This window comes from Segatella albensis DSM 11370 = JCM 12258 (assembly GCF_000426565.1).
GTDB lineage: Bacteria > Bacteroidota > Bacteroidia > Bacteroidales > Bacteroidaceae > Prevotella > Prevotella albensis.
Genome location: NZ_KE384540.1, coordinates 249,873 through 298,409 on the forward strand (window position 1 = coordinate 249,873; position 48,537 = coordinate 298,409).

A 48,537-nucleotide genomic window follows, 5' to 3' on the forward strand; every position below is an offset into this window, starting at 1 on the left:
ATTCATCAATAATGTGTTAAGACTTCCTCTTGTGCCTACTACTATCAAAACTAAGGAGCGCATGGGCGAAATCCTAAAGGAATTGAGAATTTAATCAGAATATGGCTGAGGATAGAAAAGTAATACACGAAATCACGCCGTTGATGGGTAAGGATGTGCTTTACATCGCCGATCGACATAAAAAGGAGTTTACCTATCCTATACATAACCACGAGGTATATGAACTAAATTTCGTGGAGAATGCTGCTGGTGTTCGCCGTATTGTAGGTGATTCGCAAGAGGTGATAGGTGAATTCGATCTTGTATTGATTACATCACCTGATCTGGAACATGTGTGGGAGCAATATCAATGTACCAGCGAAGATATTCGTGAAATTACTATTCAGTTTGATTTCTCATTAGGTGATGACACTCTCTTTGGAAGAAATCCGTATGCCTCAATAACGCGCATGATGAAGAGGGCGCGCAAAGGACTGAAATTTCCGATGAAAGCCATTATGAAGGTGTATGAGAAACTAGATACACTGAGTAATGTGAAAGATGGATTCTATGCTGTACAACAGTTTATGTCGATTCTCTATGAATTATCTCGTACTGAGGGCGCTCAGACTCTTGCTACAAGTAGTTATGCTAAAGTGATGGTGGAGGATGATTCGCGTAGAGTGCTGAAAGTGAAGAACTTTATAGCGCAGAACTACATGGAAGATTTAAGGTTGCCAGACTTAGCATCGATGGCGGGAATGAGTCCATCAGCTTTCAGTAGATTCTTCAAGTTGCATACGGGTAGAAATCTAAGTGAATATATTATTGATATTCGTTTGGGCTATGCTTCGCGTATGCTTGTCGATACAGCGAAAAGTATCTCAGAGATCAGTTTTTGTTGTGGTTTCAATAACCTGAGCAACTTTAACCGTATCTTTAAGAAAAAGAAAAATTGCTCGCCTAGTGAGTTCCGTGAGAACTATCACAAGACGAGAATTATCGTATAATCATTTTAAAGCGTTATTTCGCCTACTAGCGATTTCGACATCATCGTACGAATGATGTGGGGATCGCTATATTTGCCTTGTAGGTACATCAGTTTAGTGACTGCAGCTTCTACGGTACTATCATATCCACTAATGACGCCAGCACTCTGTAAATGATAACCTGTGTCGTAACGGGTCATGGCAACCTTGCCACTGATGCACTGTGAAATGTTGACGATAGTAACGCCGCGGTCAACAGCACTGCGAAGGCATTTAAGCATCCAAGCCTTCTGAGGTGCATTGCCACTACCAAAACTTCGCATGACGATACCACGAAGTTCTGGTACCTCAACAATGTTATGTACAATATGCTCACTGATGCCAGGAAAGAGAGAAAAAACGATGACGTTATTGTCCATTGCATAATGAGGCTCAAGGAATCGACTGTAATCGGGCTTCAAAATGTGATGATCGTGGAAATTGAAGTTAACACCAGCATCGCAAAGGTGTGCATAATTGAAAGAATCGAAAGCGTTAAATCCATCTGCGGCAATTTTGGTAGAACGGTTACCGCGTAATAGGTGACCGTTAAAGTAAATGCATACTTCAGGAATACGTGGATAACCTTCTGGTTTATAACAAGATGCCAACTCTATACTTGTAAGTACATTCTCCTTTCCGTCTGTGCGAAGTTGGCCCATAGGAAGTTGAGAACCTGTAAGAATAACCGGCTTTGTGAGATTGCCGAGCATGAAGCTAAGTGCTGAAGCGGTATATGCCATCGTGTCTGTACCGTGGAGAATAACAAAGCCATCATATTCGTCATATCGTTCTGCCACAATGCGTACTAACTGAGCCCACATTCTTGGTGACATGTCACTGGAATCAATAGGTGGAGTGAATTGGTACACATCAATGTTCGTGTCAACATACTTCATCTCAGGCATTGATTCGCTAAGATGATTGAAGTCGAGCGGTTCAAGTGCTCCTGTGAGCGGGTTCCGCCCCATACCAATTGTACCACCTGTGTAGATTAACAGTACCTTATTGGTTCTTTTCATTTCTTAATCCTTTTGTAAAATTATAGTGCAAATATAGTTTAAAAACTTCGCATTTCCAAATAATTGGTGTATATTTGCATTCAGTAATCTACTGAGTTGCAAAATCAAAACATAAAAAACATAAAATATAATACAATGAAACAATTTATGGATGAAAACTTCCTGCTTGAGACCGAAACAGCGCAGGAGCTTTTCCACAATCATGCGGCAAAGATGCCTATTATCGATTATCATTGTCATTTGGATCCACAGATGGTAGCAGAAGATCATCAGTTTAAAAGCATTACTGAACTTTGGCTTGGTGGTGATCATTATAAATGGCGTGCAATGCGTACTAATGGCGTAGCTGAAAAGTATTGTACAGGAGATGCTTCTGATTGGGAGAAATTTGAGAAGTGGGCAGAGACTATGCCGTATACTTTTCGTAATCCATTGTATCATTGGTCACATCTGGAACTGAAGACAGCTTTTGGGATTGATAAACAGTTGAGTCCTGCTACCGCTCGTGAAATATATGATGAGTGTAATGAGAAATTAAAGAAACCGGAGTTTAGTGCTCGTGGACTGATGCGTCATTATAATGTGGAGTGTGTCTGTACGACAGATGATCCTATAGATGACTTAAAATGGCATAAGAAGACTCGCGAGAGTGGCTTTGAAATCAAAATGCTCCCTGCATGGCGTCCTGATAAGGCGATGAATATAGAAAAAAGTGACTTTGCTGATTATATGAAGAAACTTAGTGAGGTCAGTGGGATAGAGGTGAATTCTTTCAAGTGTATGGTGGATGCGCTGCAAAAACGCCATGATTTCTTTGCCGAGAATGGTTGCCGACTAAGTGATCATGGACTTGAAGAATTTTATGATGAGAAGTTCACTGATTCGCAGGTTGAAACAATCTTTGGTAAGGCTCTTCGCGGTCTGCAACTCTCACCATTGGAGATACGTCAGTATAAGCATGCGTTCTTGAAAGTGTGTGGTGAAATGGATGCTGATGCAGACTGGACACAACAATATCACTATGGTACCATTCGTGATAATAATACGTTGATGTATAATAAGTTAGGCGCTGATTTAGGCTTTGACTCAATTGGAGAGTTTAGCACAGCTAAGGCTATGAGCCATTTCCTTGATGAATTGAATTCAGAAGGTAAGTTGACCCGTACAATTCTGTATTGCTTGAATCCATGTGCTAATGAAGTTATTGCTACGATGCTCGGTAATTTCCAAGATGGTATTACGCCAGGCAAAATCCAGATGGGTTCTGGTTGGTGGTTTAATGATCAACTCGATGGAATGACCAAACAAATGAATGCCCTCTCAGTACTGGGCTTGTTGAGTCGTTTTGTTGGAATGCTTACAGATAGCCGCTCGTTCTTAAGTTATCCACGTCATGAGTATTTCCGTCGCTTGCTGTGTAACTTACTCGGTAACGATGTGGAAAAAGGACTGCTCCCTAATGATCAGGAGATTCTTGCTCGTATGGTAGAGGATATCTCATACAACAATGCACACAGATATTTCAAGTTTTATAAATAAATGCTCTAAACATTTGGTTATCCAAAAAAATAGTTTTACTTTTGCAAAGAATTAATGACTTTGTCATACTATATATAAAATATGTGTGGAATTGTAGGATATTTAGGACATAGAGACGCTTATCCAATTCTTATAAAAGGGTTGAAGCGACTTGAATATAGAGGTTATGATTCAGCCGGCGTTGCCTTAATTAATGACAACGGGGATATGAATATTTACAAAGCCAAAGGCAAGGTTGTAGATTTGGAAAATGTATGCTCTGATAAGAATATATCAGGATGTGTTGGTATTGCTCATACACGATGGGCTACTCATGGTGAGCCTTCTGCGATAAATGCACATCCTCATTATTCAGAATCCAAGAATCTTGCCATTATCCATAATGGCATTATTGAGAACTATGCTCAGATTAAGAAAAATCTAATAAGTAAGGGCGTACACTTTGTAAGTGAAACGGATACTGAAGTACTTGTTCAGCTTATTGAATATATTCAGGTACATAAGAAACTTGATTTGTTAACAAGTGTGCAGGTGGCTTTGCGTCAGGTGATTGGTGCATATGCTATTGCATTGCTTGACAAACGTAATCCTAATCAGATAATTGCAGCTCGTAAGGCTAGTCCATTGGTAATTGGTATTGGAGATAATGAATTCTTCCTCGGTTCTGATGCTAGTCCTATTATTGAGTATACAGATAAGGTTGTTTATCTTGATGATGAGAATATAGCTGTAATGCGTCTCGGTGAGGATTTGCAGGTTACAAATATCGATAATGTAAAGCTTAATCCAGATGTTCAGACTGTTGATATTGATCTTGGTCAGATAGAAAAGGGAGGCTTCCCTCATTTTATGCTTAAAGAGATCTTTGAACAGCCAGAGTGTTTAAGAAACTGTATGCGCGGTCGAATAAGTAAGAAAGGTGTTGTACTAAGCGCTATTACTGATCATCGTGAACAATTGGCAAATGCTAAGCGATTTATTATTGTAGCTTGTGGAACTAGTTGGCATGCAGGACTTATAGGAAAACAATTGTTGGAGACATTCTGTCGCATCCCTGTAGAGGTAGAGTATGCAAGTGAGTTCCGTTATCGTAATCCAGTGGTAGGACCTGATGATGTAGTGATTGCTATTTCTCAAAGTGGTGAGACTGCGGATACGTTGGCAGCTATTAAACTTGCTAAAGAAAAAGGAGCTTTCATTTATGGTATCTGTAATGCCATAGGTTCTAGTATTGCTCGTGCTACCGATACGGGTACTTATATCCATGTAGGCCCAGAAATTGGTGTTGCTTCAACAAAAGCTTTCACAGGACAAGTAACCGTATTATTACTCTTGTCGCTTGCATTGGCTAAAGAACGTCAAACAATTAGTTGTGAGGAATATAATAAGGTAGTTAAGTACCTTCTTAAAGTGCCTGAAGCAATGAAGGAAGTATTGAAGGTGAATAAAAGGGTCGCTGACTTGAGCCGGATTTTCACATATGCACATAACTTCTTATATTTGGGCCGTGGCTATAGTTATCCTGTAGCTTTGGAGGGTGCTCTTAAACTGAAAGAAATCAGTTATATACATGCGGAAGGTTATCCGGCCGCAGAAATGAAGCATGGTCCTATTGCTCTTATTGATTCGGATATGCCGGTTGTGGTTATTGCAACTCACAATGAGATGTATGAAAAGATATTGAGTAATATTCAGGAAATAAAAGCTCGTAAGGGTAAGGTTATTGCTATTGTAACTAAGGACGATGAAGTGATATCGAAAATAGCAGATGAAGTAATAGAACTTCCAGATACACTTGAATGTCTTGAGCCGTTGTTGGCGACAATACCGTTGCAATTGCTAGCTTATCATGTAGCTGTATGCAAAGGTAAGAATGTTGACCAGCCAAGAAATCTGGCCAAGTCTGTTACTGTAGAATGATATACGGGACACTACTTTATTGTGGTGTCCCTTTTCTATATAAATAGGGATTATATAATTATTAGATACAAGGGGAGATTGAATGGAACCAATACATGAAGACTGTGGTGTAGCACTCATCAGATTGTTGAAACCACTGGAGTACTATCAGCAGAAATATGGCACATGGATGTACGGGCTGAATAAACTTTATCTGATGATGGAGAAACAGCATAACCGTGGACAGGAGGGCGCAGGTATGGCTTGTGTAAAACTCAGTTCTGAACCGGGAAATGAATATATGTTTCGTGAACGTGCAGAAGGTAAAGATGCCATTACCGAGATATTTGGTAATGTTAATAAGAAGTTTAAGGATATAAAGTCCGAATTATTGTCAGATGCATCGTATGCTAAGGCTAATTTGCCTTTTGCCGGTGAACTCTACATGGGGCATTTGAGATATTCAACCACAGGAAAGAGTGGTCTTACCTATGTTCATCCTTTCCTCCGTAGAAATAACTGGAAAGCGAAAAATCTTTGTATGTGCGGAAACTTCAATATGACCAATGTAGATGAAGTTTTCAAACTACTGACAGAACAGGGGCAATGCCCTCGTATCTATAGTGATACATATATTATGCTCGAACTGATGGGACATAGATTGGACCGTGAGGTGGAGCGTAATTTCATTGCTGCCAAGGCTCTTGAACTGACAAATTGCGATATCACAAAATACATAGAAGATCATGTTAAGATTAGCAATGTATTGAAGACAACTCTTTGTCATTTTGATGGTGGATATAACATGTGCGGAATGACGGGTTCTGGTGAAATGTTCTCAATGCGGGATCCTTGGGGAATTCGTCCATGTTTTTATTATAAAAACGAAGAGCTGGTAGTTGTTGCTTCAGAGCGACCTGTGTTACAAACAACTTTCGATTTGGAAGTTGAAGACGTGAAAGAGTTGGAACCTGGTAATGCGCTGATCGTGAGAAAGAACGGAGAATGCAGTATTGAGAAGATCTTAGATCGTAAGGGAGATTCCGCATGTTCGTTCGAACGTATCTATTTCAGTAGAGGTTCTGATTGTGATATCTATAAAGAGCGCAAGAAACTTGGAGCACAACTTACTCCCCAAGTACTGAAAGTCGTAGACTATGATACACAGCACACTGTATTCAGTTATATACCGAATACTGCAGAGGTTGCCTATTACGGATTACTTGATGGATTCAAGAGGTATATTAATGATCAGAAGATTAAAGCCATAGAAGGTCTCGGACACATTCCTTCGCATGAAGAATTGGAAAATATCCTTCATGAATATGTACGTTCAGAAAAAGTAGCTTGGAAAGATATCAAACTACGTACTTTTATTACAGAAGGCAATTCAAGAAATGATTTAGCCAGTCATGTGTATGATATTACCTATGGCAGTATAGAACCGTACGTAGACAATTTGGTTGTAATTGATGATAGCATCGTCAGAGGAACTACTTTAAAAGAGAGTATCTTGAGAATCATGGATCGATTACACCCGAAGAAGATAGTAATCGTGTCGAGTGCTCCACAAATCAGATATCCTGATTACTATGGTATTGACATGCCTAGACTGGAAGAATTCTGCGTGTTCAGAGCTACTATTCAACTGATAAAGGAACGTAACTTGCACCATATTATAGAGGAAACTTATAAAGCCTGCAAAGATGAACTTGAACGACCAAAAGAAGATATGAGAAATGCAGTGCGTGATATTTATAAGCCTTTCTCGGTAGAGGAAATCAATGAAAAGATTGTGGAGATGTTGCGCCCAGAAGGAGTAGAAACACCTATCGAACTCGTATATCAGAGTATTGAGGGACTACATGAAGCAATCCCAGAACATAAGGGAGACTGGTACTTTACCGGAAATTTCCCTACACCTGGAGGAACCAAACTTTGCAATCAAGCATTTGTAAATTATATAGAGAAAGTCTATCAAAACGAACAGAAATTTTAATTAGTATAAATGAAGAACGTAACCTTAGTTTTAAGTGATGGAACCAAGTTCCACGGCAAGTCTTTTGGATATAAAGCTCCTGTTGCAGGAGAAGTAGTATTCAATACGGCTATGATGGGTTATCCCGAGAGTTTGACCGACCCAAGTTATGCAGGTCAGTTACTTACGATGACATTCCCACTAGTAGGAAACTATGGTGTACCAGCCTTTACAATTGAGAAGAATGGTATACCAACATTTATGGAAAGCGACAAGATTTATGCTTCAGCACTGATAGTCAGTGATTATAGTGAGCAATACAGCCATTGGAATGCTGTGGAGAGTCTTGCCGATTGGCTCAAGCGCGAGAAAGTGCCTGGAATAACAGGCGTTGATACGCGAGAACTCACTAAGGTATTGCGTGAACATGGTGTGATGATGGGTAAAATCATTTTTGATGATGAACCTAACAATATCCCAGAAGCAAACTATGAGGGTGTGAACTTCGTAGATAAAGTGAGCACTAAAGAGATTATTCGCTATAACGAAGGTGTCGGAAAGAAAGTTGTTCTTGTAGACTGTGGCGTTAAGGCTAATATTATTCGTTGCTTGATAGAGCGTGGAGTAGAGGTGATACGTGTACCTTGGAACTACGATTATAGTAACATGGAATTTGATGGACTGTTCCTTGCCAATGGTCCTGGTGATCCAGATATGTGTTCAGATGCTGTGGATATCATTAAAAAGCAGATGAGTGCCAGTCGCAAACCAATTTGTGGTATCTGTATGGGTAACCAATTATTAGGAAAGGCTGCTGGTGCCAGTATTTATAAGTTGAAATACGGACATCGTGGACATAACCAGCCAGTGCGTTTGGTAGGTACGGATAAGTGCTTTGTCACCAGCCAGAATCATGGTTATGCAGTGGACACGACAACCCTCGGCAATGAATGGAAAGAACTCTTCGTAAATATGAATGATGGTTCAAACGAAGGAATTTGCCATAAAGAGAATCCTTGGTTCTCTAGTCAGTTCCATCCAGAGGCTTGTTCAGGTCCTGTAGATACAGAGTTCATGTTCGATAAGTTTATTGAAAAATTGAAGTAAGACGATGAAAGATCCTAATATAAAGAAAGTCCTGCTACTTGGTTCAGGCGCATTGAAAATCGGTGAAGCTGGTGAGTTTGACTATTCTGGTAGTCAGGCTTTGAAGGCACTGCGTGAAGAAGGTGTGGAAACAGTATTGATAAACCCTAATATTGCAACTGTACAAACTTCTGAAGGAGTAGCTGATCAGATATACTTTCTTCCAGTTCAACCATATTTTGTAGAGCGCGTCATTCAGAAAGAGCATCCTGATGGTATTCTCCTTTCGTTTGGTGGACAGACAGCATTGAATTGTGGCGTAGAATTAGAGCGCTTAGGCATCTTGAAGAAGTATAATGTTCGTGTGCTAGGTACTCCTGTTCAGGCTATTATGAATACAGAGGACCGAGAACTCTTCGTAGAACAACTTGATGAGATTGATGTGAAGACCATCAAGAGTGAAGCCTGCGAAAGTATCGAACAAGCTCGTAAGGCAGCTACCGAACTTGGTTATCCTGTTATCGTGAGAGCTGCGTACGCACTGGGAGGTTTAGGTTCTGGATTTGCAGATAATGAAGATGAACTGAATGCACTTTGTGAGAAAGCATTTTCATTCTCTCCACAGGTTCTGGTAGAAAAGAGTCTAAAGGGATGGAAAGAAATAGAGTACGAGGTTGTACGAGATAAATATGATAACTGTATTACCGTATGTAATATGGAGAATTTCGATCCTCTGGGTATTCATACAGGTGAAAGTATCGTTATTGCTCCGTCGCAAACTTTAACCAATAGTGAGTATCACAAACTCCGTGCCCTTTCTATCAAGATTGTTCGTCATATTGGTATTGTCGGTGAGTGTAATGTACAGTATGCTTTTGATCCACAGAGCGAAGACTATCGTGTAATCGAGGTGAATGCCCGATTGAGCCGTTCTTCAGCTCTAGCCTCTAAGGCAACAGGTTACCCTCTGGCTTTTGTTGCTGCAAAACTCGGTATGGGTTATGGACTCTTTGAACTAAAGAACTCTGTAACCAAGACAACTTCAGCATTTTTTGAACCAGCACTCGATTACGTGGTATGTAAAATTCCACGTTGGGACCTTAGTAAGTTCCGTGGCGTTGACAAGGAACTGGGCTCAAGTATGAAGTCTGTGGGCGAAGTAATGGCTATTGGTAGAAACTTTGAAGAAGCTATACAAAAGGGTCTGCGCATGATAGGTCAGGGCATGCATGGATTCGTAGAAAACAAGGAATTGGAAATAGAAGACCTTGATGCAGCACTTCAGGAACCTACTGATAAGCGTGTGTTTGTTATCTCTAAAGCTATGCATAAGGGATACACAGTAGACCAGATTCATGATCTTACCAAGATTGACAAATGGTTCTTGTATAAACTACAGCATATCATTGATATTGATGAAAAATTAAAGAAGTGCAATATCAATACATTAGATAAAGAACTTTTGCGTAGTGCTAAGGTATATGGATTCACCGATTTCCAGATAGCTCGTGCTGTCGGATTGGAGGAAGAAGTGCATAATATGCACAAGGCGATGCTTTTAGTCCGCAACTTGCGTAAGAGCTATGATATTCTTCCTGTAGTAAAGCAGATAGATACCCTTGCAGCGGAGTATCCAGCACAGACAAACTACCTATATGTCACTTATAGCGGTGTAGCCAGTGATATTAGTTTCCAGCGAGACCATCGCAGCATCATCGTACTTGGTTCAGGAGCTTATCGTATTGGAAGTTCCGTAGAGTTCGACTGGTGTGGTGTTCAGGCTTTGAATACGATTCGAAAGGAAGGATATCGCTCTATCATGATTAATTATAATCCAGAAACAGTATCTACGGATTATGATATGTGTGATAGACTCTATTTTGACGAGTTGACATTCGAGCGTGTGATGGATATTATAGATATGGAGTGTCCTCATGGTGTCATCGTAAGTACAGGTGGTCAGATTCCTAATAATCTGGCTATGAAACTTGATGAGCAGAATGTGCCAATTCTCGGAACCAAAGCTAAAGATATTGATAATGCAGAGGATCGTGCGAAGTTCTCTGCCATGCTTACCGATAATGGAATCAATCAGCCAGAGTGGAGCGCATTGACTTCGATGGATGACATAGATAAGTTCGTGGACAGAGTAGGATTCCCAGTATTGGTGCGTCCTTCTTATGTACTCTCCGGAGCAGCCATGAACGTATGTTCCAACGAGGAAGAACTCCGTAGATTCTTACAGTTAGCAGCTAATGTGAGTGAAGACCATCCAGTAGTAGTTTCTAAATTTATAGAAAATGCTAAAGAGATAGAGATGGATGCCGTCGCTCGTGATGGCGAAATCTTAGCTTACGCAATCTCTGAACATATCGAGTTTGCAGGTGTCCATTCCGGTGATGCGACGATTCAGTTCCCTCCACAGAAGTTGTATGTGGAAACAGTAAGAAGGATTAAGCGTGTGAGCCGACAGATTGCGAAGGCTTTGCATATCAATGGTCCTTTCAATATCCAATATATGGCTCGTGAAAATGAAATCTTAGTTATCGAGTGTAACTTAAGAGCTTCACGTTCATTCCCATTCGTAAGTAAGGTTCTGAAGATTAATCTGATAGAATTGGCCACTAAGGTCATGCTTGGATTGCCAGTGGAGAAACCTAATAAGAGCCTCTTCGATTTGGATTATGTCGGTATTAAGGCCTCACAATTTAGCTTTAACAGATTGCAGAAGGCAGACCCTGTCTTGGGTGTAGATATGAGCTCTACAGGTGAGGTAGGATGTCTGGGAGATGATACTAATGCAGCTTTGTTGAAGAGTATGCTTTCTGTAGGTCAGCGTATCCCAAAGAAGAACATACTACTCTCTACAGGAGGCGCCAAGCAGAAGGCTGAAATGCTCGACGCTGCAAAACAGTTGATAGCTAATGGTTACAAGTTGTTTGCTACAGGAGGTACAAGCAAGTATCTTACAGAAAATGGAGTAGAGAACACTTTAGTATATTGGCCATCAGAAGAAGGACAGCCTCAGGCCCTTGAGTTACTGCATGAAAAGAAAATCGATATGGTTGTAAATATTCCTAAGAATCTTACAGTCCACGAATTAACGAACGGATATAAGATCCGAAGAGCAGCCATAGACTTGAATATACCTTTGATAACTAATAGTCGTTTGGCTAGTGCCTTTATCAATGCATTCTGTACGATGACACTTGATGATATTGATATCAAGGCTTGGGGTGAATTCTAAGTATTCAATCACACATATGAAGAGGGGGGAAGTCGGTATTTCGACTACCCCCTTTTTTGTGCTATATAACATATGTTTTCGAGCACGGGAAGTATTTAACCTTCGTTAACAGTTTGTAAGTTATTGATATATAGTGAGTTATAAAAAAGTTACAAAAGGCACCTAAAAATAATTGCAAAAAAAAGAACGTCGTATCTAAAAAATACTTATCTTTGCAACGTTTTAATAAACATATTGATTGTTTTACAGAATTAAAAAGCAAAGAAAATGAAGAAATTAGTTTTAATGTTCGTAGCTATCGCAGCTATCTCTTTCGCATCTTGTGGTAACAAAACAGCTCAGGCTCCTGCTCAGGACTCTGACACTGTAGCAGTTGATACAGCTGCTGCTGACACTGCTGCTGCTGATACAGCTGCTGCTGATAGCGCTAAGTAATTAGATTACTTACGACTTGAAAATTTGAGACACCGCTGAAGACTTAGTCTTCAGCGGATTTTTTTTGCACATTAGTTACGATGAGGAAAAATATTTTATTCGTTTTGTTTTTATCTTTAATGGTTTCATGTCATTCTCATAATACAGAGAAACCAGTCTGGGAAGATTCCACCAAGGAGGATTATAATTATCAGGTATCGGATACGATGCATCATGATACGACTAAATGTTCAAAGATTGATTCTGTGGCAATTCAGCTTCATAATCAGAAAGAAGAAAAGCAAGCTGAGAAATATAAGAATCGTAAGGTAGAGATTCATAAGATATTTTCGGATACCCATATGACAGATACCTATAATATAGGTTATGAACGGGGATATGCTGATGGGGAAAAAGATGCCCATGCAAATACGGGTAGAAGCTCTTTCAACACATCTAATCAAGAGAAAGGTAAAAATCGTTTGCGTTATGTGAAAGGTTATAAAGAAGGCTACGATGCTGGATATACTGATAACCTTGATAGTGGAGACTAATGTTCGTCTGGCCATTTCTTGAATTCTAATTCAAGTTCGTAATAATCATCCTTTAGTCTATGAGTGATATCTGTATAATCCAGATTATTGGTTACACTGAGTCCCATGAGTCGGATAGGGTGATTGGCTGAATATGAAATCTGCTGCAATAACTTTTTAGCTATTGGTAATATTGTATCTTTAGAATTAAGAACCTTAGATTGAGTATAGCTTCTTGTGATTTGAGTAAAGTCGCTATACTTTATTTTTAAGGTCAATGTATTTCCTTCGAAATTATTTTTCTTGAGTCGTTCTATTAATTCGAGAACAGTATGGTAGAGTTCTATTAGTATTGTGGATTTGATACATATATCTTCCAGGAAAGTATGCTCGCATCCGACAGACTTTCTAATATAGTTAGTATTTACCGGTCTGTTGTCGATGCCGCGTGCAAAGTCGTAGAAGATATATCCCGACTTCCCAAAAACTTCTACAAGATGATTCTTGGAAACCTTTCTTAAGTCCTTTCCTGTAAATATTCCCATATGATGCATTCTTTCGGCAGTCTTCTTGCCGATTCCCCAAAAGTTCTCTATTCTCAGTTTATCAATAAACTCGATAGCCTTATCAGGATGTATTGTACAGATTCCATCAGGTTTCCGATAATCAGAAGCAATTTTCGCCAGAAATTTACAATAGCTGATGCCTGCAGAAGCAGTGAGATGAAGTTCTTTTTTGATTCGACTTTTGATTTCCAACGCTATATCCAAGGCAAGAGGCATATTCTTTTTGTTGTGGGTAACATCAAGAAAAGCCTCATCTATAGAAATAGGTTCTATGAGATCTGTATATTCCTGGAAGATGTGATGAACTTGCTGGGAAACTTCTTTGTAGTGATGATGATTTCCCGCAACGATGATAAGGTTGGGGCATAAGCGTTTGGCACGTGATATGGGCATAGCAGAATGAACGCCATATTTACGAGCCTCATAACTCGCCGTTGATACCACTCCACGTGGTCCATCGTATCCTACAGCAATGGCTTTGCCGCGTAATTCCGGATGATCGCGCTGCTCAACGGAAGCGAAAAATGCATCCATATCGATATGTATGATTTTCCTTATTTCTTTTTCAGCCATTGTTATGGATTGTATATTTGGAGTTAAGAATTCAATTCGTAGGTGCAAATTTACAAAACGTTTTTGTAAAAGTGTTCTTGTTGCATTGAATTTATAATATTTAATCTATACGAAGTTAACTTCATCGGCAGATTCTGTTAACTACGTAAATTGATATAGTTAACTACGTAAGGCGACGCAGTTAACTACGTAAGGCGACGCAGTTAACTACGTAAGCGGATGCTGTTATATATGTATTTGACAATGCAAACATAATAACTCTTCGTATTCAAAAAAATATCGGAGTTAGAATCATATTTCTAACCCCGATATCATATATTAAAACAATGTAATTCGATAATGCTTAATCGTTCATAGAAAGCAAGAACTCCTCATTATTGCTGGTTCTTCTCATGCGGTCATGAATAGTATTCATGGCCTCGATAGGATTCATGTCGCTGATATATTTGCGCAGGATCCACATACGATCCATAGTAGTCTTGTCTTGTAACAAGTCATCGCGACGTGTACTTGACTGTACCAAGTTGACGGCTGGGAAGATACGCTTGTTGCTCAAACTGCGGTCGAGCTGAAGTTCCATGTTACCAGTACCCTTGAATTCCTCAAAGATAACCTCATCCATCTTACTACCAGTATCAATCAATGCTGTGGCGATGATGGTAAGCGAACCGCCTCCCTCGATATTACGAGCAGCACCAAAGAAACGTTTTGGCTTCTGTAATGCATTGGCATCTACACCACCGGTAAGCACCTTACCACTGGCAGGAGCCACAGTGTTGTAGGCACGTGCCAATCGAGTAATACTATCTAGGAAGATAACAACATCGTGACCACATTCTACCATTCGTTTTGCCTTCTCCAAGACAATACCGGCAATTTTGACATGACGTTCTGCTGGTTCATCGAAGGTAGAGGCGATGACCTCAGCATTTACCGTACGGCTCATGTCGGTAACCTCCTCAGGACGTTCGTCTATCAAGAGCATCATCAGATAAGCTTCTGGATGGTTGGCTGCAATCGCGTTGGCGATATCCTTCATCAAAATAGTCTTACCGGTCTTAGGCTGTGCTACGATCAGCGCACGCTGACCTTTTCCGATAGGAGAGAACAAATCGACGATGCGGGTAGATAGATTAGTTGTAGCATGATCACCACACAAGTTGAATTTCTCGTTAGGAAACAATGGAGTAAGATGCTCGAAAGGAATTCGGTCGCGCACCTCACTAGGAGTTCTTCCGTTTATCTTGTCGATGTTTGTCAGAGGGAAATATTTTTCACCTTCGTGTGGAGGACGAACATGACAGCTGATAACGTCACCAGTTTTTAGTCCATAACGCTTGATGTAGTTTTGTGCAACATAAATATCGTCAGGTGAAGACAAATAGTTGTAATCACTAGAACGAAGGAAACCATAACCATCCGGCATTACCTCAAGTACACCGTTACCTGTTACCAAGTCGGCAAAGTCGTACTTCAACTGTATGCTCTTAGAAGAAGTAGTATTGGAAACTGGTTGGAAACTTCGAGAATTCTGAGTGGTAGGTCTGTCGAAGATATCAAATGTTGGTGTAGCACCTTGGTCTTCGATAGGCAGATCGACGGTAATGATGAAATCGGTCCCGTCTCCAGGGTCCCCCTCCCAGATATTAGAACGGAGGTTCTCAGAAGCAGCAGGAGTTTCTGCTGTTTCCTCCGGAATATTTGTTTCGATTTTGTTTTTCTCATTATGCGCATTTACCTTAGCTTGCAATTGAGCAAGAAGGTCGTTGGTATCACCTTCGTCGCCAGTTTTTTCGCTATCTGTGGCAAATGCAGCCTCTGGAATGAAGTCAGATTCTGCAGAAACTTCATTGTTGTTTTCTTCAGCAGGAGTCTTGTTGAAATCCAACACATCAACGGCATCATTCAATGCCTTATCGATTTTCGACTTTGTCTCGTCCTCAGTGTTTTCTTCTTTAACCTCTTCTTCAGCCTTCAACTTAGCCTCTTCGATGGCTTTTGCTTCTTCAGCTTCTTTCTCGGCTTTGGTCTTTCGTGTGCTTTTTCGTTTTGGTTTCTCCGTAGGCACCTCTTCGTTTTTAGCCTCTTCAGCCTTCGGGGTTTCTTCGGGTTGCTCTTCTGTTTTTACTACAGGCTCTGCAGTCTTTTTTCTGGAACGTGTAGTAGTCTTAGTATTTTTTTTAGGCTCCTCTTCAGTCTCTTTGAATAGAGGCTGCTCCAGAGTTTGAGGTGTCGGACCAGTAGCTTGATCACGCATTACATCGTAGTTCTCACCTTTGGTGCCCGATACGGTATATACCTTATCATCGTGCTTAGTGATACGTACACGCTTACGCTTAGTGGCAGGCTTAGCTTCTCCCTCATTGGTGGCCATAATAGCATCAACAATCTTCTCCAAGCTGTCACTCTTTTTTATAGAAGCACCTGCCTGTTTGGCGATATCCTGCAATTCTGCGATATCTTTAGATAATAATTCGTCTTTACTATACATTATATTATAGCTTGTATAAAAGAAATCTTATTGATTGTGAGTGATTCCGAATGAGGAAACACTCGATGTTTAAAATCGAATGCAAATGTAGCGTTTTTTTTCGGTATAGCCAAATTTTTTTCGTACTTTTGCATTAAAATTGATATTATGGCAAAAGAAATTCCATATCTTGATGTGCAAAACCTCACCAAACGCTTTGGTGCTCAGGTAATTTTTGATGGTATCTCTTTCTCTATTGCCGAAGGACAGAAGGTAGGTCTTATCGCTAAAAATGGTACTGGTAAGTCTACTTTATTATCTGTGCTTACGGATAATGAAGGTTATGAGAGTGGTGATATTATATACAAACGCGACTTAAAGGTAGGTTATCTGGAGCAGAGTCCAAAGTTTGACCCTGACGAGTCGGTTCTGGATGCCTGTTTTAATCATCAGGGTGATCCGGAAAAAGTGTTGCGTGCTAAGCAAGTGCTTACACAGTTGAAGATCACGGATATGGACCAGCCGATGAAAGAGTTGTCGGGTGGTCAGCAGAAACGAGTCGCCTTGGCCAATGTGCTGCTGATGGAGCCTGATTTCCTGATATTGGACGAACCTACCAACCATTTGGATTTGGATATGATAGAATGGCTTGAGGGATATCTTTCGCGCGGTAACCGTACCTTGTTGATGGTCACTCATGATCGATTCTTCCTTGATCGCGTATGTTCTATCATCCTAGAACTTGACAATCAGCAGATCTATACCTATCGTGGTAACTATAGCTATTATCTGGAGAAGCGTCAGGAGCGTATGGATAATATGCGAGCTGAGGTGCAACATGCTAAGAATTTATATCGAACGGAACTCGAATGGATGCGTCGTATGCCTCAGGCTCGTGGGCATAAGGCCAAATATCGTGAGGATGCCTTTTATGAACTTGAAAAGGTGGCAAAACGGCGTATCGAAGAAAGACAGATTCGTCTAAAAGCTTCTACTGTATATATAGGTAGTAAGATCTTTGAATGTCAGTATGTGTCTAAGAAGTTTCCGGCTTTAGGGAATAGACCAGAAAAGGTGATATTGGATAATTTCTATTATAATTTTGCACGATTCGAAAAGATGGGTATCGTGGGAAATAATGGAACCGGAAAGTCTACGTTCGTTAAAATGCTTTTGGGACTTGTGAAACCTGATAGTGGAAAGTTCGATATCGGTGAAACGGTAAGGTTTGGTTATTTCTCACAGGAAGGCTTAAAGTTTCGCGATGATCAGAAGGTTATTGATGTTATCACAGAAATAGCCGACTATATCGATCTAGGTAGAGGACGTAAGATGACGGCTTCTCAGTTCCTGCAATATTTCATGTTCTCGATGGAAGAGCAGCAGAACTATGTATACAAGTTGTCGGGTGGAGAACGTAGAAAACTCTATCTGTGTACTATATTAATGAAGAATCCTAACTTCTTGGTATTGGACGAGCCTACCAATGACCTAGATATTCAGACCTTGCAGGTGCTCGAAGAATATCTGCAGGATTTTCCTGGTTGCGTCATCGTCGTAAGTCATGATAGATATTTCATGGATAAGGTGGTAGATCATCTTTTGGTGTTCAAGGGTGATGGGGAGATTAAAGACTTCCCTGGTAACTACACTCAGTTCCGTGAATGGAATAAAATGCAGAATAAGGCTGTCACTGCTCAGAATCAGAAGAAAAATGCAGATGCAAAAAAGAAGGACTATCATCATGACATGCGCCGCCGACTTTCTTATAAAGAGAAAAAAGAGTTGGAACAACTGTCAAAGGAAATAGAAGAACTGGAGAGTGAAAAAACAAAAATCGAAGAAGAACTTTGTAGTGGAACGCTCTCTGTGGAAGATTTAACGACAAAGAGTAAGCGCTTGCCAGAAATCAAAGATTTATTGGATGAAAAGGAAATGCGCTGGCTTGAGTTGTCGGATGTCGAAGGATAAAATATAAAAGGATAGAGTTTCTTTTACTCTATCCTTTTATTTATCTTACTTATTTATGGTTTGATTAATTCTTTCAATGTAATCGAGAACCTCCTCGCGACCTATACGTTTCTCAGAACTTGTTATAAAATAAGGTGGAAGATTTTCCCATCTGTCTTTAAGTTCCTGCATCCAAGCTTTTGCATTCGAAGCAGCCTTGACTTTACCTACCTTGTCGGCTTTAGTAAAGATAATGGCAAAAGGAATATTACTCTCGCCAAGCCAGTCTACAAATTCTCTGTCGATCTTTTGCTGAGGATGTCTTACGTCAATAAGTACGAAAACATTCACCAATTGTTCACGTTGCAGAATATACCCGGAAATCATTTGTTCCAATTTCGCTTGGACCGTTTTAGATCGCTTTGCAAAACCATAACCGGGAAGATCGACAAGATACCACTCATTATTGATAATGAAATGGTTGATCAGTAATGTCTTACCAGGAGTAGCAGAAGTCTTAGCAAGTCCTTTGTGATTACAAAGCATATTAATAAGACTTGATTTCCCCACATTACTTCTACCTATGAAAGCATATTCCGGTTTGTCGTCTTTAGGGCACATACTTACGCGAGGTGCAGAAATAGTAAATTCAGATTTCTTAATGTCCATAATTTAATATTTTTTGCAAAGATAGGTGAAAAACGCACTTTTTTGTGATTAATTTTAAAATTTTTAGCTTAAAAGTTGTTTCTTATAATATTTTTTAGTATTTTTGCATTCGAAATTTAGAAAGAGAGCGATAAAAAAATTGAGAAGGATTTACTACATACTATTCTTGATCATGATTCTTTGTGTGGCATGTGAGTTTAAGTTAAAGCCTACAGAGGATTCTTATGGTCGTGTCCAAATAGAACGTTACGATCGTCTCGAAAGTCGCTATCTTACTACTGGTGATTTTTCTGCTCTTCAGCAGATGAATACCGATTATCCTATAGAAACTCGTACTTTGATAGAGAAAATGCTTCAGATAGGTGAAGTAAGTGATCGTGATATCCGTACCAAGTTTCTTATGTTTTATCAGGATTCTACTTTACAGGCACTTGTTGCTGATGCAGAGGCGGAATATGCTAATATGGATGATATCAATCAAGATTTGCAAGAAAGTTTTGATCGTCTTATCAATTGGCTGCCAAATGTTCGCATTCCTGTATTTTATGCACAGATAGGAGCTTTGGATCAGAGTATCGTTGTAGGTGAAAATACAGTAGGAATCTCTCTGGATAAGTATCTAGGAGAGAATTATCCGCTTTATAAGAAATATTATTCTTATTCGCAGCGTAAGAGCATGAGGCGTGCAAATATAGTGCCTGATTGTCTGCTGTTTTATTTGCTTAGTTTGTATCCGTTGGATAATTTTGAGCAACGTCCTCAGTTGGAGCGTGATTTACACGTAGCTAAAGTCATGTGGGTTGTCAATAAAGCTATGGATAAAAACTTCTTTCAAACATTGTATGTCTCACGTATTGACAGATATATGAAGAAAAGTGGGGCAACGATAGAGCAAATGCTTAAAGACGAAGATTATTCCAAGTTAAAATAGTTTATTCTCCGTTTTTCTTTGTATCTTTGTCGCAGATATGAAGAAACTATTTATTTTTTGTACAGCTATCATGATGGCTATGGAATTGTGTGCCGCTGAAAAAATAGATCTGAAGTCAATTACTTCGGGAGCTTTTTCAGCCGAGTATATTAGTGGTATTAATCCGATAGAAGGTACTGATCAGTATGCTTCGATTAGCAGTAATCGCAAACAGGTGATTAGATACTCTTTTAAAACAGGAAAACAAACTGCCGTACTTTTTGATGCTGATAAAGTAGGCAATGGTTTGGTAGAAGAAATTGATGGATATTCTATCAGTCCTGATGGTAAACGATTATTGATACAGACACATACAGAATATGTTTATCGCCGTTCTTTTAAAGCTGTATTCTATCTTTACGACATCAAGAGTAAGAAATTGGCTAAATTGTCGGCTTGTGAGAATCAACAGATTCCTACATGGTCACCTGATGGCAGTAAGATAGCTTTTGTCTATAACAATAATATCTATATTACTGATGGTGACCATGAAACTCAGGTTACGTCTGATGGCAAGTTTAACTCGATAATTAATGGTTTACCTGATTGGGTAAACGAAGAAGAGTTCGGTTTTAATAATGCTATGGCTTGGTCGGCAGATAGCAAGACCTTGAGTTGGATAAAGTATGATGAATCTCGTGTAAAGACATATTCTTTGCAGATATTCAAGGGGTTGAAACCAGCCAATGAGGAGTATTCAGACTATCCTGGTGAGTATTCTTATAAGTATCCTAAGGCTGGGCTGGACAACTCCATCGTTTCGGTATGGACATATAATCTGACGGATAAACAAACACATCAGTTACCTGTTCCTTTGGATTCGGAAGGATATATACCTAGAATAAAAACTACTGCTGATAGTCATCGTATAGTAGTATATACAATGCCTCGGCATCAAGATGTATTAAATCTGTATGCTGTAAATCCTTATAATCAGAATGTGAAGTTGATGATTAAGGAGCAAGTTGAGAAATACGTCAAGGAAGAAGCTATGGAAGGTATCTCTTTTGGTAAAAATACCATCTTGCTTCCTTCTGATCGTGATGGATATATGCACCTATATTTATATGATTACAATGGTAAACTTCTGAGAAAGGTAGAAAAGGGTAATTACGATGTTACTACAGTGTACGGATACGATGAGAAAACGGGTGATGTATATTATCAGGCTGCAGCTATCAATCCTCATGATCGTCAAATCTATGTATCACATTCCAATGGAAGGGTAGAACGCTTGACCCATCGAGAGGGTAATAATTCTGCTTTATTCTCTGGTGATTATAGGTTCTTCGTGAATGTATGGAGTGATTATAATACTCCTTATGAATTCACAAACTGTACAAATCAAGGAAATGTCATTAAAGTGCTGGAAAAGAACGATGCTTTAAAGGCAAAGATAGCAAAATATGGTTGGACCAAAAAGAAAACATTCAGTTTTGTGACATCTGAAGGTGTACATCTGGATGGTTGGATGGTAAAACCAGCCGATTTCGATGCTAAAAAGAAGTATCCTGTAATTCTTTTCCAGTATTCTGGTCCTGGTAGTCAGCAGGTGATGAATAGCTGGAGTACAGGCAGTATGGGAAATGGTGGTGCCTTTGATATGTATCTTGCTCAGCATGGATATATCGTAGTTTGTGTTGATGGCCGTGGTACCGGTGGCCGTGGTTCAGATTTCGAGAAGTGTACTTATCTGAAGATAGGAGAATTAGAGTCGAAAGATCAAGTAGAGACAGCCATCTATATGGGAAGGTTACCTTATGTAGATAAGAATCGAATTGGTATATGGGGCTGGAGCTTTGGTGGCTTCAACACCTTGATGAGCATGAGCGAAGGCCGTCCTGTATTTAAGGCTGGTGTGTCTGTAGCTCCTCCAACTAACTGGAAGTACTATGATACCATCTATACAGAGCGCTATATGCGTACGCCGAAAGAAAATCCTTCAGGCTATGAGACAAATCCAATTCAGCGTTCTAATAAACTGCATGGTGCCTTACTGATATGCCATGGCGTAGCAGATGATAATGTTCATCCACAAAACACCTTTGAGTATGCAGAGGCTTTAGTACAGGCAGACAAGGACTTTAAGGAAGTTTATTATACTAATCGTAATCATAGTATTCGTGGTGGAAATAGCAGAAACCATCTGCTTCGCCAGATTACGAACTGGTTTGATACTAATCTAAAATGATCTATCTAGTTATTAGATTATTCAAAATAAAAAGCCATTCGATTTTTCGAATGGCTTTTTATATATGTCATTAGTTATTATTTTTCTACGATCCCAGCTTTTATCCACTGGTCAGCGATAACCTGAGCATCGGCTTTGGCAGTATTAAAATCAACTTCGTATTCATCAATAAGAAGTTGTGCAATATCATCGGTAGTGAATTGTTCCATCTTTTGTACTTTTCTCCAAAGATAGGCAGAACTTTCGTTCATACTGATGATATTATTAAAATCTATATTTTCTTTTCCTTCGGCTACAATCATGTTGACACCGCAGATTACTCTAATGTTAAATCCTTCTTTGGCTTTCATATTTCTTATATTATGTTATAAAGGTCTTATAAGTTTACATAGGTCCGAAAAATGGAATCCACAAACGTCGATAGAGCGCAAGTAGATATTTACGGATAGGAAGAAGAGAACACCAGATAGTGGAGTAGAATCTCCATTTTAGACTGTTCGTTTTATCAATCTTTGTTCTGCCTTTGCGATAGAACCCCAGTGCAAATCCTTTGACATCTTTACGCGTACAATGTTCTGGGAGAATGTTACCATCACCACGAAGCGTGATATCATCTTTATGGATATGAACGATACGATGAATAACGAATTTCCCGGGAGAGACCTCTGCCAATACAGCGTCACCAATATTAAGATATGTAGGTTTGGTGAGTAACACTCGGTCACGATTGTTTTCGAGGAACGGACGCATACTGAACCCTCTCATTTGCAGAGTTACTGTATGTCCTTCTTCGATAAGCTTGATGATCTCTGGTATCAACTCAGCATTATTGAAAGTTCTTTTTACTTTTTCGATATAGTCTTGTGACATATTCTTGCGGCCTCCTCATTAGGAAGACAATGAAGTGTGTATATATTTGTTGTTTCTATAACTCTCGTGATGGTGTCACATATCTTATTATGGATATTGTGGTCCCATTTCATGTGGGAGCAACTAGGTAGTATTGACGCAAAAGCTTCTATCGGTCCTAATAGTTCTATGCTATTATTCTTAGCTCTATCAATTCTTGTTATAGCACCGAGTGGTGCCTTGACATTACGATAGCAAGGTGTCTTTCCACTCCAAGGGCTACCATATATCCATGGCTTCTCATCGATGAATCTGATAATTGGATTATCGTCATTCATTAGGTCACACCCCTCTATATATTTCATCCATAGACCAGTGTGTGTACTTTTCCCTGTACCACTTTTGGCAATGAACGCATAGCCATAACCTTGATTTCTTACTAATGATGCATGTATCAATAATGTGTCCTTGTAGCTGCTTGCAAAGGCAAAGATAAGCATCAGAGCATTGTTGAGCCCGAACCTGCGATTTGCTGTGTTGCCATTGAGGGCACATTTACAATTCTTGAATTGTTCATCAGTAATTAGCAGACAACAAGGATACTCATTGATGTCTTTGATGATATATTGATAACCGCCATTGGTTAGTCTGTCAACGATTATATCTCCGTTCCCAGTATCAAAAGAGCCGATTTTTTCTAGTTCTTCTTTAACAGGTTTAACACGGTCATCTACCGTGAGCTGAAAGAGCATGTCACCCTCAGGTTTTTCGATGCGAAAAGGCTCTGTAGAAGGTATTAATCCAATGGAGTTAACGGTAGAATCTACAAAGTCGATAGCAATGTTTAAGTCTGCTATTTTGAAGTAATTCATGCTTTCCAATTTCTGTTGCTCAGATGAAGTTTATTGCTCTTGTGGAGGCAATACATTGTCTTTAGGGCGACGAGGCTGTTTCTTCTTGTTTCTCTTTAATTTAGCAGCTTCTTCAGCTTCAGACTTTTGTATTCTTGCTTTCTCCTCTTGGAACTTTGCGTCATTTTTTCCTTGTTCTGTTTCCTCGTAAGGAATTAGACCCTTGAAAGAAAATTTAGAATCTACGAACTTGATAAAAAAATGTCCTTTATTTTTTTGATTCTTTTGGTACTTGGTAAACATTTTGTCAAGTTTTCTCTGTGCCGTCTTCTCATCTTTGGCGAAGGATACAACGCAAGTACGGTTTGGGACTCCCTGAGAAGCTAAGAAATCTCGCAACTGATAAGAGTAGTTGTCTCTACTATATAAAAAATTTGTTTTGGTATCAAACCAAGCAGAGTCTACCTTTTGTACATTTGTGAAATAGACAGTAGAATCATTGAATGATGCTGCAAATCCATACATGTATGTTGTATTCATCTTATATTTAGCCTGTGCTCCGATAGCAAGGGACAGCAAGGCTGCAGTTGCAATATTTCTTAAAACTTTCATTATCTATTGTGTTTATTATTCTAATGACCGAGATAAGCCTTCAGCTTTACATTGCTTTTGTTATGACGCAACTTCCTTACGGCTTTCTCTTTGATTTGTCTCACTCGTTCGCGGGTCAATCCGTATTTGTCGCCTATTTCTTCAAGTGTCATTTCTGGCTGGCTTATACCGAAAAAGGCTTCTACAATCTCCCGTTCTTTTTCGCCTAACATATCAAGTGTGCGTTGAACTTCATCTCTTAGCGATTGCTGTTCCAGTTCATCATCTGCTGCAGGTGAATCTTGATTAGGTAACACATCCAGCAAACTACTTTCTTCACCATCAGCGAAAGGTGCATCCACACTGATGTGTTTGGTATTAACCTTCATTGCATAAGCTATCTTTTCCTCAGGCATATCTATTTCTTCCGCAATCTCGTTGATGCTTGGATGTCGTTCGTTTTCCTGTTCAAATTTATTGAGAATTCGATTGATTCTACTAACGCTACCAACTTGATTCAATGGTAGTCTGACGATTCTGCTCTGCTCTGCGATAGCCTGCATAATACTCTGTCGAATCCACCATACAGCATAAGAGATAAACTTGAATCCGCGTGTTTCGTCAAACTTCTGCGCAGCCTTGATGAGTCCTAAATTACCTTCGTTGATTAAGTCAGGTAAACTTAGTCCTTGATTTTGATATTGCTTGGCTACTGATACGACAAAACGTAAGTTGGCCCTTGTTAATTTCTCTAGCGCGCGTTTGTCGCCATTCTTAATGCGTTGTGCGAGTTCTACTTCTTCATCGACACTTAGCAGTTCTTCATGTCCGATTTCCTGTAAGTATTTGTCAAGAGATTCACTTTCGCGATTGGTAATTGATTTGGTGATCTTTAGTTGTCTCATGGTAATGATTAATTTGGTAAATGCAAAAATACAATATTTATCTTACATGACAAAAAAAATAGTAGGTATTTTTTCAAAAAACACCTACTATTTGCTATAGATCATTATTATTTCTTTAATCTTCTTGCAGTGGTACTGCGAAGTAAGCCTTCTTTCCTGTTGGCCAAATACCTTGGACGTAAAGTACAGGGTCTTTGCTGGTAGAAGCTACTTTAACCAATTTCTGTAATTGGTCGATACTCTTTACAGGTTCATCGTTTACTTTCTGTATGATGAATCCGCGACTGATACCAGCATTCTTTAATGCGCCATTGTTTACCTTGGTTACTTGAACACCATAGTTGATTTTGAGGTCTTGCTTCTGCTGCTCTGTGATGACACGGAAGTTTCCACCCAGTACATCAAGGTCGGCAGCCTCGATAACCTTTGTATTACCCTGTGCGTTCTTCAGCGTGATAGTACGTGTGACGTGCTTCTTCTTATGGATATAAGTTATTGTCGCTTTGTCGCCAGGTCGTTTATCATTGAGTGCTTCTTGTAGCTCACTCATCTTCGTGATTTTCTTGCCGTCGAATTTGATGACAACATCACCAGCTTCGATACCAGCTTCTGCACCATTTCCATCTTCGTCCACCTTAGCTATGTAAACACCTTCATTGGTTCCATAGTCAATGTTTTTGCCACTTTCTTTATCGGCGTTTATCTTATTCAATAAGTCTCCACCCTGTACGCCAAGCATAACGCGCTGTACGCTGCCATACTTCTTGATATCATCGACAACCTTGTTCATGATGGTTGTTGGAATTGCAAACCCATAGCCACTGTAGCTACCTGTCTGAGAGTAAAGCATAGCATTAATTCCTACCAATTCACCTTTGGTGTTAACCAAAGCGCCACCAGAGTTGCCTGGGTTAATGGCTGCATCAGTTTGTATGAAACTAGAAATCTGAGGGCCATTACCACCACCGCCTAAACCACGAGCTTTTGCACTTACGATACCTGCGGTGACAGTACTGGAGAGATTGTAAGGATTACCTACGGCGATAACCCATTCGCCAACTTTCAGAGCATCACTGTTTCCGATAGGAAGGGTAGGGAGGTTCTTGCCGTCGATTTTGATGAGAGCAAGGTCGGTCTGTGGGTCGGTACCGATGATTCGTGCAGAGAATTCACGGTTGTCGTTTAATGTGACAGTCAACTCGTCTGCACCATTTACTACATGGTTGTTTGTTACGATATATCCGTCGGTGCTGATGATGACACCGCTACCAGTTGCCTCTTGTTTAGGAGTCTGAACCTGTCGGCGTTGTTTCTGTCCTTGGTTAGGGTTCCCAAAGAAGCCAAAAGGATCGAAGAAGTCGAAAGGATCGTTACCGTCAATTTCAACGGTTTTGGTTTTGGAGTTCTGCACATATTTAATATGTACTACTGCAGGCAATGCTTTTTCAGCAGCATAGGTTAGATCTACTGGTTGACCTGCCATTGCAACACTAGGAGCTTCAGCTGCATTCACCTTAAGCAAAGCTCCCGCAGAGAAAGTCAGGGATGCGATACATGCTCCAGCAACTAAATATTTACCTAAGTTATTCATCTGTTTCATGTTTTTTATGTTTTTACAATTATCAATTTCTTTAGTTGGTTGCAAATATAGGAGCAATATTTGTTATTTTGTCATTTTGTCCGTTATCTTTATCCGAATTTAACATTTCGAATTGTTAAATTTAAGGTCCTTAATTGATAACGTTAATATTTTCACGTTTATTTTATATTTTCTGATTATAATTAAATATATAGAATTAACTTATTGTATTATTAAATAACTGTTAATTATATAAGGCCAAGGCCATATAAATGTCTTGTTATTTACCAAAAAAGTAGTTTATCATACTATAATTATTATTTTTTTTGTACCTTTGCACTTTAGAAAGCAGTGTCCCGGTTCTGTCGCTGGCATCCTTTGTGGTGCGAGAGGAAAGTCCGGGCGGCATAGGGCACTCCACTTCCGAAAGTAGAAGCTATTGGTGACAGTAGGTGTCGGCAGAAGAAAATAACCGCCTTAATGATACTGGTCGGTTTCGACCGGTTAAGTCGTAAGGTAAGGGTGAGAAGGTGGTGTAAGAGACCACCAGCTGATGGGTGATCATCAGGCTGTGTCATCTGGAGGACGCAAGTTCATGTATACCGCAGTTCGAGGGCGGCCCGTCCAATTATCTTCGGATTCCTGCGGAGGGTAGAATGCTTGAGCTCAAGGGTGACTTTGAGACTAGATAAATGACAGAGCGGCACTCTTCGGAGTTGCAACAGAACCCGGCTTATAGGGGCACTGCTTTCCTTTTTAATCACGAAAATCTAGCAATTATGAAACAAACCGATATTCAAATTGATGATTTTGAACATAGAGTCATTAATCGGATGAAACTTTATGATAATCGGCCTGATTTTCCTCGTATGGAGGATTATGGCTTTGACCGTCGGGCCCTTGATGATTATCTGTTTGATAAACAAGCTATTCTCGATAGTGAGGGTTCACTTACCCAGCAGTATATTATTTTGGGATTCTGTATGGCCTTACCTGTGTTTGTTCTTGATGCCATACCCGAAGATATCCGTCCGTGGGGTAAATGGTCCATCGTGGCTGCTATTATCGTAGGATTATTATTAGCATTCTTTATCAAGTCGCTTCGTAAAATGATTGTAAAGATTCGACTCCGTAAAAATGCGAATGTTAAGATTGACAGTTTTGTGAATGCTGTTATGCGTTATCGTCCTAAATATGAAAATCAATAAATAGAGAATATGGAATTACCTGATTTCATGGCGTATAAGGATAAGTTCTCTCAGAGCGAATTTATCTCAAAAATAGAGCGTATTGCCAAGCGCTCGGGTGCGAAACTGGTGTATGCTGCACTTATATTGTATTATACTTTAGCTAGTGATAAAGTGTCAGTTAAGGATAAGGCCATTATTATTGGTGCTTTGGGTTATCTGATAAGTCCTCTTGATATTATTCCGGATGCTATTCCTATTGCGGGACTTGGTGATGATCTAGCTGTCCTTATTTATGTCTTGAAAAAGATATGGGTTGACGTTTCGGAGGACGTGAAAAAGAAGGCGCATGATAGATTAAGTCAGTGGTTTGATGAAGATGAAATTACAGATGCTGACGATTTGTTTAAGGATGATCCTGTTGAGAATCCTGTTTAAATATTGAAATAGAATATAAAGGTTATACTACCGTTAGTTCATAAAATCCAACCTACTGATTCTGTTTATAAATCAGTTTCAATGGTAGAATTTGATATTTTCGTTAGAAAACATAACCGAAGCTTATATAGGGGAAAATGCTCTTGGTTACGGAATGTTTTCCGCCGAGGTTGAAGCTGGGGTTGAAACCTGTGCGAAACTGAAATCCATGTGATGGCTGATAACGATAGCCGATATTACCAAAGAAATAGTAGCCCCAAAGACTATGCTTGTCTTCTCCGGCATATTCACTTTCATAGTGAGGAATACCATTTTCTTCTCCAATCTGTTTTGTGTTCCAAGTGTCATACTTTTCAGTATAGTAACCGAGGTTAAGACCCAAACCGAGGTCGAGTTTACTACGTTTTTTCCCTAAAAGGTAGTTGAATTCTAAAGGAATGTCTGTGCCATGAAGTGAGTTGGAGCCAGAGAACATGCTGTACTGTTTAGAATAAGTTACCCCCAGACCTATACGGTAGCCCCAAGGAGAATTAGGCTTAAACCGTGCATCGTAGTTGATACCTACCATATTTGAGGCGCCCAGTAATTCTAAATAAACACTTCTATTGGGGTGCTCGCTTGTTTGCTGAGCTTGGGCATTCTGTATCATCATGGCTACCAGTGTGATAATTACAAATATTTTTTTCATTTTTTGGTAATTTAGAAAGATAGTGCAAAATTAGTATTTTTTTTCGAAAGACTAGTATTAGCAATTTAGAAAAATAGAAATTAACATCCTAAAAGGGGGTGTAAAGTTTTAAAAAGAGAAAAGCTGATTTCTTGTACATTCATAGTCGAAAGAATAAGCTTGTATAATTTGTTGAAGAATTGTCTTATAGAGATTGAATATCAAATTTACATGAACTTATGGATAATTTGTGGTAATGAATGTGTTGATTTCTTATGATAGTCGCAATAAAGAATCAAATTATTTTTGTGTCGAGATGAAAATTTTCTGTATTATTTACATATTTGTGCATGGAAATAACAAATAGTGTAACGTTACCGTTACACTCTTAAAATAAAAAATCCCGAGAAGCCTTTGTTTATGGGCATTCTCGGGAATTGTGAAGAGGTGCCTGGCGGAGTCGAACCGCCTTGAACGGTTTTGCAGACCGTTACCTGACCGTTCGGACAAGGCACCGTATTCGTCCGAATTGCGAGTGCAAAGGTAATATATTTATTTCGTTTGACCAAATTTAATCTTACTTTTTTTCTTTATTCTTTTACTTTTTTCTTTTTACCTTATTTATAATAAGATATTTTCTTTTATCTATTATATTCTTGTTAATTTTGCATAGCAGAAATTGCTATGCGTAAATTAGATAAGATGAAAACAAATGGTATTATACAATTGTATCCGATGTTAAGGTTAGCGATTTTCCTTATTATTGGAATTTTATTTGGACGGGAATACGTTACGCTTATAGCCCCTTCTGTTTGGATGGTAACTTTGCTTGGCTCTTTTGTTATCACATGTTTGTTTTCTTTTATTAGATGGAAAACGATGATAAGAATACAAATGGCCCAGTTGCAGTCTTTTATGCTCTTACTATCTTTAGTCTTCTTAGGAGCTTACGATTCTACTAGTTCTATTGCTGCTCAACCGGAACTCCCTGATTCTTTGATGGAATATCGGGCCGTTGTTATCTCTCGACCATTAGCATATGGGAAAGTAGATATCTGTAATATGATGATTGTTGATGGACCAATGGTAGGGAGCGAAGTTCGTGCTTCTTTATATGGCGTGAAAGAAAGAATCGGAGATGGAGTAGAGTTTGAAGGACGTCTTGAACCACCTTATTATGTGGGAGGACATCCCCAGGTGTTCGTGCCATATTGGAAGACAAGAAATGTAAAATTATCACTTGAAGAGTTGTCGTATTGGCAACGTACCAAGATAGCTGCACTATGTTTGCGAGATCGACTGATAGGCAATGTAAATAATCAGGATGATGCTATTGTTGTTGCTATGTCCCTTGGTGATAAGTCGATGCTCAGCAAAGATACACGCGATTTGTATGCGTCGGTAGGTTGTTCACATATCTTAGCCATATCCGGTACTCACATGGCGATAATCTATGGTATACTTCTGATGATATTTGGTCACAGACAGAGATGGTGGAAAGAACTGCTTGTTTTGTTAGCTATTTGGGCTTTTACAATTATATCGGGTTTCGGACCGAGTATCGTTCGCTCTGCTATGATGATAACGATTTATAGTATTATAAATTTGCTTCAACGACAAAAACTTAGTCTGAATACTATTGGACTTACAGCATTTGTAATGCTGCTATTTCATCCATTAAGTTTGTTTGATATTGGTTGGCAGATGTCTTTTATGGCTGTATTGGGGATTATCCTGATGAATATGCTTGTGGGGAAAATACATACATCTTATCGGGTACTCGACTGGGTTATAGGAATTGCTTTAGTTTCTTTGTCGGCTCAGATCATGACCGCCCCTTTGTCAATATACTATTTCCATCAGTTTGCAAGTTATTTTCTTTTTACGAACTTCGTTGTTATACCGATTGTCACAGTCGTTCTTTACATTGCGGTATTATCATTGATTTCCCCATTGGTATGGCTACATCAAATTGCGGATTATATGGTACATGAGATGAATCTAGTGCTGCAAGTTATATCAAAATGGCCAGGTGCCAGCATCACAGGTCTATATATGTCTTCAATTCAAGTTATAGGCGTGTATATAGCGCTTTTTGCATTGATAGCACTTGCTTTTAAAATCAAAAGTATATCCTGTACGAATATAAGAAGATAAATGTTTTTTTTGACTTTTTATTTAAAATAATATTGGCCTTTATTCTTAGTTCTGTTACCAAATTCTATTGCATGATGCGGACAATGGTGGTAGCAGTTAAAACACGTCAAGCATTCCCCTGTGTGTTGCCACTCTGGCATTTTACCAAAGCCACCCAAGATGTCACCGACGGGACATACATTGGCACAGATGCCACATTTTACACATTTGGTAGCATCAACATGGAAGGGCTTGTCTGAAATGAGATATTTTTCGAAAAAGCCGCCTATGATATGGGTCTTGAGACTTGCAAATCGTCCTCGGTCTAGTCGGAATATGTCTTTCTTTTTATCATAGATCTCTTCCATGATAACGTGTAAGCGTTGTTCTGTTTGCGATTTTTTCAAAATCTGTAATTCTTTGGGATCAACATCCATAAAGGGAAGGCCGACATAGGTATTGGGCATTCGTAGTGAATAGGCACTATCGACATGGATGGGCATAAAATTATCAAGAGCAAGTCCGATGTCATCTCCACAGGTGCAGACAGCATACGTGAAATGCCCTTTGCTGTTGATGTCAAGATGTTCGATAAAATGGCGAACGAGTGTGGGTACGCGCCATCCGTGAATGGGAAAGATGAAGCCTAGGCGTTCGCCTTCTTTGAGCTCGTAATGGGTAGGAGCGTTTGATGCCTCGACTATTGAAACTAAGTGGTCTTGTGTGGAGCTCGCAATACGTTGGGCTATCCATTGTGTGTTGCCTGTTGCGGAAAAATAGAAGATCATAGGAGATGTGATGTTAATTTTGACGGTAAATCATTGTTCGACGAAGCATCACGAATACTGTGATGTCGAGTAGGGCTGCCACTATGAAATGAATGGTAGAGTAGGTGTTGAATAGAGTGTTGTCGTTGAGAAAATATGCGATGATGAATACTATGATTTCTGCGAGAATTCCTAATACGGTATATCCGATATAGAACCAACCGAGTTGTGCGATACGTCCTGTGAATTTCCTGATCATCGGGAAGGAAAAGGCGAAGATAGCCAGTCCTTGGATGAAGTTGATAATTTGTATATATTGATTGATACTTATTGCCTTATTAAGATCTTGCTGAGAGTAATTGGTTGCCGTTAGAGATTCTGGCATCAAACTATACGACCAAGAACTGAGCAGAAGGTTGGCGAGTTGGCATATAATCAAGATAAGGGGAAACCATTGTACGTAGCTGTTAATGCTTTGAAATTTACCGCGAAGGACTTCTAGTATGGCTACGACGGATAATACGCCGAAGACATGGATGATGGGTAATGTATAAGGTGTATTGTAGAATTGATAGATCATGTTGTCGGGAGAAAACATGTATACGTAGTTCTGGCCGAATGTGATAACATATTCAATAATGCAAATACAAAGGCAAACATCAAGAATGGTGTTTGCCTTATGACTTATTTTGAAAAATCCTATTTTCTCCATTTGTTATTTCGCTTCGTTCATGGTCCCTTCGATATAGAGACGAGTCATTTCTACCTTACCATTTGTACGAATGGTGATAGTCTTCTTGAAATGGCCAGGAAATTTCCCTTTCCCATTATAAGTAATGCTTACAGTTCCCTTTTTGCCAGGCATGATAGGTTGCTGGGTGTAAGAAGGAATTGTGCATCCGCAAGAAGCGATAGCCTGGTTGATAATCAAAGGCTTATCACCTATGTTGGTAAAGGAAAATGTCGTCTTCTGGACAGGCTCTTTTTCTGAGAAAGTACCAAAGTCGTAAGTGAGCTTGTCAAATTTAATCTCTGCTTGAGCATTGGCGCTGAGCGCACAAACAAGCATCAACATCATACTAAAAATAATCTTTTTCATATCTTTGATTTTTATGTTCTGTAATAATATGACTGCAAAGGTAACTAGAAAGTTTATTATTGATACCGAAATTTAGAAAAATTATATTTTTATTTTGGTGTTTTGCGCATTTTGCAGTATCTTTGCATCTCAGAAAATAATTATTCCAAAGAATATGTATAGAACGAATACTTGTGGAGAGCTTCGTCTCTCTGATGCTGGCAAGGAAGTGACACTTGCTGGATGGGTTCAGCGCTCACGTAAGATGGGTGGTATGACTTTTGTCGATCTGCGTGACCGCTATGGTATAACTCAGCTTGTATTTAACGAGGCTGACGACAAGGCTCTTTGCGAAGAGGCTAACAAATTAGGTCGTGAGTATTGTATCCAGGTTAAAGGTATCGTTAGTGAGCGTCAAAGCAAAAATGATAAGATGGATACAGGAGATATCGAAATTATTGCTAAGGAACTTAACATACTTTCTCCATCTCTTACACCTCCTTTCACAATCGAAGATGATACAGATGGTGGTGATGATCTTCGTATGAAATATCGATATCTTGATATTCGTCGTAACGCTGTTCGCAAGAATTTGGAACTTCGTCATCGTATGACAATTCTAATTCGCAATTTCCTCGATTCACAGAATTTTATGGAGGTTGAAACACCTATTTTAATAGGTTCTACTCCAGAGGGCGCTCGTGACTTCGTTGTACCATCTCGAATGAATCCCGGACAGTTCTATGCATTGCCTCAGAGTCCACAGACTTTGAAACAGTTGCTTATGGTAGCCGGTGTAGACCGTTATTTCCAGATTGCAAAGTGTTTCCGTGATGAGGACCTTCGCGCAGACCGTCAACCAGAGTTCACTCAGATCGACTGTGAGATGAGTTTTGTAGATCAGGACGATGTGATCAATCTGTTTGAAGAAATGGCTCGTCACCTGTTCAAAGAAATTCGTGGCGTAGAACTTCCTAAACTTCAGCAGATGACATGGCATGAAGCAATGAAGAGATTTGGTAGCGATAAACCAGATCTTCGCTTCGGAATGGAATTCGTAGAATTGAAAGATGCCTTTACGGGTAAGGGAGATTTCTCTGTATTCAATGAGGCTAAATATATTGGTGGTATCTGTGTTCCAGGTTGTGCTGATTATAGTCGTAAGCAGTTGAATGAACTAACCGATTTCGTAAAGAGACCTCAGGTTGGTGCTCAGGGCTTAGTTTATATCAAGTATAATGCTGATGGTACTGTTAAGAGTTCTATTGATAAGTTCTATACTCCAGAGGTTCTTGCTGAGATCAAAGAAGTTATGGGAGCTAAGGATGGCGATTTGGTATTAATACTTTCAGGTGATAATGCCAATAAGACTCGTATTCAACTTTGTTCTTTGCGTCTTGAGATGGGTGATCGTCTAGGCCTACGTGATAAGAATGTGTTCAAATGTCTATGGATTGTAGACTTCCCTCTCTTTGAGTGGAGTGATGAAGAGCAGCGCTTGATGGCTACACACCATCCATTTACAATGCCAAATCCTGATGATATTCCTCTGCTCGATGAGCATCCAGAACAGGTACGTGCTAAAGCATACGACTTTGTATGTAATGGTATTGAAGTTGGAGGTGGTAGTTTGCGTATCCATGATACTAAATTACAGGAAAAGATGTTCGAAGTTCTTGGATTTACACCAGAACGAGCAGAAGCTCAGTTTGGCTTCTTGATGAATGCATTCAAATATGGAGCACCACCTCATGCAGGTCTTGCCTTCGGTCTTGATCGCTTTGTTAGCATTATGGCAGGTCTCGATAGTATTAGAGACTGTATCGCATTCCCTAAGAATAACTCAGGTCGTGATGTAATGCTTGATGCGCCATCAGCCCTTGATGCAAAGCAGCTTGATGAATTGCAGATCTCTGTAGATTTGAAGTAAACATTGAGTCTATATAAATGTTGTAATTCTTGATTTATGTCAAGAATTACAACATTTTCGTTTTTGGCAGTTAGATTTTTGATGCTAAACTTGATAGTTTAGAATAATTATGTTACTTTTGCCAAAGTGGGTAGTACTCCATGAAAAATAGAAACTCATAGTTATTAAGATTTACTAAAATTATGGTAGAAAAGAAAGCAACAGTAGCAAAGAAAACCGCTACAAAAAAGGCAGCACCTAAGAAGACTGCTGTAAAGAAAACAGTTTTAGCATTGAACGCAGAGAACGCTGGCTTCAAGGCTGGTGATGTATATCAAGCTTTAGCAGCAGCTGAACAAGCTTTATCAGTTGCAGAAATCGCTAAGGCCGCTAACATCTCAGAAGAAGAAACCTTACTTGGTATTGGTTGGCTCTTCAAAGAGGGTAAAATTAAGGATGTAGACAACAAAGTTGTTTTAGCTTAATATTGTATATAATAAAAAAGCCGCAGGTATTTTTTTGGATATCTGCGGCTTTTTTTGTATTTTTGTGCTGTGAAAGAATACGACAACGAGATATATAAGATTTTGATAGAAGCAGGTGAAAATGGGCTTAAGATAGAAAAGATTGCTCGTCATGTTTACAATGCTTGTAATTCAATCTTTTTTCCTGTGGAATTTGAGAATGTACATAAGTATGTTACTCAGTTTTTGTTGTTGAAATCGAAACAAGTAGACTCCTTGATAGAAAAATCTGATACACGTGGAATTTATCGATTGAACTTTAAGTCGGTTGAATCTCAACAACTGATGCTTCGTTTTGGTGCAGATGTAGAGAAGGAAATAGAGAAACCTAAGGATGAAGACCAATCGTTGAGCCTGTTCTAATTTTTATATAGGGGAATTTGTAATCCCATTCGTATTATATATAAAACAATCAAAGGGCTTGGCTTATCCGGGCCTTAAATAAATACTATAGTAAAATGGCAAGAAGATATTTGTTAGGTTTTGATGTTGGTTCATCTTCAGTAAAGGCATCTCTTACAGATGTAGAAACTGGTGAGATTGCAGCATCAGCTTTTTATCCAGATCATGAAGCACCGATTACTGCTGTTAAAGCTGGATGGGCAGAGCAAGATCCTCAGATGTGGTGGGATAATGCAAAGTTGAGTTTGAAGAAGATTATGTCTGAGACCGGCGCTAAAGGTGACGATATTCAGGCTATTGGTATATCATATCAGATGCATGGTCTGGTATGTGTAGACAAGAATCAGCAAGTACTTCGACCAAGCATTATTTGGTGTGACTCTCGTGCTGTTCCTTATGGAGAGAAAGCATTTAAGGAATTAGGTGCTGAGCAGTGCTTAAGTCATTTGCTGAATTCTCCAGGTAATTTTACAGCCTCAAAGCTTGCTTGGGTAAAGGAAAACGAGCCTGAGCTCTTTGATAAAATCGATAAGATCATGCTTCCTGGTGATTATATCGCTATGAAGTTGAGTGGTGATGTCAAAACTACAATAGGTGGTTTGAGCGAGGGTATGATGTGGGATTTCAAAGAGAAGAAACCTGCAAAGTTCCTATTGGATTACTTTGGATTCTCAGAGAGTGTCTTGCCAGAGATTGTTCCTACATTCTCTGTACAGAGTGTAGTATCAAAGTCAGCTGCTGAAGAGCTAGGCCTCAAAGAGGGAACCCCAATTTCATATCGTGCAGGCGATCAGCCAAATAATGCTGTAAGTCTGAATGTGTTCAATCCTGGAGAAATTGCTTCAACAGCAGGAACCTCAGGTGTCGTTTATGGTGTGTTGGGTGATGTTAATTATGATCCGAAAAGTCGCGTAAACACATTTGCACACGCTAACTATACAACAGAAATGGACCGTTTGGGCGTATTGCTTTGTATCAATGGTACTGGTATTTTGAATGCATGGGTACATCGTAATATTACACCAGATGTAAGTTATGCAGATATGAATGACTTAGCAGCATCTGTACCTATCGGTAGCGAGGGTGTGAGCATTATTCCTTTTGGTAATGGTGCAGAACGTGTACTTGAGAACCAAGAAACAGGATGCTCTATTCATGGCTTGAACTTTAATAAGCACAATCGTGCTCATATCGTGAGAGCTGCACAAGAGGGTATCGTGTTTAGTTTCTGTTATGGTATGGAAATCATGGAAAAAATGGGTATGGATATTAAGAAAATCCATGCAGGTAAGGCCAATATGTTCTTGAGTCCATTGTTCCGTGATACTTTGGCAGGCGTTAGTGGTGCTACAATTGAACTCTATGAGACAGATGGTAGCGCAGGTGCAGCAAAGGGCGCAGGTATTGGTGCCGGCATCTATAAAGATCATGATGAAGCTTTTGCTACATTGAAGAAGTTAGCTGTTATCGAACCAGATTCAGTTAAGCGTGAAGAATATTTGAACGCTTATGAAAACTGGAAAGAAAAACTGGCAAAGTTACGATAAACAAATTGAAAATCTATATTGATAGGGCTGTGCAAATAAACATTGTACAGCCCTTTTTCTTTCTTTCTTATGTTTTGTGGAGTTACTTTTTAATTATATAGAGAAAAACTTTCCTATTGTAAAAAAAATCATTACCTTTGCGATAATATTATTTGAATAAAATATATGGCTCGTATAAACAACCACTTGGTAATTATGGCAGGCGGCGTAGGAAGCCGCTTTTGGCCGATGAGTACCGTTGATAAACCTAAGCAGTTTATTGACGTTTTAGGTGTTGGTCGCTCATTGATGCAACTAACATTTGATCGTTTTGAGGGTATTTGTGACCCTGAGAATGTTTGGATTGTAACAAATAAAAGGTATTTCGATATTGTAAGAGAGCAGCTTCCAGAAGTACCTAAGGAAAATATACTTTTGGAACCATGCCGTAGAAATACTGCTCCATGCATTGCATATGTAAGTTGGCGTATTAAGTCGAAGGATCCTAATGCAAATATTGTAGTTTCTCCTTCAGACCATATCGTTACTAATCCTATAGAATTCAGACGTGTCGTGGAATCATGTTTGAAGTTTACAAGCGAATCGGATGCAATTGTGACATTGGGTATGAAGCCGACTCGTCCAGAGACAGGTTATGGTTATATCCAGGCCGATTTGGGATCTAGTAGTGTAAGAAATAAAGAGATATTCCGTGTAGACCAGTTCCGTGAAAAACCAGATTTAGCAACGGCAACTCAATATCTTCGTGAGAATAACTTCTTCTGGAATGCAGGTATCTTCATTTGGAGTGCAAGTACTATCATCAATGCTTTCAGAGTATATCAACCTTCTTTGGCAAAGGTATTTGATAGCCTAAAGAGTGTCTACAACACAGATGAGGAGCAGGCACAGATTGATTTACGTTATCCAGAATGTGAGAACATCAGTGTCGATTATGCTATTATGGAAAAGGCAGAAGAGATTTTTGTATGCCCTGCTGATTTCGGTTGGAGCGATTTGGGTACATGGGGCAGTCTTCTCATGCAGACAAAACGCGACTTATATGGAAATAGTGTAATTGGAAACGATATACAAATGATAGAATCAAAAAACTGTATTGTGCATGCGACTCAAGAGAAGAAAGTTGTCGTACAGGGACTTGATGGATATATCGTTGCGGAGAAAGATAATACCTTGTTGATTTGTAAATTAAGCGAGGAACAAAGAATAAAACAATTTTCGGGTGATTAAATTTAATAAAATGGAAAGAAAAGTAGCTCTTATAACAGGTATTACAGGACAGGATGGTTCATATCTTGCAGAATTCTTGTTAAAAAAAGGATATGAAGTTCATGGTACAATTCGTCGTTCTTCTGTCGATTTCCGTGAACGTATTGCCCATTTGGAAGGTAAACCTAACTTTCATTTACATTATGCCGATTTAGGTGATTCTATGAGTATTGTTGGCGTGCTGAATAAGGTAAAGCCAACAGAAATATATAATCTTGCTGCCCAAAGTCATGTTCAGGTAAGTTTTGATTCTCCTGAGTTTACCGCTGATGTTGATGGTGTAGGTGTACTTCGTATTCTTGAAGGTGTACGTCAGTGTGGATTGGAGAAAAGTTGTCGTATATATCAAGCATCAACTTCTGAACTTTATGGTAAAGTAGAGGAAGTTCCTCAGAACGAAAACACCCCATTCCATCCTTATAGTCCATATGCTGTTGCCAAGTTGTATGGTTATTGGATTGTGAAGGAATATCGTGAAGCATATAATATGTTCTGCTGTTCTGGTATTCTCTTTAATCACGAAAGTGAGCGCCGTGGTGAAACATTCGTTACACGTAAGATAACCCTTGCAGCTGCTCGTATTAAACAAGGTAAGCAAGAGAAACTTTATCTTGGCAATTTGAGTAGTCTTCGCGACTGGGGTTATGCTAAAGACTATGTAGAGTGTATGTGGTTAATACTTCAGCACGACAAACCTGAAGATTTCGTTATCGCTACAGGTGTGCAGCATACAGTAAGAGAATTTGCTACTTTAGCGTTCCATCATGTAGGTATTGAGTTGGAATGGAAAGGCGATGGAATTGATGAAAAAGGTATCGACAAGGCTACCGGTAAGGTACTTGTAGAAGTATCACCAGATTTCTTCCGTCCAACAGATGTTGTCAATCTTTGGGGTGATCCAACCAAGGCTAAGGCAGAACTGAATTGGAATCCAAGTAAGACCACCTTTGAAGAACTTGTAAAGATCATGGTTGATCATGATATGAAGAAAGTAGCTGCAGATGATGCAGCAAGTAGAGTTCGTGTGAATTTAGCAGAGTACCTTGAAAAAGGTATCGTAAAATAAAGGAGGATATAATGTCATTAGACAAAAATAGTAAAATATTTGTTGCAGGACATCATGGCTTGGTCGGTTCTGCAATTTGGAACAACCTGAAGAGTAGAGGATATAATAATCTGGTAGGGCGAAGTCATAAAGAACTTGACTTGACAGATCAATATGCTGTAAAGAAGTTCTTTGATGAAGAACAACCTGATGCCGTTGTTTTAGCGGCTGCTTTTGTTGGTGGTATTATGGCCAATTCTTTATATCGTGCTGATTTTATTATGCAAAATATGAAGATGCAGTGCAATGTTATCGAGAATGCATATAAGCATGGCGTCAAGAAATTACTTTTCTTGGGAAGTACTTGTATCTATCCTAAGAATGCGCCACAACCAATGAAAGAGGATGCACTTCTTACTTCACCTTTGGAGTATACTAATGAAGAGTATGCTATTTCGAAAATTGCAGGCTTGAAGATGTGCGAGAGTTATAATCTGCAATATGGAACTAATTATATTGCAGTGATGCCTACTAATCTTTATGGTCCGAATGACAACTTTCATCTAGAGAATAGTCACGTATTGCCAGCTATGATGCGTAAGGTGTATCTTGCTAAGTTGATTCATGATAATAATTGGGACGCAATTCGTGTTGACATGGATAAGCGACCAATAAACCCTCCTGCAAAACTTCAGGAAATAATAGGCGAGGGGAATGTTGATGGAAAGAACGACAAAGAGCGCATTTTGAAAGCTCTTGCCTTTTATGGTATTGAGGATAATAAGGTTACATTATGGGGAGACGGAAGTCCACTTCGTGAATTCCTATGGAGTGAGGATATGGCAGATGCCTCTGTACACGTATTGTTAAACGTTGATTTTAAAGACATTATTGGTATCGAAAAATACTCAAGTGTTTTCTATGGTGTTAGAGCCGATGGTGAAGTCAACAGAAATAATTCAGAAGGTCGTGGTGGTGCTATTCCGCAACTTGGTGAAATTAGAAACTGTCATATCAATGTTGGAACAGGCAAGGAGTTAACGATTAAGAGTCTGGCTAATCTTGTTGTTCGGACAGTTGGTTTTGAAGGACAGATAGAATGGGATGCAAGTAAACCTAATGGTACGCCTCGAAAACTAATTGATGTTAGCAAACTTCATAGTCTTGGATGGCAACATAAAGTTGAAATCGAAGATGGTGTTAAGAAATTGTTCGATTGGTATCAGAGCACTTTAGCTTAACTAAAAATATAAAAAGGACTTCTATGATTTAATAGAAGTCCTTTTTTTCATAAAGTCTTAAAAGAATTTATTGTAGTAAATTATATCAACTTATATATTTTAGGCATTTGTCTTTTGTTGTCTTTTGTGACGGAAATACCATTTGATACCAAAATATATAATAGCAATGACAACTATTGCGATGATAACAATTTTGATATATTCAGAATACTCTTCAATTTTGCTAGTAAGCTGTTCTTCTGGTACAATAGAGTGAAGGTAATATCCGAGGACAGCAAGAATACAGTTCCATACTCCAGCACCAAGTGTAGTGTAAAGAAGGAATTTTCCATAATGCATTCTGCTTAGTCCAGCAGGAATGCTAATGAGGTGACGGATTCCAGGAATAAGTCGGCCACTAATAGTAGCAATCATTCCATGATCATAGAAATATTTCTCACTCTTTTCTACTTTCTCCTGATTCAGTAAACATAAGTGCCCCAGTTTGCTGTTGGCAAATTTATAGATTACAGGGCGTCCGAGATAATATCCTGCAAAATAATTGATACTTGCACCAAAGTCTGCACCTAATGTAGCAAAAAGGATGACTAACCATATATTTAGATTTCCTCCCGCTGCATGATAGGCAGCTGGAGATACCACTAATTCTGAAGGAACAGGAATGACAGTACTTTCAAGTAACATGAGTATAAAGATTGTACCGTAATTCAAATTTCCTAGTAGACTTGTTAACCAATTCATATTTCCTATATTAATTTATATCTTCAAAACTTTTATCTTTTATGTCTCTGAAGAAGAAGTTTGCTCTATCAGTCTCCTTCTCCATAGCTAATTCTAAATATTTATGGAACTCTTTTTCGCATTTCAACTGCATATATGTATACGCTGTTGCTGTATAGAAATTATCTGGTAAGTCAGAAGTTGTCTTTTCTATATGTTTTAGAATTCTAAGAGCAAGTTTATAATATCCCTTATCACATATAGAGAAAGCAATGTTTGTGAGAGTCTTAGGATTATATCCCGACATCTTTGCACTTTTGAGATAATGAACTTTAGCTTCGCTAATCTTGTCATTCTCAAGATACATATGTGCTCTGATAATTTCAATGTTAGTATCGGTCTCCTTTTTCGTCTCTTTAGCGTATTGATTAATAATGCGGAGACCCTCATCCAAATTTCCGTGATGACTTTCAAGAAAAGCTAGATTCCTAAGAATGTCAAATCGAATCTCTGTGTGATCATTAATTTTATCAGAATAAGTCTTGGCATTTCTGAAATGTTCTAATGCTTTATCGTAGTCAGGAATTTCCAAGTAGCAATAACCTAATTGGTTCTCCGTAACATCACTATTTCCTTCGATACTTATCACATGATTGATAATTTCTATTGCCTTCTTTATATTCCCTAAGGCATGAAAAGCATTTGCCTGCAATTCCATGGCATCCGTGTCCTCGTTGTCGATAGCAAGGGCATAGTCAGCACTTTGAATACAAGACTCGAAATCATTATCTTGTAATTGTGTGTAAGCCAGTCTTCTCCAGTTTTCTGTTGAAAAAGGATCTTTATCAAGAAGTTTGTTGTTGATTTTCTTACTTTGTTCATAGTGTCCAAGTCCTGTTTCTACTCGTGTCAGAGTTTCCAAGTAGAAATCGTCCATCTTGGTCTTTACGATATTGAGCCATTCTTTTGCTTTCTCATAATGCGCATAGTCAGCAAATAGGCATGCAATATCGACAGCTATGGCCTCTTTGTCGTCTGTATATTCTTGATTGAAAAAAATCTTTAGATAGTCATCGGCTGCATCTATTTGTTTACGAACAATCATGATTTCAGCCTTGAGAAGATAATATTCCTCGTCTGTTTTATCGGTATCAGAGATTCTTTCACAAAATATATCAGCCTTATCGGCATCATCTTCTTCCAATAGTGCTATTCGAGAACGAAGTAATAATGGTTCCATGGAATCAGGCCATAGTGTCATGGCATATTCACATGTGGTTATAGCATTATCAATATCGCCGAGACTTTGATAGTACTCGGCGATGTCTATTAGTTGCTCAGAATCTAAATAAATAGTTCCACCATTCTTTTGGGCTTCTTCATATTTCTTTAAATTCTCTTTGAATTCTTTATTCTCGAAATATCTGTTTTGCATTTATTTCTTATTCTGTTTTGCCCATGTATCTTTAAGCCCAACAGTCTTATTGAATACAGGATGCTCAGAAGTTGTATCTAAGTCTGCCATGAAATAACCAATTCGCTGGAATTGTAGATATTCACCAGGCTTTCTCTCTGCCGCATAGTTTTCAACATAACAGTTGTTATAGACTTTAAGAGATTCCGGATTGAGTAATTCGCGGAAATCACGATCGTCAGCGCTTGGGTTTTCGATATTGAACAGTCGATCATACTCGCGAACTTCAGCCTTCTTGCAATGATCGCAGCTAACCCAATGCAGAGTACCCTTTACTTTGCGGTTTGCTCCTGCCATACCACTCTTGCTTTCTGGATCGTATTCAGCCTGAATCTCAATAATGTTGCCGTTCTCATCTTTGGTACAACCTGTACACTTAATGATATATGCATTCTTCAGACGGACCTCTTTTCCTGGTGTCATGCGGAAGAACTTCTTTGGTGCATCTTCCATAAAGTCAGCACGCTCAATCCAAAGGTTCTTAGAGAAAGTGATGGTATGTGTAGAAGAATTTTCATCTTCAGGATTGTTAATTGCTACCATCTCTTCCGTCTGTCCATCTGGATAGTTTGTGATAACTAATTTTACAGGGTCAAGGACTGCGCTTACACGTGTAGCTTTCTTGTTTAAGTCCTCACGAACACTGGCCTCAAGTAAAGCCATATCGTTTAGGGCATCAAACTTAGTGTAGCCAATAGAATTGATAAACATACGGATACTTTCTGGAGAATAGCCACGTCGACGCATACCACAGAGTGTAGGCATACGAGGGTCATCCCATCCGTTTACTAAATGTTCATCAACAAGTGTATGGAGCTTTCGCTTACTCATTACTGTATATGTAAGATTTAAGCGATTGAACTCTATCTGGCGTGGACGGTTGTCGTTCAGTCCCTCAGATGCTGTACCATCATACTCTTTAAGGAAATCAATGAATTCATTATAGAGTGGGCGATGTGGAACAAATTCCAATGTACATATTGAATGTGTTACCCCTTCGAAGTAGTCACTCTGTCCATGGGCAAAGTCATACATAGGATAGCAATGCCATTTAGTACCTGTGCGATGATGAGGGGTCTGGATGATACGATACATGATAGGATCACGGAAATGCATATTTGGATTAGCCATATCCAATTTAGCACGTAAAACCATACTACCTTCAACAGCTTCTGGTGTGTTCATTTTGTTGAACAATTCGAGATTTTCCTCAATAGGTCGATCTCGGTATGGACTAGGTCTTCCTGGCTCTGTAGGGGTTCCTTTCTGCTCTGCGATTTGTTCTGGGGTCTGTTCATCAACGTATGCGCGTCCTTTCTTTATCATCCAGATGGCAAAGTCCCAAAGTTTCTGGAAATAATCAGACGCATAGTAAATGTTACCCCACTTAAATCCTAGCCATGAAATATCATGAAGAATATTTTCTACGTATTCGTTGTTTTCCTTACTAGGGTTTGTATCATCAAAGCGGAGATTGCAAACTCCGTTATATTTTTCAGCAACACCAAAGTCCATGCAAATAGCTTTTGCATGACCGATGTGAAGATAGCCGTTAGGCTCTGGAGGAAAACGGGTTTGAATTCTACCTCCATTTTTCCCTTCTGCGAGATCCTCTTCGACGAGTTGTTCTACGAAGCTGATACTCTTTTTCTCTTCGTTAGTATTTTCTTCAATAACTGCCATATTATTTTAATTTTATTTTTATTCTGCAAAGATACTTATTTATAATGGAAAATAAGACAATAGGTAGAAGATTTTTTATAGTGTTAAGAGTAAACCTAAAATATGTTATCAAACATATAAAAATATTTGTTAGAGTAAGTTTAAAGCCTTACCTTTGCATCAGTTATCCTGAATACAATCTTTTTACCTTTAAAAAACTAATACCTATTGAGATGAACGCTCCTCTTTGAGAAAAGAGGAGCGTTTGCATTTTATATAATTTCTGATATGTTTTATTTTATGCCTCGTTCATTGAGTGCTTTACTGTATTTTGCAGCATTTGCGAGGTGCTCTTGGTATGTTCTTGCAAAATTATGGGTTCCACTGAAATCCTCTTTTGCGCACATATACAGATAGTTGTGGTGTGTGAGGTTCAGGACGGCATCAATACCAGCAACGCTTGGTATGCGAATTGGCCCAGGAGGAAGTCCTGTGTTTTTATAAGTGTTGTATGGGCTGTTGATATAAAGCAACTTATTGTAAATTCTTTTAAGGTCAAACTTCTTCCATGCATATTTAATAGTTGGATCGGCTTGAAGTGGCATTCCGTTTGGATATTCTCCATCACGATACATCAGTCGATTGTAGTACATACCTGCGATCATTGGCTTTTCGGAATTGTTCGCAGTTTCTTCATCTACAATACTGGCCAATGTTATTACCTGTTCTGGTGTTAAATTCAAACTCTTAGCTTTTTGGGTACGCTCAAAGTTCCAGAATTTTTTGTTTTCTTTTTGCATCCTATTAAGGAACTTTGAAATGTTTGTGTTCCAATAGATGTCGTATGTGTTTGGAATAAATAAGCAAGCGATAGTTGCTGTATCGTATCCATAGTTTTTACATACAGACTCACTGGCAAGAGAGTCGTATAATTGCTCTTCATCTATCATTAGTTTAGAACTTACAGCTGCAGCGAGATCTCCTATTGTTCTAACAGATGGAATTGTCAAACTAACTGGTTCCTGTTGACCATTTCTGAAATGGCGGAATATCTTCAGAGTTCCGTCATTAGAATGTATGGCATATCTTCCAGTGCGGATATGATCTGCATAACTGAAATGTCGTGCTAACATCTTGAAAGCATGGAAACAGTGTGGATGTGCTATTGGTTCTATTTTCTGATATACGGAATCAATGTTATCGTCGTTATCAATATAAATATAGGTAACATCCGACTTCGTAGAGAACGAAGCAAATAAATAGTAATAAACTAGTCCGATAATAATTATGGAGCAGGTTACGGCTGACCATATATATACCTTACAAGTTGAATGTTTCATTTTTGATATAAATTAAAAATCAGATGCAAAGTTAATAATAAATTGGGAAAACGATACTTAAAATCAATTATTTTTCTACCTTTGCAGTTAAAATAAAGCGTTATGGATAATTTTGAGACTTATATTTTTGATCTTGATGGTACTCTCTTGAATACGATACAAGATTTAGCAGCGAGTTGTAATTATGCTCTAAGATATTCTAATATGCCAGAATATTCTGTAGATGAGGTTAGAATGATGGTAGGAAATGGAGTAAAAAAATTAATGGAGCGTGCTATTCCTGAAGGCTTAAATAATCCTAGATTTGAGGAAACGTATGCTTCTTTTAGAAAACATTATTTGGAGCATAACCTCGATACGACTGGTCCTTATCCTGGAATTATGGATTTACTCAAGAATCTGAAGGCTCACGGAAAGAAGGTGGCTGTTGTTAGTAATAAGTTTTATGCTGCTACACAGGCTTTATGCAAACACTTCTTTTCTGATTATGTAGATGTTGCGATAGGAGAGCGTGAAAATATACGTAAAAAACCTGCTCCTGATACTGTAAATGAGGCTTTGTTGCAGCTCGGCGCTTCACGCGATACAGCGGTCTATATTGGTGATAGTGATGTTGATATAGAGACAGCAAGGAATAGTAATATGCCGTGTATTAGTGTGCTTTGGGGATTCCGTGATCATGATTTCTTAGTAGAGCATGGTGCTACACGTTTGATAAGTTCTCCTAAAGAACTCATGTTGTAATTTGGACTCATCTGACAAGTGCGTAAATTTATCGGATGGGCTTTAGAATTTTGCAATATTTAAACTTTGCTATAGGAAATGTTAATAGAAAAGATGTTCTGTTTTTTTGTCGTTTCTAGAATGTATGAGGGTATTTCGGGGCCCTCAAGAATATAAGAAACACATCTTTGCAAGGTAATATTGTGAATGAAGTTAACTTCATCGGCTTACGAAGTTAACTTCGTAAGTTCATGTTAATAGGTATGTGGGCTTATATAGTTAACAGTATGAGGCTACAAAAGTGGAAAAAACGGAAATAAAGCTTTATGACCAAAATACAACTCGTTGATTATCAGTAAGTTGCATTTTGGCCATATTTTAAATATTCAAGATTAACCGACCATTAAGTCTGAATTCGCGAATTATAGACACCTTTTTTCGATTGAAAATTAAACAATGAAAGGTTCGTTAAACTTTGGCGAATCCAACAAGGTCTTACAGTTCCATACATCGTAATGATTACATCATAGAGTGTTCCTCGATGTAATCCTGTATGGTTCCTTTGTATGAATCTGAAATAGGGATGAAAGTATCGCCAAATTTTGCGCGAGATCTATCGAACATCGTAACCTCCTTGATGTGAATTAGGTAAGAGCGATGGATTCTGAGGAACTCTGGACTTGGTAGATATTCTTCCAAAGTAGACATATTCATCAAACACATAACAGGTTTTGCTTTTCCTTTTATGTATATTTTGATGTAGTCTTTCTGTCCCATCACATATAAGATGTCATCAAGTTTTATTTGCACAGTTTTATACTCGCTATTTACATAAAAGAAGCGATCTTTTTCAATTTGTTTTTTTCTTCTTAAAATTAAACTTTCGTTATTCATAAATTTTTGTGTTAGTTATAATAACTCGCTCTAAATTGGACTTTGATTGAAAATCAAGAAGTTGGTCGTTTGCCTATATTATATAGGGGAAACGAGCGGACTTCTGCTCGTTTCTGTATTTTGCAATATGCAAAGAACGCCTCAATTCGGGGACAAAGATACGATAAATTTCTAAATATCCCATAACTCGCTAGGAGAAATTTATGGAATTTAGAACTTTTGCGTAAAATCTGATGCTTACCAACACAATATGCATCCAAAAACAAACAGCAGGTATTCGGACATAGACTATCCAAATACCTGCTGCCACAACGTTCTATTACTGACGATGATTCTCACATCGGCTTTCATATACTGTTGCAATATAGGAGTATTTTGTCCCTGTGTACTCACTGTGGCTATAGCCATAAAATAGTTACCATCTTCCCTATGTATGAGCTTGGCATTATGGCTTATGATGTTGCAGTTATAAGAAGCATCGTCGTTGCCCTCGAAAGATACATGAGCCGTCCTTGGCTCATCGAAAAGATACAAATACTTGTATGGCACAAGCACTTGCACTGTTCCTTGATTGACGACCTCACCATTAGCCTCTATGGATATAGGATAAGGTATCTTGTAGAAA

The 48,537-nt window shown here is 38.9% G+C and carries 43 protein-coding genes, 1 tRNA gene and 1 other RNA gene (1 of these 45 cut by a window edge); 24 read left to right on the plus strand and 21 right to left on the minus strand.

Features of this window, described 5'->3' with window-relative positions; translation table 11 throughout:
- Both dapA and K333_RS0110915 read left to right on the plus strand, forming a co-directional pair.
- On the plus strand, positions 1–94 hold the end of the coding sequence (gene dapA, locus K333_RS0110910) for a 4-hydroxy-tetrahydrodipicolinate synthase (RefSeq protein WP_024990077.1). 791 nt of this gene lie to the left of the window's left edge; only the last 94 of its 885 coding nucleotides appear in the window; the start codon falls outside the window, past its left edge; the stop codon is at positions 92–94.
- 7 nt (positions 95–101) lie between these two features.
- Positions 102–989, plus strand: coding sequence for an AraC family transcriptional regulator (locus K333_RS0110915; protein ID WP_027452700.1), 888 nt, complete (start codon positions 102–104; stop codon positions 987–989).
- Between the two features lie 5 nt (positions 990–994).
- Here K333_RS0110915 and K333_RS0110920 read toward each other — a convergent pair whose 3' ends face one another.
- Positions 995–2,029, minus strand: a complete 1,035-nt coding sequence (locus K333_RS0110920) for an asparaginase (RefSeq protein WP_024990078.1) — start codon at positions 2,027–2,029, stop codon at positions 995–997.
- Positions 2,030–2,164: 135 nt separating this feature from the next.
- Here K333_RS0110920 and uxaC point away from each other — a divergent pair, with 135 nt between their 5' ends.
- The 7 genes from uxaC (at position 2,165) to K333_RS0110955 (ending at position 12,746) form a co-directional block, all read left to right on the plus strand.
- Positions 2,165–3,568 carry a glucuronate isomerase gene (gene uxaC / locus K333_RS0110925; protein ID WP_027452701.1) on the plus strand — a complete coding sequence of 468 codons (1,404 nt, stop codon included), beginning with the start codon at positions 2,165–2,167 and terminating at the stop codon, positions 3,566–3,568.
- An 81-nt stretch (positions 3,569–3,649) separates the two neighbouring features.
- Positions 3,650–5,488: a glutamine--fructose-6-phosphate transaminase (isomerizing) gene (glmS, locus tag K333_RS0110930; RefSeq protein WP_024990079.1), complete on the plus strand. Its 1,839-nt coding sequence runs from the start codon at positions 3,650–3,652 to the stop codon at positions 5,486–5,488.
- Between the two features lie 82 nt (positions 5,489–5,570).
- On the plus strand, positions 5,571–7,466 hold the full coding sequence (locus K333_RS0110935; protein ID WP_024990080.1) for an amidophosphoribosyltransferase: 1,896 nt from the start codon (positions 5,571–5,573) through the stop codon (positions 7,464–7,466).
- A 9-nt stretch (positions 7,467–7,475) separates the two neighbouring features.
- Positions 7,476–8,552 (plus strand): glutamine-hydrolyzing carbamoyl-phosphate synthase small subunit, encoded by a 1,077-nt coding sequence (gene carA / locus K333_RS0110940; protein WP_027452702.1) that lies wholly within the window; start codon positions 7,476–7,478, stop codon positions 8,550–8,552.
- Positions 8,553–8,556: 4 nt separating this feature from the next.
- On the plus strand, positions 8,557–11,778 hold the full coding sequence (carB, locus tag K333_RS0110945; RefSeq protein WP_024990081.1) for a carbamoyl-phosphate synthase (glutamine-hydrolyzing) large subunit: 3,222 nt from the start codon (positions 8,557–8,559) through the stop codon (positions 11,776–11,778).
- Positions 11,779–12,045: 267 nt separating this feature from the next.
- Positions 12,046–12,213: a PG1828 family lipoprotein gene (locus tag K333_RS13370; RefSeq protein WP_169714163.1), complete on the plus strand. Its 168-nt coding sequence runs from the start codon at positions 12,046–12,048 to the stop codon at positions 12,211–12,213.
- A gap of 119 nt (positions 12,214–12,332) precedes the next feature.
- Positions 12,333–12,746, plus strand: a complete 414-nt coding sequence (locus K333_RS0110955; RefSeq protein WP_024990082.1) for a hypothetical protein — start codon at positions 12,333–12,335, stop codon at positions 12,744–12,746.
- Here K333_RS0110955 and dinB read toward each other — a convergent pair.
- Positions 12,743–13,849, minus strand: coding sequence for a DNA polymerase IV (dinB, locus tag K333_RS0110960; RefSeq protein WP_024990083.1), 1,107 nt, complete (start codon positions 13,847–13,849; stop codon positions 12,743–12,745). The genes K333_RS0110955 and dinB overlap by 4 nt on opposite strands.
- A 358-nt stretch (positions 13,850–14,207) precedes the next feature.
- The gene (gene rho / locus K333_RS0110965) at positions 14,208–16,355 is read right to left on the minus strand and encodes a transcription termination factor Rho (protein WP_027452703.1); all 2,148 of its coding nucleotides are present in this window, start codon (positions 16,353–16,355) and stop codon (positions 14,208–14,210) included.
- A 147-nt stretch (positions 16,356–16,502) separates the two neighbouring features.
- Between rho and K333_RS0110975 the strand changes: the two genes are divergently transcribed.
- Positions 16,503–18,305, plus strand: a complete 1,803-nt coding sequence (locus tag K333_RS0110975; RefSeq protein ID WP_027452704.1) for an ABC-F family ATP-binding cassette domain-containing protein — start codon at positions 16,503–16,505, stop codon at positions 18,303–18,305.
- Between the two features lie 45 nt (positions 18,306–18,350).
- Here the strand turns inward: K333_RS0110975 and yihA are convergent, their stop codons facing one another.
- Entirely contained in the window at positions 18,351–18,953 is a 603-nt protein-coding gene (gene yihA, locus K333_RS0110980) for a ribosome biogenesis GTP-binding protein YihA/YsxC (protein ID WP_024990084.1), read from the minus strand.
- 139 nt (positions 18,954–19,092) lie between these two features.
- Here yihA and K333_RS0110985 point away from each other — a divergent pair, with 139 nt between their 5' ends.
- Positions 19,093–19,884 carry a gliding motility protein GldB-related protein gene (locus K333_RS0110985; RefSeq protein WP_027452705.1) on the plus strand — a complete coding sequence of 264 codons (792 nt, stop codon included), beginning with the start codon at positions 19,093–19,095 and terminating at the stop codon, positions 19,882–19,884.
- 37 nt (positions 19,885–19,921) lie between these two features.
- On the plus strand, positions 19,922–22,114 hold the full coding sequence (locus K333_RS0110990; protein ID WP_024990085.1) for a S9 family peptidase: 2,193 nt from the start codon (positions 19,922–19,924) through the stop codon (positions 22,112–22,114).
- Positions 22,115–22,191: 77 nt separating this feature from the next.
- Here the strand turns inward: K333_RS0110990 and K333_RS0110995 are convergent, their stop codons facing one another.
- From K333_RS0110995 to K333_RS0111020, 6 genes are all read right to left on the minus strand, one after another.
- A complete protein-coding gene (locus K333_RS0110995) occupies positions 22,192–22,464 on the minus strand; it encodes a PqqD family protein (protein WP_024990086.1) in 273 nt (90 codons plus the stop codon).
- 34 nt (positions 22,465–22,498) lie between these two features.
- Positions 22,499–22,984, minus strand: coding sequence for a S24/S26 family peptidase (locus tag K333_RS0111000; RefSeq protein ID WP_024990087.1), 486 nt, complete (start codon positions 22,982–22,984; stop codon positions 22,499–22,501).
- Positions 22,957–23,835: a hypothetical protein gene (locus tag K333_RS0111005; protein ID WP_036886288.1), complete on the minus strand. Its 879-nt coding sequence runs from the start codon at positions 23,833–23,835 to the stop codon at positions 22,957–22,959. Before K333_RS0111005 ends, K333_RS0111000 begins: the two co-directional genes overlap by 28 nt.
- Before the next feature lie 30 nt (positions 23,836–23,865).
- A complete protein-coding gene (locus tag K333_RS13390) occupies positions 23,866–24,426 on the minus strand; it encodes a hypothetical protein (protein ID WP_024990089.1) in 561 nt (186 codons plus the stop codon).
- Between the two features lie 20 nt (positions 24,427–24,446).
- Complete coding sequence (locus K333_RS0111015) at positions 24,447–25,310, minus strand: sigma-70 family RNA polymerase sigma factor (protein ID WP_024990090.1); 864 nt, start codon at positions 25,308–25,310, stop codon at positions 24,447–24,449.
- Between the two features lie 115 nt (positions 25,311–25,425).
- Positions 25,426–26,901, minus strand: a complete 1,476-nt coding sequence (locus tag K333_RS0111020) for a Do family serine endopeptidase (RefSeq protein ID WP_024990091.1) — start codon at positions 26,899–26,901, stop codon at positions 25,426–25,428.
- A gap of 336 nt (positions 26,902–27,237) precedes the next feature.
- On the opposite strand from K333_RS0111020, the gene rnpB reads away from it, so the two are divergent.
- From rnpB to K333_RS0111030, 3 genes are all read left to right on the plus strand, one after another.
- Positions 27,238–27,641: RNase P RNA component class A (gene rnpB, locus K333_RS12785), an RNA gene on the plus strand.
- Between the two features lie 27 nt (positions 27,642–27,668).
- A complete protein-coding gene (locus tag K333_RS0111025; protein ID WP_036886303.1) occupies positions 27,669–28,097 on the plus strand; it encodes a hypothetical protein in 429 nt (142 codons plus the stop codon).
- A gap of 9 nt (positions 28,098–28,106) precedes the next feature.
- Positions 28,107–28,514 (plus strand): YkvA family protein, encoded by a 408-nt coding sequence (locus K333_RS0111030; protein WP_024990093.1) that lies wholly within the window; start codon positions 28,107–28,109, stop codon positions 28,512–28,514.
- Positions 28,515–28,617: 103 nt separating this feature from the next.
- Here the strand turns inward: K333_RS0111030 and K333_RS0111035 are convergent, their stop codons facing one another.
- On the minus strand, positions 28,618–29,202 hold the full coding sequence (locus K333_RS0111035) for a hypothetical protein (RefSeq protein WP_024990094.1): 585 nt from the start codon (positions 29,200–29,202) through the stop codon (positions 28,618–28,620).
- 424 nt (positions 29,203–29,626) lie between these two features.
- Positions 29,627–29,697, minus strand: a tRNA-Cys gene (locus K333_RS0111040).
- Between the two features lie 363 nt (positions 29,698–30,060).
- Between K333_RS0111040 and K333_RS0111045 the strand changes: the two genes are divergently transcribed.
- Positions 30,061–31,338: a ComEC/Rec2 family competence protein gene (locus K333_RS0111045; RefSeq protein WP_161624570.1), complete on the plus strand. Its 1,278-nt coding sequence runs from the start codon at positions 30,061–30,063 to the stop codon at positions 31,336–31,338.
- Positions 31,339–31,355: 17 nt separating this feature from the next.
- Here K333_RS0111045 and K333_RS0111050 read toward each other — a convergent pair whose 3' ends face one another.
- From K333_RS0111050 to K333_RS0111060, 3 genes are read right to left on the minus strand one after another with little or no spacing between them, the layout of a single operon-like run.
- Positions 31,356–32,105 carry an EFR1 family ferrodoxin gene (locus K333_RS0111050; protein ID WP_027452708.1) on the minus strand — a complete coding sequence of 250 codons (750 nt, stop codon included), beginning with the start codon at positions 32,103–32,105 and terminating at the stop codon, positions 31,356–31,358.
- Positions 32,106–32,118: 13 nt separating this feature from the next.
- Positions 32,119–32,796, minus strand: coding sequence for a hypothetical protein (locus K333_RS0111055; protein WP_024990096.1), 678 nt, complete (start codon positions 32,794–32,796; stop codon positions 32,119–32,121).
- A gap of 3 nt (positions 32,797–32,799) precedes the next feature.
- Complete coding sequence (locus K333_RS0111060) at positions 32,800–33,183, minus strand: DUF1573 domain-containing protein (protein ID WP_024990097.1); 384 nt, start codon at positions 33,181–33,183, stop codon at positions 32,800–32,802.
- A gap of 154 nt (positions 33,184–33,337) precedes the next feature.
- Between K333_RS0111060 and aspS the strand changes: the two genes are divergently transcribed.
- The 7 genes from aspS (at position 33,338) to K333_RS0111095 (ending at position 41,099) form a co-directional block, all read left to right on the plus strand.
- Complete coding sequence (aspS, locus tag K333_RS0111065) at positions 33,338–35,092, plus strand: aspartate--tRNA ligase (RefSeq protein WP_024990098.1); 1,755 nt, start codon at positions 33,338–33,340, stop codon at positions 35,090–35,092.
- Between the two features lie 182 nt (positions 35,093–35,274).
- A complete protein-coding gene (locus K333_RS0111070) occupies positions 35,275–35,556 on the plus strand; it encodes a winged helix-turn-helix domain-containing protein (RefSeq protein ID WP_024990099.1) in 282 nt (93 codons plus the stop codon).
- Between the two features lie 69 nt (positions 35,557–35,625).
- Positions 35,626–35,958 (plus strand): hypothetical protein, encoded by a 333-nt coding sequence (locus tag K333_RS0111075; RefSeq protein ID WP_024990100.1) that lies wholly within the window; start codon positions 35,626–35,628, stop codon positions 35,956–35,958.
- A gap of 95 nt (positions 35,959–36,053) precedes the next feature.
- Positions 36,054–37,544 (plus strand): xylulokinase, encoded by a 1,491-nt coding sequence (locus K333_RS0111080; RefSeq protein WP_024990101.1) that lies wholly within the window; start codon positions 36,054–36,056, stop codon positions 37,542–37,544.
- Positions 37,545–37,709: 165 nt separating this feature from the next.
- Positions 37,710–38,774, plus strand: coding sequence for a mannose-1-phosphate guanylyltransferase (locus K333_RS0111085; RefSeq protein WP_024990102.1), 1,065 nt, complete (start codon positions 37,710–37,712; stop codon positions 38,772–38,774).
- A 10-nt stretch (positions 38,775–38,784) separates the two neighbouring features.
- Entirely contained in the window at positions 38,785–39,879 is a 1,095-nt protein-coding gene (gmd, locus tag K333_RS12505) for a GDP-mannose 4,6-dehydratase (RefSeq protein ID WP_051230971.1), read from the plus strand.
- Positions 39,880–39,890: 11 nt separating this feature from the next.
- Positions 39,891–41,099, plus strand: a complete 1,209-nt coding sequence (locus K333_RS0111095) for a GDP-L-fucose synthase family protein (protein ID WP_024990106.1) — start codon at positions 39,891–39,893, stop codon at positions 41,097–41,099.
- Positions 41,100–41,198: 99 nt separating this feature from the next.
- Here the strand turns inward: K333_RS0111095 and K333_RS0111100 are convergent, their stop codons facing one another.
- The 4 genes from K333_RS0111100 to mltG form a co-directional block, all read right to left on the minus strand.
- The gene (locus K333_RS0111100; protein ID WP_024990107.1) at positions 41,199–41,840 is read right to left on the minus strand and encodes a DedA family protein; all 642 of its coding nucleotides are present in this window, start codon (positions 41,838–41,840) and stop codon (positions 41,199–41,201) included.
- A gap of 10 nt (positions 41,841–41,850) precedes the next feature.
- Positions 41,851–43,254, minus strand: coding sequence for a tetratricopeptide repeat protein (locus tag K333_RS12780; RefSeq protein ID WP_024990108.1), 1,404 nt, complete (start codon positions 43,252–43,254; stop codon positions 41,851–41,853).
- A complete protein-coding gene (locus K333_RS0111110; RefSeq protein ID WP_024990109.1) occupies positions 43,255–44,976 on the minus strand; it encodes a glutamine--tRNA ligase/YqeY domain fusion protein in 1,722 nt (573 codons plus the stop codon). It abuts the gene before it with no gap.
- Positions 44,977–45,248: 272 nt separating this feature from the next.
- Positions 45,249–46,295 (minus strand): endolytic transglycosylase MltG, encoded by a 1,047-nt coding sequence (gene mltG / locus K333_RS0111120; RefSeq protein ID WP_024990111.1) that lies wholly within the window; start codon positions 46,293–46,295, stop codon positions 45,249–45,251.
- 102 nt (positions 46,296–46,397) lie between these two features.
- On the opposite strand from mltG, the gene K333_RS0111125 reads away from it, so the two are divergent.
- A complete protein-coding gene (locus K333_RS0111125; protein WP_024990112.1) occupies positions 46,398–47,039 on the plus strand; it encodes an HAD family hydrolase in 642 nt (213 codons plus the stop codon).
- A 498-nt stretch (positions 47,040–47,537) separates the two neighbouring features.
- Here K333_RS0111125 and K333_RS12515 read toward each other — a convergent pair whose 3' ends face one another.
- Together K333_RS12515 and K333_RS0111135 are read right to left on the minus strand one after the other, a co-directional pair.
- Positions 47,538–47,828 carry a LytR/AlgR family response regulator transcription factor gene (locus tag K333_RS12515; RefSeq protein WP_238314414.1) on the minus strand — a complete coding sequence of 97 codons (291 nt, stop codon included), beginning with the start codon at positions 47,826–47,828 and terminating at the stop codon, positions 47,538–47,540.
- A 372-nt stretch (positions 47,829–48,200) separates the two neighbouring features.
- Positions 48,201–48,537, minus strand: a 337-nt coding sequence (locus tag K333_RS0111135) for a hypothetical protein (protein WP_244870430.1), incomplete at its 5' end; no start/stop codon positions are given.

Excerpts from the sequence above, each read along its gene's own strand:
- K333_RS0110955 (WP_024990082.1), top strand. The coding sequence starts at position 12,333 with ATGGTTTCATGTCATTCTCATAATACAGAGAAACCAGTCTGGGAAGAT.
- K333_RS0111035 (WP_024990094.1), bottom strand. The coding sequence starts at position 29,202 with ATGAAAAAAATATTTGTAATTATCACACTGGTAGCCATGATGATACAG.
- K333_RS0111080 (WP_024990101.1), top strand. The coding sequence starts at position 36,054 with ATGGCAAGAAGATATTTGTTAGGTTTTGATGTTGGTTCATCTTCAGTA.
- K333_RS0111030 (WP_024990093.1), top strand. The coding sequence starts at position 28,107 with ATGGAATTACCTGATTTCATGGCGTATAAGGATAAGTTCTCTCAGAGC.
- K333_RS0111025 (WP_036886303.1), top strand. The coding sequence starts at position 27,669 with ATGAAACAAACCGATATTCAAATTGATGATTTTGAACATAGAGTCATT.
- mltG (WP_024990111.1), bottom strand. The coding sequence starts at position 46,295 with ATGAAACATTCAACTTGTAAGGTATATATATGGTCAGCCGTAACCTGC.
- K333_RS0111085 (WP_024990102.1), top strand. The coding sequence starts at position 37,710 with ATGGCTCGTATAAACAACCACTTGGTAATTATGGCAGGCGGCGTAGGA.
- carB (WP_024990081.1), top strand. The coding sequence starts at position 8,557 with ATGAAAGATCCTAATATAAAGAAAGTCCTGCTACTTGGTTCAGGCGCA.
- K333_RS0111125 (WP_024990112.1), top strand. The coding sequence starts at position 46,398 with ATGGATAATTTTGAGACTTATATTTTTGATCTTGATGGTACTCTCTTG.
- yihA (WP_024990084.1), bottom strand. The coding sequence starts at position 18,953 with ATGGACATTAAGAAATCTGAATTTACTATTTCTGCACCTCGCGTAAGT.
- K333_RS0110995 (WP_024990086.1), bottom strand. The coding sequence starts at position 22,464 with ATGAAAGCCAAAGAAGGATTTAACATTAGAGTAATCTGCGGTGTCAAC.
- K333_RS0111050 (WP_027452708.1), bottom strand. The coding sequence starts at position 32,105 with ATGATCTTCTATTTTTCCGCAACAGGCAACACACAATGGATAGCCCAA.
- K333_RS13390 (WP_024990089.1), bottom strand. The coding sequence starts at position 24,426 with ATGAAAGTTTTAAGAAATATTGCAACTGCAGCCTTGCTGTCCCTTGCT.
- K333_RS0111110 (WP_024990109.1), bottom strand. The coding sequence starts at position 44,976 with ATGGCAGTTATTGAAGAAAATACTAACGAAGAGAAAAAGAGTATCAGC.
- K333_RS0111055 (WP_024990096.1), bottom strand. The coding sequence starts at position 32,796 with ATGGAGAAAATAGGATTTTTCAAAATAAGTCATAAGGCAAACACCATT.
- K333_RS0111045 (WP_161624570.1), top strand. The coding sequence starts at position 30,061 with ATGATAAGAATACAAATGGCCCAGTTGCAGTCTTTTATGCTCTTACTA.
- carA (WP_027452702.1), top strand. The coding sequence starts at position 7,476 with ATGAAGAACGTAACCTTAGTTTTAAGTGATGGAACCAAGTTCCACGGC.
- K333_RS13370 (WP_169714163.1), top strand. The coding sequence starts at position 12,046 with ATGAAGAAATTAGTTTTAATGTTCGTAGCTATCGCAGCTATCTCTTTC.
- K333_RS0110990 (WP_024990085.1), top strand. The coding sequence starts at position 19,922 with ATGAAGAAACTATTTATTTTTTGTACAGCTATCATGATGGCTATGGAA.
- K333_RS0110975 (WP_027452704.1), top strand. The coding sequence starts at position 16,503 with ATGGCAAAAGAAATTCCATATCTTGATGTGCAAAACCTCACCAAACGC.
- K333_RS0111070 (WP_024990099.1), top strand. The coding sequence starts at position 35,275 with ATGGTAGAAAAGAAAGCAACAGTAGCAAAGAAAACCGCTACAAAAAAG.
- K333_RS0111060 (WP_024990097.1), bottom strand. The coding sequence starts at position 33,183 with ATGAAAAAGATTATTTTTAGTATGATGTTGATGCTTGTTTGTGCGCTC.
- aspS (WP_024990098.1), top strand. The coding sequence starts at position 33,338 with ATGTATAGAACGAATACTTGTGGAGAGCTTCGTCTCTCTGATGCTGGC.
- glmS (WP_024990079.1), top strand. The coding sequence starts at position 3,650 with ATGTGTGGAATTGTAGGATATTTAGGACATAGAGACGCTTATCCAATT.
- K333_RS0111005 (WP_036886288.1), bottom strand. The coding sequence starts at position 23,835 with ATGAATTACTTCAAAATAGCAGACTTAAACATTGCTATCGACTTTGTA.
- K333_RS0110915 (WP_027452700.1), top strand. The coding sequence starts at position 102 with ATGGCTGAGGATAGAAAAGTAATACACGAAATCACGCCGTTGATGGGT.
- K333_RS0111100 (WP_024990107.1), bottom strand. The coding sequence starts at position 41,840 with ATGAATTGGTTAACAAGTCTACTAGGAAATTTGAATTACGGTACAATC.
- rho (WP_027452703.1), bottom strand. The coding sequence starts at position 16,355 with ATGTATAGTAAAGACGAATTATTATCTAAAGATATCGCAGAATTGCAG.
- gmd (WP_051230971.1), top strand. The coding sequence starts at position 38,785 with ATGGAAAGAAAAGTAGCTCTTATAACAGGTATTACAGGACAGGATGGT.
- K333_RS0111015 (WP_024990090.1), bottom strand. The coding sequence starts at position 25,310 with ATGAGACAACTAAAGATCACCAAATCAATTACCAATCGCGAAAGTGAA.
- K333_RS0110935 (WP_024990080.1), top strand. The coding sequence starts at position 5,571 with ATGGAACCAATACATGAAGACTGTGGTGTAGCACTCATCAGATTGTTG.
- uxaC (WP_027452701.1), top strand. The coding sequence starts at position 2,165 with ATGAAACAATTTATGGATGAAAACTTCCTGCTTGAGACCGAAACAGCG.
- K333_RS0110920 (WP_024990078.1), bottom strand. The coding sequence starts at position 2,029 with ATGAAAAGAACCAATAAGGTACTGTTAATCTACACAGGTGGTACAATT.
- K333_RS0111000 (WP_024990087.1), bottom strand. The coding sequence starts at position 22,984 with ATGTCACAAGACTATATCGAAAAAGTAAAAAGAACTTTCAATAATGCT.
- K333_RS0111020 (WP_024990091.1), bottom strand. The coding sequence starts at position 26,901 with ATGAATAACTTAGGTAAATATTTAGTTGCTGGAGCATGTATCGCATCC.
- K333_RS12780 (WP_024990108.1), bottom strand. The coding sequence starts at position 43,254 with ATGCAAAACAGATATTTCGAGAATAAAGAATTCAAAGAGAATTTAAAG.
- K333_RS0111095 (WP_024990106.1), top strand. The coding sequence starts at position 39,891 with ATGTCATTAGACAAAAATAGTAAAATATTTGTTGCAGGACATCATGGC.